Here is a 57,671-nt window from a genome sequence, read left to right on the forward strand (position 1 = left end):
AATGGCTTGCTGATTCACCAAGGAAACGAAAGCGTCAGATGGCAACTCTGGGGATGTTAGGTTAACGCTTATGGGGCTTTGCCCTGCACCCACCAGGAGGAGATAATCTCCTCCTGGACCTCCATAATAATTTATTGATTTTCAAATGCGTTTGTCATGATTAGTTATCCTTCTCCTTCCATAAACGATTGTCTGGGCGTATATAACTATACCGATTTTTCTCGCGCAAGCGCGCCAGATAGTCGGCGCGATAGCTGTTTTCTTCGGCGATACCACATCCCCCTTGATCCCGTTCGATGGCGATCTCTTGATAGATGCCTAAATTGGCAAGATCCGGTCGGGGAAGGCGCCCCCCCTGATACTCTTGCCACATGTGGGCATAAAGCTCCTCCAAACGCTCCACCAGCAGTGGCGTGGCAAAAAGAGTGCATCGGTCGCGGTTTTGCTGCAAAAAGCTTCGATATTGTAACAATTTTTCCCGATTGCGTCCCAGCTCAACCGCTTTTGCAACATAACTGGCCGCATCATGGCAGATCAATTCATCCAGACCTGCCGCATGCACCAGACTGCCACAGACCCGTGCCGCAAAACCCAATCCCACCAAAGTCAACACCGGTACACCCATCCAGAGCGCATCCGAGGCGGTGGTGTGTGAGCCATATGGCGCTGAATCTATGCTGAGATCGGCCAAAGGAAAGCGTACCAGATGCTCGGCGTTGAGTTTGCGTTCCGCAAAGATCAACCGCTCTGACGAGATCCCTTCTTGTTGTGCAGCCTGTCGTAAGCGCTGGCGAATGGCTTCATCTTCATTGAGCAGCCACAACACACTCTCTGGAACCTGGCGGAGAATCTCCATCCATAATTTCCAGATGAACGGTGTGATTTTTTGGGCGCCGTTGAGACAACTGTAGACCATCGCTTTTTCTGGCAAGCCTGCCTCTTGGCGGCTGGGAGTCTCTTCTGCCAGCAGTCGTTTTCTATCGTTTGGTTGATAGCAGGGCAGACGCAGCACCTTTTCCGAATAATAGAGTTCATGATGTTGCGGAATAATAAACTCGTCGGCGATGATATAGTTATGATAGGGGCTGCCGGTTGTGCCGGGATAGCCCAGCCAGTTGACAATGATGGGTGCGGGGCGCATGGCAATCAGGTTGAGTCGGGCACTGTGGGTATAGCCATTGAGATCAACCAAAATTTGGATGCGATCTTCGACCATGCGTCGTGCCGCCTCTTCATCAGAGAGTTGGGAAAGATCTATCCAATGATCGGCAGCCCGCTTGATGCGTTGGTGAAAGGGGGTGTCGGTGGCGATACCGATATAATAGAGAAACTGCTCTACCTTGCGTCGATCGTGCAATTCGTAGACTTCAGCGGTCAAATAGCCCACCGCATGATCACGCAGATCGGAGGAGAGATAGCCAATGCGCAAGGGTTGTTGCCCATCATTTGCCAACAAAGAGTCGTGGCTGTCCAAAAAGGTCAGACTGGGTTTGCCAATCTCAAAATGGTTGTAATGGGCCGCATTGGCCAGTTGCCAGAGTGGATCATCGCTGTACAAAGCGGCAGAGAGAGGGGCAAAACCCTGCATCAATTGTGCTTTGCTGCAATAAGGAAAGGGTTCCAGAACCGGCCATTTGCATTGTGCCTGCCGCTTGTTGACCCATTGCTGAATAATTTCCCGTTGCCGTGGGTTGATCTCCAGACTTTGCCGCAACACCTCTTCGGCCTGCTCCGGGTCGGTAGAGACACGGGCAATCTGCTTCAAGGCCGCCAATTTATATTCAATGGTATCGCCACGCAGCAGGGGTAAACGATCCAGTACGTTTTGCCAACAGGCAATCGCCTCCTGTGGGGCGGCAAGACGATCCAGCAAACCACCCAAATTGATATAGGCGGGATAAAAATCGGGATTGACACGAATAGCCTCTTGAAAAGCCACTTGTGCCAGCAGCAGATCACTGCCTTGACTGAGATAGGTGCCCAGATTGAAATGGATGGCATGGGCCAAAGGATCGTTGGCGTTATAGGTCAGCCAAATGCGATAGAGATCCACCATCTTTGCTGCAGCACCCTGGTCACTCAACTGGGTCGCCAATTGAATCAGCTCCGGAACCGACAGCTTGCCTTCAATGGCCCGACTGGCGCCATCGGCAAACAGGCGGGTGTTGTGGGAAGCTGTCAAACGGGCAATCTGTTTACAGGCAGAGAGCAGCGTACCTTGTTGTTCTGTTTGCTGGATGGGCAGACAGGTCAAAAGATGCAGCCAACAGTTTTCCGCAGCCTGTGCCCCTTCCAGACCCTCCAGGATACCCGCCAGATTGATATGGGCCGGATAAAATTGCGGATGGCTGGCGATGACCCTCTGCCACGCCACTTTTGCCTGGGCGAGTTGCCCTGTTTGTTGATACAGAATGCCCAAGTTGAAACGTATGGCATAGGCAATGTGCGCAGATTCGTTATGGTTCAACCACTGTTGGTACAGTTCAATAGCCGCCGCAAGATTTCCCTGGGCATTATATTGTTCGGCCAGTGTCACCAGCTCTACAGCCGAGAGAGTGAGTGGATTGCTGGCAGGGCTGGGAGCAGGAGGTGTGGTTGTAATCATGGATGTTGTGGCCAAGCGAGCAGAAGGCAATGGTACCGCCGTGCGGGTGCGGGGCAGAGCGGGAATGGTTAGATGCTCAGGAGCGGCACCGCTGCTAAAACGCTGCCAGACGGTTTGATAGGCCAACTCCAGATGACGGGTAAAACGGGGTGAATCAAACAGAGGGGCGCTGGCCAGATTCTTTTGCAGACGCTGGCGTAAAGATAACAAACGCTCTGGATCGTGCGCCAGTTGCAGCGCCAGCTCTTCATACTCCTCCAGGGAGTGGGTGACCAGCTCTCCCAGCCCTACATGGGTCAAGAGACTTCCTGCCTGGCGTGACACAAAGGTTTTTCCAGAGCAGGTGAGCATCGGGCAGCCCGCCCACAGGGCATTGCTGGCGGTGGTGCCTGAATTATAGGGATAGGTATCCAACACCAAATCGACCAGACGATAGTTGGCCAAATATTCGGCCAGCTCCATTTTGGGGGCAAAAAAGAGGCGCTGCCGCGCTACACCATGGGCCTCCGCTTGCCGACAGAGATTTTCCTCTACCCAGGCGTTGGAGGCGACCAGCCAGAGCAGACTGCCTGGAGTCCGTTGCAGAAGACGCATCCACACCGCAAAGGTATCTGGGTTGAATTTATAGCTCTTGTTAAAACTGGCAAAGAGGAAGCCCTGTTCCGGCAAACCGCGTTGGGCACGAGTCGGCGTCGGGGCAATCGTGCGTTGTCGATCGTTGGGTTGGAAGCACTCCGGTAGACGCAGCACCTTTTCACTAAAATCCCGCTCATATCCTTCCGGGGTGATAAAAGAGTCGGTGAGGATATAATCGATAAAGGGCGAGCCAGAGCTGCCCAAATAGCCCAGCCAACTGATTTGAATGGGAGCAGGGCGCATGGCGGGAATCTGCAGGCGGGCATCCTTGGTAAAACCATTGAGTTCAATCAGGATATGGATCCCATCATCGGCAATGCGTTGTGCCGCCTGTTCATAGGTGAGGGGGCGCAGATCGACAAAATGGTCACTGGCCGCCATGATCCGCCGCCGCATCTCCCGGCCATCATCGCTGCCATAGGAATAGGCGGTGATCTCAAAACGGCTCCGATCATGCAACTCAAACAGTTCAGCGGTCAAAAAGGCCACCGGATGATTTTGATAGTCACTGGAGAGATAACCGATTTTAAGGCGGGGCGGAGTGGCGGCAAAAGAGCGCCCGGCACTTAAATTGCGGGCAGTGGGATGGCGATGTTGAATAAAACGGCTGGCACACAGGCGCTGCTCTTCGGGCGTGGTGGGCAGCGATAAAAAGACAAACGGATTGCACTCCTTGTCATGTGCCAAAAAGGTGCGGATCATCTGTTCATAGCGGCTATGAAACTGCCGCCAATCACATAAATGCAGCATTTGATGCAATAAAGCGCTTTGATGGTTGGCCTCATCGGGAGCAGCGGCCACCGCCTGTTCATAACAGGCGATAGCTTCATCCAGTCGGCCTTGATCAATCAGCGCCACCCCCAGATTGCCCAAAGCACCACCATAGTCAGCTTTCAGGGCAATCGCTTGGCGATAACAGGCAATCGCCTCCTCCAACTGACCTTGCTCCTGCAGCGCAATACCCAGATTATTATGTGCTTCGTAGAGATCAGGTGAGATGGCCAGCGCTTGCCGATAGCTTGCGGCGGCCTCCTGCAGTTTACCCTGTCCCAATAGGGCATTGCCCAGATTGTTATGGGCATCCCGGTAGCCAGGATAAATCTGTAACGCCTGCCGATAGCTGGCAATCGCCTCATCACTGCGCCCCTGCATCAATAAAATATTGCCCAGGTTGCGATAAGCCTCTGGATAGTCCGGCTTGATCTCCAAAGCTTGCCGACAGGCGGCAATCGCCTCATCCAAACGCTGCAATGCCTGCAGTGCTGCCGCCATATTGTTATAGGCTTCTGGATAGTGGGGATTGACCCGCAACCCTTGTTGATAGACAGTGATGGCCTCGTGAAAATTGCCCTCTTTTTGCAATGCGTTACCCAGGCTGTTATAGGCTGCATAAAAGTCGGGTTGTTCGCGAATGGCGGTGCGATACAGTTGCAGAGCCTCGTCCGTCTCGCCCATGTCATAGAGTACGTTGCCCAGATTGCACAAGGTCATGGCAAAATGGGGTTGGATGGCCAGAGCCTGTCGATAACACTCTACCGCCTCCTGACGCTCGCCCATGGCCAAGAGCACAGTGCCCAAATTGTTGCGAAACAAAGGCTCATCCGCTTGCAAAACCACCGCTTTGCGGATCCATTCGGCAGCATTTTCATTGTCGCCTTGTTGATGCAGCAGATAGCCGTAAAGATGGCATGCTGCCGGATGGTTGGGATTGTCCGCCAAAATCTGCCGGTACAGCTTTTCGGCCTCGCCGAGCTGATTGCTTTGATGCAGGGCCAGAGCCTGTTGCAATATATCGATTGGAGTCACACTCGGCTGCTCTTCTGGGGAGGGTTGACGACGGTGGTGGTGGCGTGCGGTATAAGTGCTTTCTGCAGGTGGGGAAAGATGCAAATGGTCAGCGGGCAGACCCTCTTGATAGCGCTGCCAAGCGGCATCATAGGCAGCCTCCAGGCTGCTGGTATACAGTGGTGAATCAAACAACGGTGCGTGCGCCAGATTCTCCTGCAGGCGTTGGCGCAAGGCACGCAAACGCTGTGGCTCACCGGCCAAGGTGATGACCAACGCTTCATACTCTGCCAAAGAGCTGGTGACCAACTCTGCCAGACCCACATTATGCAGCAGACTGCCGGCCACCCGTGAGGCAAAGCTCTCACCGGCACAAGTGACCATCGGGCAACCAGCCCACAGGGCATCACTGCCGGTAGTGTGGGAGTTGCAGGGAAAGGTATCCAGCACCAGATCCACCAGACGATAGCGTGCCAGATGTTGGGCAGTAGGCAGAAAAGAGGCAAATTGCAGACGTGCGCCCGCCACTCCCTGTTGTTCAGCCGCCCGGCGTAAATATTCAACGGCATAGGGGTTGGATTGCCACAACCAGAGCGTGCTCTCCGGGATGGCAGCCAAAATGCGCATCCACACGCTAAACAGGGTGGGATGAATTTTATAGGTTTTGTTAAAGCTGGCAAAGATCAATCCCCGTTCCGGCAATCCGCACTCCTGACGAGTCGGCTGCCAGGGAGCAATCGCCCGTTGTCGATCATTGGGTTGGTAGCAGTACGGCAGGCGGATGATCTTTTCGCTAAAATGCTCTTCGCTGCCCGGAGGGGTGATAAACGGGTCGCTGATCAGATAGTCGAGGAAGGAGCTGCCAATACTACCCGGATAGCCCAGCCAGGCAATTTGTACAGGGGCAGGGCGCCAGGAGGGAATTTCCAGGCGAGCATCTTTGGTATATCCCTTCATCTCCACCAGGATATGGACACCATCCGCATGAATCTGTTCAGCCGCTTGCTGATGCGACAGGGGCAACAGATCCACAAAACGGTCACAGGCGGCCATGATGCGTTGTCGGCCCTGGCTGTTGCTGTCGATACCATAAGAGTAGGCAATGATTGTAAAACGCTGCCGATCATGCAGCTCAAACAGCTCCGCCATCAACTGCACCGTGGCATGATCTTGAAAATCGCAGGAGAGATAGCCAATTTTCAGCCGTTCTGGACGGCTTGCGGGTGGGGGTGCATTGTACAGAGGCGGGTGGGGTGGATAATAGCGTGCCGCCCAGCGACGGGCACATTGCAACTGTTCGCTGGCAGAGCAGGGGAGTGAGATGAAAAAAAAGGGATTGATCTCCTGCTGACCGGCGTGAAATATCTGCATCATCCGCTCATAGAGGGCAGCAAAATCCTGCCAGTCTCCCAGATGCAGCGCCTGGTGGAGCAGCGAACCATAGGCAGAGAGATGTTGCGGCTGTTGGCGGATTACCTGACGATAGCAATCGATCGAGCCAGGAAGATCTCCTTGATCTTGCAGGGCAAAACCAAGATTGCTGCGTGCCAGATGAAAATCGGGTTTAATCGCCAGCGCCTGTTGAAAGCAGGCAATCGCCTCCTGCATGCGTCCAGCGCGCACCAAGGTGGTGCCCAGGTTGCAATGACCTTCATAGAGCAGAGGCTGCAGACGTACCGCCTCTTGCAAGGCGGCTATAGACTCTTGCAAGCGTCCCTGATCGCGCAACAGATTGCCCAGGTTGCCATATGCTGGGTGAAAATGGGGATCGATGGCGAGCGCTTGTTGATAGCAGGCCAGAGCCTCCTCCTGTCGATGCTGATGTTGCAGGAGATTGCCCAGGTTGCTCAGGGCTGCTGGAAAATCCGCTTTGATGCGTAAGGCGTGACGAAAACACTCTTCGGCCAGCGCATACTGTTGTTGGGCTTGACGAGCCAAACCCATATTGTTGCAGGCATCATAGGCAGCGGGTTCAATCGCCAAAGCCTGTTGATAACAAGCGATGGCCTCCTCCAATTGACCCTCTTCCTGCAGCAGATTGCCCAGGTTGCTGTGTGCCTCAAACAGGTTTTCTTGCCATGTCAGAGCTTGCCGATACAGGCTGATAGCCTCGGCACGCTGTTGCTGCAGAGAGCGCAGATCGGCCAAACTGCACAGGGCGATGACATGCTTGGGTTGCAGGTGCAGCGCTTGGCGAAAAGCCTGTTCTGCCTCCTCCAGCTTTCCTTCCTGGCGCAATACAAGACCTAAATTATTCCAAAAGAGCGGCTGCTTGCTGTCGGCTGCAATCGCCTTGTTTATCAGCTCCTTGGCCTCTGACAACTGACCTTGTTGCGAGAGCAGAAAACCCAGCAGATGCAGCGCATCGGCATGTTTGGGCTGTTTGTGCAGAGCCTGGCGATAACAGCGTTCCGCCTCAGCCAGAGATCCAGAGTGATGGTATTGCAATCCTTGACGGATCAGGTTGGCTACCGGATCACCTGTGCTGTGCGGCACTGAGGAGCGTTTAGGACGAGGAGGCATGGTGTATGCGTAACAGCGGTAATGGAGAAAAGCGACTCCATGCTCATGGAGCCGCACGGGCCAATAATTCTCGCCACCAGGATTCGTTATCCAGATACCAGGCGATGGTTTTGCGCAGGCCGGAGGCAAAGGCTATATCTGGATTAAAATTCAGCCAATAGGCCATTTTATTGGCATTGATGGCATAGCGTCGATCGTGTCCAAGACGATCACGGACATAGGTGATCAAGCTTGTTGAGGGTTGACCATTGGCCGGGGGAGCCAAAGGATAGCGGGCAGCCAATTCGCTGCGTTCGGCAAAGGCACGATCCATCTCCTGACAGAGCAGATGCACGATGTCGATATTTTTCCATTCATTATTGCCACCGATGTTATAGACCTCGCCGACAATACCAGCACTTAAAATCTTTTCAATGCCCCGCACATGATCCTCAACATAGAGCCAGTCACGCACATTGAGACCATCGCCATAAACCGGTAAAGGTTTATTATTCAAAATGTTGACCAGCATCAACGGAATCAGCTTTTCCGGAAATTGGTAAGGGCCATAGTTGTTGGAACAGTTGCTGACGGTGGTGGAGAGACCATAGGTATGATGATAGGCGCGCACCAAATGGTCGGAGGCAGCCTTGCTGGCGGAATAGGGTGAGTTGGGCGCGTATGGTGTCGTCTCGCTGAAAGGGGGATCCTCTGGCCCCAGGGAGCCGTACACCTCATCGGTGGAGACATGATGAAAGCGATGAATAAGACCAGGTTGTTCATCGAGCCAGACCGTTTTGGCAGCCTTCAGCAGGCTATGGGTGCCAAGAATATTGGTTTGGATAAAGGTGTCTGGACCATGGATGGAACGATCGACATGCGACTCGGCAGCAAAGTGGACCAGAGTATCAATCTGTTGCTCGCGCAAAATCTGACAGATGTTCTCATAGTGGCCAATATCGCCGTGGATAAACTGAAATTGCTGGTAGTGACGCAACGCATCCATATTGCGGCGACAACCGGCATAGGTCAGGGCATCAAGGCCAACCAGACGATCCTCTGGATAGTGCTCCAGCCAGTAGCGGACAAAATTGGTACCAATAAAACCGGCAGCGCCGGTAACCAATAGATTAGCCATGTTTTCCAATCCGTTGCAGCATGTTACACAAGGAGGTGCGCCAATGGTTGGCGCTATAGCCCAGAGCCTGCCAAGTAGCGGTTTTATCCAATACGCTATAAGGTGGTCGGCTGGCAGGTGTGGGATAAAGAGCGGTGGGAATGGGCTGGATGACAATGGATCGTTGCAACAAGCCACGCGACAAACTCTCTTCCTGGATGGCCTGGGCAAAATCATACCAACTGGCCACTCCGGCATCGCTCCAATGGTGGATGCCAGTCAGGCGCAACTCCACCATTTTCCAGAGGGCCGATGCCAACCCTTTGGCCCAGGTGGGAGAGCCAATCTGGTCGCTGACGACATTAAGGGTCGTTTTTTCCCGCATCAGGCGCAGCATGGTTTTGACAAAATTATTGCCATAAGAGGAGTAAACCCAGGAGGTGCGTACAATCAAGGCTTTGCTGCCACGAATTTCCAAGATTTGCCGCTCCCCTTCGCGTTTGCTGGCGCCATAGACACTGACAGGATTGGTGGGCGATTCGGGGCGATAGGGAGAGCCTTGACGGCCATCAAAGACAAAATCAGTCGATATATGAATGAGATCAATATCATATTCCTCGGCAAGCAATGCCAGGTTGGCCGGACCTTCGGCATTGACGGCAAAGGCTTGTTGCCGTTCGCTTTCCGCTTTGTCGACGGCGGTATAAGCAGCAGCATTGATGATGGCGTTGGGTTGAATCTCTTTAAGAGCCTGTTGCAGGGCAGGAAGATCCGTAATATCCAAAAGATTATGGCCTGCTGCAGTGACAGTCATACCGGCAGGAATGGTTTCCCGCAACTCACGTCCCACTTGTCCCTCTGCACCCAGCAATAGCACCTTCATGGGTATACCTCAGCTTGGCCAAGCGGCAATCCTGCTTCATCCTTGCGCGAAAGCGCCGGAGGATTGCCATTCACCAGCGGCCAGGGAATGGCCAGATCGGGATCGTTCCAGAGAATGGAGCGCTCATACTGTGGGGCATAAAAATCGGTACACTTATAGGTAAACAGTGCCGTGGACGAGAGAACGTAGAAACCATGGGCAAAACCGGGGGGAACCCAGAGCATATGCTTGTTTTCCCAAGAGAGTCTTTCAGCGACCCACTGACCAAAGGTGGGAGAGTGACGACGAATATCGATGGCCACATCATAGACTTCACCGGCAAGCACCTGAACCAGTTTGCCTTGTGCTTGCTGAATTTGATAGTGCAAGCCCCGTAAAGTCCCTTGTGTCGATTCGCTGAGGTTGTCTTGCACCATGGGAAGAGTGATACCGCCGACGGCAAATTTATCCCGTTGCCAGGATTCCAGAAAAAAACCGCGATTATCACCAAAGATGCGTGGCTTGATCAGCAATACTTCAGGGAGGCGGGTTGGGATAAATTCAAAAGACATGGCTGGAATCACCCCTCTTTCAGAATATGCAGCAGATAGTCACCATAGCCGCTTTTGCGCAGAGGTTGCGCCAAATGGGTCAGTTGGTCGGCAGTGATAAAGCCCATGCGGTAGGCAATCTCTTCCGGGCAAGAAATTTTCAAACCTTGGCGCTCTTCCATGGCTTTGACAAAGCTGGTGGCATCGGCGAGAGATCCGGGGGTGCCGGTATCGAGCCAGGCGATGCCGCGACCCATCCGTTCGACACGCAAGGTGCCACGTGCAAGATAAGTTTTATTAACGTCAGTAATTTCCAATTCGCCACGGGGAGAGGGTTTGATGGTTTCGGCGATAGAGACCACATCGTTATCGTAAAAATAGAGGCCGGTCACAGCATAATGGGATTTAGGCTGGCTCGGTTTTTCCTCGATGCCCAGGGCGTTGCCATCCTTGTCAAAGTGGACCACCCCATAACGCTCCGGGTCGCGGACATAATAACCAAAAACAGTCGCCCCTTGCGTCTGTTGCGCAGAGTTTTGCAGAAGACTGATCAAACCTTTACCGTAAAAAATATTATCTCCCAGAATCAAGCAAACCGGATCTGCGCCGATAAAGGACTTACCGAGGAGGAATGCTTGCGCCAAACCATCGGGACGCTCCTGAATGACATACTCCAGGGAGAGTCCCCATTGCTGGCCGTTGCCGAGCAGCGCTTTATAGGCGGCTTGATCTTGTGGAGTGGTAATGATCAAGATTTCCCGGATGCCAGCCATCATCAGGATGGAGAGCGGGTAATAGATCATGGGTTTGTCGTACACCGGCAAAAGTTGCTTACTGACGGCTATCGTCAGAGGGTGAAGGCGTGTACCAGATCCGCCGGCGAGAATGATACCTTTGAAGGGCGTAGAGGGCATATTCATGTTTCCAGAGAGGCCAATCCAGGGAATTGGGCAATAGAGACAGGAAAGCACACTTTTATCCCATCTCCTGCCTAAATCCCAGGGAGAATAACGGTACGCATCCGCTTTGTACAGCAAAATTTGCCAAGCTTGTGCACTCCCTTGGCAGTGTGGCAGGGGTGGCAGAGGCAGGAGTTTGACTGGAGCAATGTGGGATTGCAAGAGGGTTTGCATATCCGGCACTGTTTTTGCTCACAGGGTGTAGGGCAAGGAGTTTGTGCAGCAGTTTCCCGTTTGTTGGAGAAGGGTGACAAAGGCTGGATTTGTCTTCTCCAATATGGGATTTGCCAGAGGGCGAGGGTAAGTTTCCGCTTGACAATGATGGGAAAAACATGGCACATTTAGGCTATTGTGAAAATTGGATTCAGGCAAAGACAAACCAATTTTGGCCGCGTTTTACGCCGAGGCATCTGAGGGGTTCCTGCTCCTGTGCTGTTCCTTGCTGACTTTTGTTTGAGTTATATAGCTTCTGAAGTTGATTTTTAGCAGGGTTGGTTCGGCTTGTGGTGGCTGCCGGAAAATGTCCAGGAAAAAAATTCCAGCCATTATGGTCGAATTTGCTAAAGGAATGGTCGGATTTTGCCGACGATTCATGACGAGGGGTTGAAGAGGCGCCCGGATCGTGCCTGAGATCAGGCAGGATCTATAGAGGTTGTGCGCGCCTGCTTTACAGTTAAGTGAAATGATCGATTTTCCTGAGCGATATCGCCGGGTCATAAGTTAAGACAGTGTATCCAACAATCGGGTCTCTGAACTTTCGGGCAACGTAGAGAAGAGGATTTCAATAATGGCAACGTATACAGGTTCATCCAGCGATCTCACCAGTGTAACTGACCTGCAGGCTAGCAACACTCCCTCTACGAACCAGGCGGATTTTTTTGGTGTTTCAGGGGCCTTGGCGACCACTGTGATCGATGGACTGCAGGCAGCAGCACTCTCCACCGCCACAGCGACACAGCTCAATTATCTCTCCTCGACGCAGGTGACCTCGCTGGCCGATACCCAACTGGATGGTCTCACCTCCACGCAATTGAGTGGCCTGGCCAACACCCAGTTGGATGGTTTGAGTTCGCTGCAACTGACCGGGTTGGCGACCACGCAACTGGATGGCATGATCTCCACGCGCATCGCGTCCCTGGCCGATACCCAGTTGGACGGTCTGCTCTCCGATCAGTTTTCTTCGCTTGCCGCCACCCAATTCAATGGCCTCTACTCTCTGCAACTGACGGCGCTGGCCAATACCCAGTTGGATGGAATGACCTTTGATCAACTGAGCTCCCTGGCAGGTTCACAGCTTGATGGTTTGGGTTCGTTGCAACTGCAGGCTCTGGCAGATACGCAGTTGGATGGCTTTACATCCGTGCAACTGAAGACGCTGGCCAATACCCAGTTGGATGGTCTGAGTTCGGTGCAGTTGTCGACGTTTGCCGATTCGCAGTGGGATGGAATGACCTCTGTGCAGTTGCCGGGTCTGGCGGATACGCAACTGAATGGAGTCAATTCCATGCAGTTTTCCGCGTTGGTCAACACCCAATTGGATGGCTTGCGTTCTCTGCAAATTCAGGCGTTGGCAGATACACAGTTGGCAGGCTTTGCCTCGTTGCAACTCAAGTCGTTGGCTACTACCCAGTTTGATGGTTTGAACTCCACCTTTCTTGCGGCGATTGCCGTGACCCAGTTGCCGGGTATCACCTCAGTCCAATTCAGCTCTCTGGCGGATACCCAGCTCAATGGGTTGACCTCCGCGTCCATCGGCATCATGGCCAGAACACAGTTGGATGGCCTCACCTCCGGACAGTTGGCAGCACTGGCAAATACCCAATTGGATGGTTTGACTTCTGATCAAATCACCTTCCTTGCCACTACGCAATGGGATGGTTTGCGCTCTTTGCAATTGGCCGCTTTTGCCGACAGCCAATTGGATGGCATGACCTCCGTGCAGTTCAAGAGCCTTGCTGACAGCCAATGGGATGGCATGACTTCGGTTAATCTGTCCTTGATGGAAAATACACAGTTGGATGGCTTGACCTCACTGCAGTTGTCGGGGCTAGCCGACAGCCAGTTGGATGGTCTGCTCTCCGATCAGCTCTATTATTTGGCCAATACCCAGTTCAATGGTTTGGGTTCCTTGCAACTGTCACAGTTGGTGGATACGCAACTGGATGGTTTGCAGGGCGTGCAGCTTTTGAATTTGGCCGATACCCAGTTGAATGGTCTGACCTCGCTCGGTTTGGGTTCGATGGAGGATACGCAACTGGATAGTTTGGCCTCGTTGCAGTTGCAATCCCTGGCCGATACCCAGTTGAATGGTGCCACCTCGGTGCAGTTGAGCACGTTGGCCAATTCGCAATTGAATGGTTTGACCTCTGGCCAGCTTTCCGCTTTGGCAGACAGTCAGTTGGATGGCTTGTCGGCGGATCATCTTAATTTTCTGGCCAATACCCAATATAATGGCTTGCAGTCGTTGCAGTTGACCGGTTTGGCCACGACGCAGTTCACCGGTTTGAGCTCGGTGCATTTGCAGGCATTGGCTGATACGCAGTTGAATGGCTTGTCGGCGACACAAATGGGCGTGTTGGCAAGCACACAGTTGGATGGCCTCTATTCGGCTCGTATCACTGCTCTGGCTGATACGCAGTTGGATGGCTTGACTTCAGATCAGTTTGCGAGCCTCGCCAATACCCAAATGGACGGGTTGTATTCGTTGCAACTGAACGCCTTGGCGGATACCCAACTGGATGGTTTGACCTCTGGTCAATTGACTGCCTATGCGGATACGCAGTTGAACGGTTTGCGCTCTCTGCAGTTGAGCGGTTTGGCTTCGACACAGCTTGACAGTATGCGTTCCTTGCAGTTTGCCGCTTTGGCCGATACGCAATTGAATGGCTTGCTCAGTGACCAATTGACCAGTCTGGCATTGACGCAGTTTGATGGTTTGGGCTCGTTGCAGTTGAGCGGTTTGGCCGATACGCAACTGAATGGTCTGACGGCAGATCAGATGACCTCATTGGCCAATTCACAATTGGATGGTCTGGGTTCGCTGCAGTTGGCTGGTTTGGCTGATACGCAGTTGGATGGTTTTGTGTCGCTGCAATTAAAGGCGTTGGCCGATACCCAATTGAATGGTTTGACAGCGAGCAACTTTGGACTGTTTGCTGGTACACAACTGGATGGAATGCGTTCGCTGCAGTTGACCGGCCTGGCGGATACACAGTTGGATGGTCTGGGTACCGATCAATTCTTGAGCTTGGCCAATAGCCAACTGGACGGCTTGCAGAGTTTGCAATTGAGCGGTTTGGCCGATACGCAGTTGGATGGCTTGGCCTCTCTGCAGTTGAAAGGGTTGTCCGATACGCAATTGAATGGTCTGCGCTCCTTGCAGTTGAGCAGTCTGGATGGAACGCAACTGGCCGGTTTGACTTCAGGTCATTTGACCGCCTTGGCCGACAGCCAACTGAATGGCCTCTATTCTTCACAAGTCTCATTGTTGGTCAATACCCAGTTGAATGGTTTGACCTCGCTGCAACTGACCGCTTTGGCGGATACCCAACTCGATGGTTTGACAACGGATCAACTAAAAGGCTTTGCAAATACCCAATTGGATGGTTTGGCCTCTCTGCAGTTATTGGGTTTGGCTGCTTCGCAGTTGGAGGGGTTGACCTCTGGGCAGTTGAGTGTGCTTGCCGATACCCAACTGAATGGTTTGGGTTCGTTGGGGTTGAAAGGTCTGCAAGATAGCCAGTTGAATGGCTTGCAGTCCTTGCAGTTGAATGCGTTGGCGGATACGCAACTGGATGGTATGACCTCCGATCAACTGGCCGGTGTTGCTGGTACACAACTGGATGGTTTGAGTTCGATGCAGTTGAGCGCATTGGCGGATACCCAGTTGATTGGCTTGACCTCCACTCTGTTGAAGGGGTTGGCGGATACGCAACTGGATGGTTTGGGAAGTGTCAATCTGGGTACCCTGGATGACACCCAGTTGGATGGCCTGCGTTCTGGTCAGTTGTCAGGCTTGGCGGATACCCAACTGAACGGTTTGGATGATTCGCAGTTGGCAACATTGGCCAATACCCAATTGGATGGCTTGATGTCGCTCTCTTTGCAGGGCTTGGCGGATACCCAGTTGGATGGTTTGCAGGCGGCGCAAGTGGGCGGTCTGGCCACCACGCAATGGGATGTTTTGGGCTCTGTCTCTCTGACCAATCTTGCCGATACCCAGTTGGACGGTCTGGTCTCGACACAACTGGCCTCTTTGGCTGATACGCAGTTGAATGGTTTGGCTTCGCTGCAATTGGATTCGTTGTCGGATGTGCAATTGAATGGTCTTACCTCTCTGCAGTTGCAGGGGTTGGCCGATACCCAACTCAACGGTATGAGTTCGGTACAGTTTGCCTCATTGGCGGCAACACAATTGAATGGATTGCTCTCTGTACAACTGACCGCTTTGGCGGATACCCAGTTGAATGGTTTGACCTCCACACAGTTTGCTGGGCTGGCTGATACCCAATTGAACGGTTTGGCAAGCTTGAGCCTGCAGGGGTTGGCCGATACCCAACTGAATGGTCTGACCTCTACCCAGTTGGCTGATTTGGCCGATACTCAGTTGAATGGTCTGCAGTTATCACAATTGGCCGGCTTGGTGGCGACTCAATTGAGTGGCTTGAACTCCATGCAGTTGGGGTTGTTGGCGGATACCCAACTGAACGGCTTGACCTCCTCAGCATTGGCCAGTTTGTCCAATGTGCAGTTGAATGGTTTGGTCTCGCTGCAATTGGCATCTCTGGCCGATACCCAAATGAATGGTTTGACCAGTGGGCAAATGGGTGCATTGGCTGATAGCCAATTGGATGGTTTGTTGAGCCTGATGCTGGGCAATCTGGCGGATACCCAATTGAACGGTCTACTCTCCACGCAATTGACGGCGTTGGCGGATACCCAATTGAATGGTATGAGCGCAACACAGGTGGCGGCGCTGTCTGGAACGCAGTTGGATGGCTTGTCGTCGGTACAGTTGAACGGCTTGGCCGATACGCAGCTCAATGGTCTGACCTCAACTTTGTTGAAGACCCTGGCTGATACACAATTGAACGGATTGGGCAGTGTGGGGCTTGGTTCGTTGGCCGATACGCAGTTGGACGGTTTGTTGTCTGACCAATTGACCGGTTTGGCGGATACGCAGTTGAATGGATTGACGCTGGCTGAGCTGGCATCGTTGTCCGGGACGCAGTTGAATGGATTGTATTCCATGCAGTTGCAGGGGCTGGCAGATACGCAGTTGAATGGATTGAGCTCCAGCAGCTTGGCCTCACTGGCGGGAACGCAACTGGATGGCCTGAGTTCAGTAAATCTGACCAACTTGGCAGACACGCAGTTGAATGGTTTGACCAGTGGACAACTGAGCGGTTTGGCAGATACCCAATTGGATGGCTTAGGGTCATTGCAATTGACTGGTCTGGCGGCCACACAGTTGAACGGGTTGAGCTCATCGCAGTTGAATATGCTGGCCGATACGCAGTTGAATGGACTGAGCTCCGCACAGTTGGCCACCCTGTCTGGAACGCAGTTGGATGGTATGACCTCGGTAAATCTGACCAATCTGGCAGATACCCAATTGGATGGTTTGACCTCTGCTCTGCTCAAAGGTTTGGCGGATACGCAGTTGAATGGTTTGAGCTCGGTCAGTCTGACCAATCTGGCAGATACCCAATTGGATGGCATGTTGTCTACCCAGATTACTGGATTGGCCGACACGCAACTAAACGGTTTAAGCAATACGGAATTGGCAGCTTTGGCGGCGACCCAGTTGAATGGTTTGAACTCCATGCAGTTGCAGGGATTGGCCGACACGCAGCTCAACGGTTTGACCTCCACACAACTTGCTTCGCTCTCTGGCACACAGTTGGATGGTTTGAATTCGTTGTCTCTGAGTTCGTTGGCCGATACACAGTTGGATGGTTTGAGCACTGTCCTGCTGCGTGATTTGGCGGATACACAGTTGAATGGTTTGGGTTCGTTGCAATTGAGCGGCTTGGCGGCCACCCAGTTGAATGGCCTGCTTTCTGACCAATTGAGTGGTCTGGCGGATACACAACTGAATGGCTTGAACTCGTTGCATCTGGCCAGTTTGGCTGGTACCCAGTTGGACGGTATGAGCTCCGTGCAGTTGGCTGGTTTGTCCGATACACAGTTGAATGGTTTGACCTCTGCGGTATTAAAAACGCTGGCGGATACGCAATTGAACGGTCTGGAATCATTGCGCCTGAATGGTCTGGCTGATACGCAGTTGAATGGCCTGACTTCGTCGCAAATGCTGGACTTGGCTGACACTCAGTTGAATGGTCTGCTCTCGACGCAACTGTTGGGTTTGGTTGGTACGCAGTTGGATGGAATGAGCTCCATGCAGTTGCAAGGTTTGGCCGATACCCAGATGCGCGGTATGGGTTCGCTGCAGTTGAAATCGCTGGCAACAACCCAGTTGGATGGTCTGTATTCATTGGCGTTGCAGGTGTTGGCTGACAGCCAGTTGGATGCTCTGGCCACAGTGCAGTTGAAGAGCCTTGCTGATACGCAGTTGAATGGCTTGTTGTCGCTGCAGTTGAGTGGCTTGGCGGGCTCACAATTGGATGGTCTGACCTCGAGCCAGTTGACCGCCTTGGCCGATACACAGTTGAATGGCATGACCTCCGATGTATTGGCTGGTTTGGCAGGTACACAGTTGGATGGTTTGACTTCATTGCAACTGCAGGCGTTAGCCGATACGCAGTTGAATGGTCTGTTGGCTTCCCGGTTGGCTACGCTGGCCAGTACGCAATGGGATGGCGTGCTTTCGTTACAGTTGCAAGCCTTGGCCGACACGCAGTTGGATGGCCTTGCTTCGGCTACGTTGACCAACTTGGCCGACACCCAATTGAATGGATTGACCTCCGTACAGCTCTCTGGTTTGGCGGCGACCCAGTTGAATGGTTTGTCCTCACTGCAGTTGCAGGGGTTGGCGGATACGCAACTGAATGGATCTACCTCTGTTCAACTCACCTCTTTGGCCAATACCCAGTTGGATGGTTTGAATTCCCTGCAGTTGCAGGCGCTGGCCGATACCCAGTTGGACGGTTTGGCTTCCACACAGTTGAAGGTGTTGGCCGATACCCAGTTGGATGGTTTGACTTCGTTACAACTGCAGGGATTGGCCGTTTCGCAACTGAATGGATTGCAGTCACTGCAATTGAGTGCTCTTGCCGACTCCCAATTGAATGGTCTGACCTCTGGCCAACTGACTGATTTGGCCAACACCCAATTGAATGGCTTGTATTCGTTGGCGCTTGCCTCCTTGGCAGACACCCAGTTGGATGGTCTGTTGGAGACGCAGGTTACCGCTTTGGCGGATACGCAGTTGAATGGTTTGACCTCGGTGCAGGTGACCAGTCTGAATGATACCCAGTTGGATGGTTTAAGTTCTGTCCAATTGAGTGGTTTGGTTGATACCCAGTTGAATGGTCTGCTCTCTTCGCAACTGCAGGCGTTGGAAAATTCGCAGTTGAATGGGCTCACATCGCTTTCTCTTGGCTCTTTGGCCGATACACAGTTGAATTCGCTGTTGTCGACGCAACTGACCGAGTTGGCCGATACGCAGTTGAATGGTTTGACTTCACTGCAATTGACTGGGTTGGCCAACAGCCAGTTGGATGCTTTCCTGTCGCAGCAATTGAAGGGGTTGGCCGATACGCAGTTGGATGGTTTGACCTCTGCGCAGATGAAGGCTCTTGTTGATACCCAGTTGGATGGTTTGCGTTCGGTGCAGTTGACTGGCTTGGCCGATACGCAGTTGAATGGCCTGACTTCCATGCAGTTGACAGCATTGGCAGATAGCCAGTTGGATGGTTTGGCCTCGCTGCAGTTGACCGGTTTGGCAGACAGCCAATTGAATGCTTTGATCTCCAGCCAGTTGACAGCTTTGGTGAGCAGCCAGTTGGATGGCTTGACCTCGCTGCAACTGAAGGCGCTGGCTGACACGCAATTGGATGGTTTGACCTCCGTACAACTGACTGGTTTGGCAGATACCCAGTTCAATGGTTTGAGTTCAGCCCATTTGAAGGGGTTGGCCGATACGCAGTTGAACGGTCTTACCTCAACGGCGTTGACCTCATTGGCCGATACGCAGTTGGATGCTGCCTTGTCGTTGCAGTTGCAAGCTTTGGCTGATACCCAACTGAACGGCTTGTTGTCGATGCAACTGAGTGGTCTTACTGACACGCAGTTGGATGGTGTGACTTCAACGCAATTGACCGCTCTTGCGGATACCCAGTTGAATGGGTTGCGTTCCGGTTTGTTGAAGGCTCTGGCCGATACCCAGTTGGATGGTTTGGGCTCTTTGTCGTTGACTGGTTTGGCGGATACCCAGTTGAATGGGTTACGCTCTGTACAGTTGCAGAGTTTGGCTGATACGCAGCTCAACGGGTTTGTTTCCTTGCAATTGACCTCCATGGCCGACACGCAGTTGGATGGTTTGACATCTCTGCAATTGACCGCTTTGGCGGATACGCAGTTGAATGGTTTGACCTCTGGGCGGTTGCAGGGGTTGGCTGGAACGCAGTTGGATGGCCTGGTCTCGTTGCAATTGTCCGCTTTGGCCGACACGCAGTTGGATGGCGTGAGCTCGGCGCAATTGGCTGGTTTGGCAGATACGCAGCTTAATGGGCTCTATTCGCTGGCGTTGAGCGGGCTGGTTAGTTCGCAGTTGAAAGGTTTGACATCGTCGCAATTGACGGCATTGGCGGACACACAATTGAATGGTCTGACTTCAGATCAGTTGTCTGCATTGGCTGCTACACAACTGAATGGTCTGACCTCCACGCAGTTGACGGCCCTTGCTGACAGCCAGTTGAATGGTTTGAGCTCGGCGCAACTGGCCGGATTGACAGATACACAACTGAATGGTTTGCTCAGTTTGAGTCTGGTGGCATTGGCTGACTCACAGTTGAATGGTTTACCCTCGGTGCAGTTGGCAGCTCTTGCCGATAGCCAGTTGAATGCGTTGACTTCGCTGCAACTGCAAGGTTTGGCCAATTCTCAGTTGAACGGTCTGCAATCATTGCAATTGCAGGGGTTGGCCGACACGCAGTTGGATGGCATGACCTCTTCGCAACTGGCTGGTTTGTCGGCTACGCAGTTGAATGGTTTGTACTCATTGCGTTTGAGCAACTTTGTGGACACCCAGTTGAACGGTTTGACCTCAACACAGGTCTCCACACTGGCTGACACGCAGTTGGATGCCTTGACTTCAGCGATGTTGAGTGCGCTGGCGGTGACGCAGCTTGAAGGTTTGACCTCTGTTCAATTGACTGGTTTGGCGGATACCCAGTTGAATGGGTTGAGTTCTGTACAGTTGCAGAGCTTGGTTGGCACCCAGTTAAACGGTTTGACCTCTACGCAACTCAAGGCGATCGCGGATACCCAGTTGGATGGGTTGGCATCGGCGCAGTTGACAACCTTGGCGGATACCCAGCTCAATGGTTTAACCTCGGTCAGCCTGGGGCAGTTGGATAATTCGCAGTTGGGTGGTTTGACCTCAGTTCAACTCTCTGGCTTGGCGGATACGCAGTTGGATGGTTTGGGCACAGGGCAGTTGCTCAGTTTGTCTGCGACACAGTTGGATGGTTTGACCTCCGTTCAATTGTCTGGTTTGGCCGATACGCAGTTGGATGCTTTGACCTCATCGCATATCGGGCAGCTCACGGCAGTGCAATTGAATGGTTTGACCTCTGTGGCGCTGGGTAATTTGGCCAATACGCAGTTGCGTGGTATGAACTCTGCCTTGTTGAGTAGCCTGGCGGATACCCAGTTGAATGGTTTGGGTTCGTTGCAGTTTGCCTCTTTTGCCAGCACGATGTTGGATGGTCTGGGTTCCTTGCAACTGAAGGGCTTGGCGGATACCCAGCTCAACGGCATGACTTCCATGCAGTTGAAGGGTTTGGCCTCAACGCAACTGGATGGTTTGTCTTCGCTTTCGCTCAGTGCGTTGGCTGATACACAACTGGTTGGGTTGTTGTCGACGCAGTTGTCCACTTTGGCTGATACACAACTGGACGGTTTGCAATCGCTCTCCTTGTCGCAATTGAGCACAGCACAGTTGAATGGTTTGCAATCGCTGCAGCTTAATGCGCTTACGGATACCCAATTGGATGGCTTGAGCTCTCTGCATGTGGCGAGCTTGGCCAATACCCAGTTGAATGGTCTGCTCTCGTTGCGTTTGGGCGGCTTGGCTGATACCCAATTGAACGGCATGAGCTATGGCCAGTTGTCGGTCTTGGCGGACAGCCAACTGAATGGTTTAGGTTCGTTGCAACTGAGCGGTTTGGCAAATACCCAGTTGACCGGTTTAAGTTCAGCACATTTGGCTGGTTTGGCCGATACCCAACTGAATGGTTTGGGCTCGCTGCAGTTGGATTCGCTGAGTTCAGCACAACTCAATGGCATGTCTTCATCGCAATTGTCGGGTTTGGCAGATAGCCAGTTGAATGGTCTCTCTTCCGACCTCTTGCTTGGCTTTGCCAATACCCAGTTGGATGGATTGGCCTCCTTGGCCTTGATGGGTTTGGCCGATACCCAGTTGCTTGGCATGACCTCCCTGCAATTGGTTGCTTTGGCCGACACGCAGTTGAATGGTTTGACCTCGACGCAGTTGACAGCTTTGAAAGATTCGCAGTTGGCTGGTTTGGGTTCTCTGCAGTTGAATGCACTGGCTGATACCCAGTTGAATGGTATGACCTCGATGCAGTTGAAGGGGTTGGCCAATACCCAGTTGGATGGTCTGGTATCGCTGGTTCTTGGCAGCTTGGCCGATACCCAACTGGATAATGTGACCTCTGCCCAGTTGGCAGCTTTGGCTGATACCCAACTCAATGGTCTCACTTCCGTTCAATTGGCATCGTTGTCCAATGCACAACTGGATGGGTTTAATTCGCTACGTTTGCTTGGTTTTGCCGATACACAGCTCAACGGCTTGGGCTCCCTGCAGTTGGCTGGTTTGGTGTCGACTCAATTGAGTGGCATCTACTCATTGCGTCTGCAGGCGTTGGCGGATACCCAGTTGAATGGGTTGGTCTCAACGCAGTTGCAGCGCTTGAGCAACACGCAGTTGGATGGTTTGACCTCGACGCAATTGACCTCGTTGGCGACTACGCAGTGGAAAGGTTTGAGCTCCGCCCAACTGTTGGGGTTGGCGGATACCCAGTTGAATGGTTTGACCTCGACACAACTGACCGCCATGGCTGGTACCCAGTTGAATGGTTTGACCTCAGCGCGTCTGCTTGCTTTGGCTGATACGCAATTGAATGGTTTGAGCTCCTCTGCAGTGGTTGGATTGGCCTCTACACAACTGGATGGTTTGACCTCTCTCGCGTTGCAAGGGCTGGCAGATACACAATTAAATGGTTTAAGCAGTGCACAGGTGTCCACCTTGGCGGACACGCAGTGGAATGGCTTGCTGTCGATGCAGTTGACCGGGTTGGCGGCGACACAATTGGCTGGTTTGTCTTCAGCACGCTTGATGGTGTTGGCTGATACCCAACTGAATGGTCTGAGTTCGGGACAACTGAAAGTTCTCTCGACGGCATTGTTGGCTGGTTTGACTTCGGATCAATTGTCAGGATTGGCTGATACCCAATTGAACGGGTTGCAGTCAGCACAGTTGCAGGCGCTCAAGAGCACCCAGTTGGATGGATTGGGTTCACTCTCGCTGAGTGGTTTGGCTGGTAGCCAGTTGGCTGGTTTGACTTCTGCGCAATTGGCAGTTTTGGCCGATACACAACTGAATGGTTTGTCGAGCAGCTTGGCGGCTTCACTCTCTGCCGCACAATTGAATGGCTTGTCCTCGGCGCAGTTGACTGGCCTGGTGGATACACAACTGAATGGCTTGGCGACCGAAGGGTTGCGTTCGTTGGCGGCTACCCAACTGAACGGTTTGTACTCCTTGGCATTGAACAGCTTGGCAGATACGCAATTGAATGGTTTGTTGTCTGCACAAGTGAACAGTTTGGCCGATACGCAACTGGATGGGCTGACTTCGGCGCAGTTGCAGGGGTTGGCAGGCAGCCAGTTGGATGGTTTGACTTCAGCGCATTTGCTGGCATTGGCGGATACCCAGCTTAATGGCTTGCGTTCCGGGCAGTTGTCTGGCTTGGTCAATACCCAGCTCAATGGTCTGCAGTCGGTGCAGTTGACCAACTTGGCAGATAGCCAGTTGGATGGTTTGAGCTCGGCCCAGTTGGCAGCTTTGACGGATACCCAGTTGAATGGTTTGCAATCGCTGCAGCTTTCTGGATTGACAGCAGGGCAATTGGGTGGATTGAGTTCGGCTCTGCTCTCTGGTTTGGCGGATACGCAGTTGAATGGTATGAGCTCTACTCAACTGCAGAATCTGACGGTAGTGCAGTTGAATGGCCTCTCTTCGGTCAATCTGGGGTCGTTGGCCGATACCCAGTTGAACGGTGTCACCTCGCAACAGTTGGCCAGTGTGGCGGATACGCAGTTGAATGGTTTGGCCAGTCTGCAGTTGACTGCATTGGCCGATAGCCAGTTGAACGGCTTGACCTCAGCACAGATGAGTGGCCTGGCCGATACCCAATTGAACGGTTTGAGTTCCGCGCAGTTGGCTGGTCTTTCCATGACCCAGTTGGATGGTGTGACATCGACGCAACTGACTGGCTTGGCGGATACGCAACTGAATGGCCTGAGCTCGATGCAGATGCGTTCTTTGAGCTCTGCACAATTGGATGGTTTGCAATCGCTGCAATTGAGTGCGTTGGCCAATACCCAGTTGGCAGGGTTGACCTCTGCACAATGGGCAACTGTGGTTGATACGCAGTTGGATGGTATGGGCTCACTGGCCTTGACCGCACTGAGCGCAGTACAACTGCGGGGTCTTACCTCGGTGATGTTGGGCTCATTGGCAGAAACCCAATTGGATGGCTTGACCTCCACGCAATTGAGTCTGTTGGCGGGTACCCAGTTGGCTGGTTTGGGCTCTCTGCAAATCAGCTCCCTGGCAGATACGCAGTGGAGTGGGCTGACCTCAGTTAAATTGGCTTCGTTGTCAACGGCAGTATTGAATAATTTTGACGATTCAATCTTTGGGCTCCTGGTCAATACCCAGTTGAATGGCTTGACCTCGGTACAGTTGGCTTCGTTGGCTGATACCCAGTTGGATGGTTTGGAGTCTGGACAGCTTAGCGGTTTGGCGGGTACACAGCTCAATGGCTTGACCTCGGCTCTGCTCACATCCCTTGCGGATACGCAGTTGAATGGTTTGAGCTCTGGGCAAATGGCGACACTGGCCGCCACACAATTGAATGGTTTGGGCTCGCTGCAGTTGAATGCTTTGGCCGATACGCAATTGGTTGGTATCAGCTCTGCTGTTTTGGCCAGCTTGGCCGATACGCAACTCAATGGTCTGCTCAGTAGCGGTTTGGCTGGGATGACGGTAATGCAGTTGAATGGTTTGAGCTCTAGCCAGTTGGCTGGATTGGCAGATACCCAGTTGAATGGACTGAGCTCGGTACAACTGACCTCGTTGGCAGGGACACAATTGAATGGTTTGCAGTCATTGAGTCTCACCGGTCTGGCCGACACCCAGTTGAATGGTCTCACCTCTGGGCAATTGAGCGGCTTGGCCGATACCCAGTTGAATGGTTTTGTTTCGCTGCAGTTGACTGCGTTGGCGGATAGCCAATTGGGAGGCTTGACTTCTGTTCAGTTGACTGCGTTGGCGGATACGCAGTTGAATGGTCTTAGCTCCGTGCAGTTGACAGGTTTGGATGCCACCCAGTTGGATGGTTTGGGTTCGCTGCAATTGACCGGTTTGGCTGATACGCAGTTGAATGGCCTCTTCTCTTCACAATTGAAGTTGTTGTCTGCCACGCAATTGAATGGGTTGACTTCGTTGCAGTTGTCTGCTCTGGCTGATTCGCAGTTGGATAGCTTGAGCACTGCACAATTGGCCACGTTGGTGGATACCCAGTTGAATGGTTTGAGTTCGGTTCATTTGGCTGGTTTGGAGACAGTGCAGTTGACTGGTCTGAGCTCATTGTTGCTGCAATCGTTGGCGGATACGCAGTTGAATGGGGCGACCTCGACGCAGTTGAGCAAATTGGCTGCTACCCAGTTGAATGGCTTGTCTTCGTTGCAGCTCACCGGTTTGGCCGATACCCAGTTGAATGGCATAATCTCCACGCAGTTGGCTGGTTTGGCAGATTCCCAACTCAATGGTTTGCAGTCGCTGCAGTTGAGCGGGTTGGCAGCCACACAACTCTCCAGTTTGACATCGACTCTGGTGAGCAGTTTGGCCGATACCCAGTTGAACGGATTGAGTTCGGCACAATTGGCTAAACTGTCGGTGGTGCAACTGAATGGTATCTCCTCAACCAATGTGACCAATCTGGCGGATACCCAGTTGAATGGTTTAACCTCCGCTCAATTGGCTTCCTTGGCTGACACGCAGTTGAACGGTCTGGGTTCGTTGCAGTTGCAAGGATTGGCCGATACGCAGTTGGATGGTTTGACCACTGCACAGTTGCTGGGACTGGCTGATACCCAATTGAATGGTATGACTTCCACGCAGTTGACCGGTTTGTCAGCAGCACAACTGAAAGGTTTGACCTCGGCAGCATTGAGTGGCTTGGTCAATACGCAGTTTGACAGCTTTGCCTCGGCGCAGTTGAAGGGGTTGGTCAATACCCAATTGAATGGTTTGAGCTCGGTGACGTTGGGTTCCTTGGCAGGGACGCAGTTGGCTGGTCTGAGTTCAGCGCAATTTGCTGGATTTGCTGATACCCAGTTGAATGGGATGACCTCGGTGCAAATTGCTTCCTTGTCAGCGGCGCAGTTGCATTCCTTGACCTCGGCAAGTTTGGCCGCTCTGGCGGATACCCAGTTGAATGGTTTGACCTCAGTACAATTGGCTGGCTTGGCTGTGACTCATTTGGATGGCTTGACTGCCACCAATATCACCAACTTGGCCGATACGCAGTTGAATGGTTTGCGTTCTGCCCAGTTGAAACTCTTGACCGATGCGCAATTGAATGGTTTGGCCTCTCTGCAACTGACCGGCTTGGAGGGTACACAGTTGAATGGTTTAACCTCCTCGCAATTGGCGGGCATGGCTGATACGCAGTTGAATGGGGTGACCTCTACGGCAATCGCCAGCTTGGCAGGTACACAGTTGGATGGTTTGACCTCTGACGCCATCGCTGGACTGGCGGATAGCCAGTTGGCGGGGTTGAATTCAGCGGCATTGGCGGCTCTGGTGGGTACGCAGTTGGATGGTTTGGGCTCTCTTGCTCTGGCCAGTCTGAGTACCTCGGCTTTGAACGGTCTGAACAGCCTGCAGTTCTATGGCTTGGCCGACACGCAATTGAATGGTTTGACTTCACTGCAGTTGAACAGCTTGGATAGTGCACAACTGGAGGGCTTCACCTCTAGTCGCATCGCAGCTTTGGCGGATTCCCAATTGAACGGTTTGCTTTCCAGTCAATTGAAGGAGTTGGTCAACACCCAGTTGGATGGTTTAAGCTCTCTGGGTCTGCAATCCTTGGCTGATACCCAGTTGAATGGTCTGGCGACAGCGCAATTGGGTGCCTTGGCTGACACGCAGTTGAATGGTTTGTTATCAATGCAGTTGACCGGTTTGGCCAGCACGCAGTTGGAAGGTTTGTCCTCTCTTGGTTTGCAGGGCTTGGCAGATTCCCAACTGAACGGTTTGACCTCCTTGCAGATGAAGGTGTTGAAGGGAACACAACTGGATGGTTTGTCGTCGGTGAGCCTGACCGGTTTGGCCGATACACAGTTGGATGGTATGCTCTCCGCACAGTTGAAGGGGTTGGCCGATACCCAGTTGAATGGTTTGACCTCGCTGCGCTTGGCAGGCTTGGTGGCGACACAGTTGGGTGGATTGACCAGCGTACAGTTGTCTGCCTTGGTGGATACACAACTGAATGGTATGAGCTCTGCACAATTGGCAACCATGAACGGTACGCTCTTGAATGGCTTGACCAGTACGGTTTTGTCCTCGTTGGCGGATACCCAGTTGGATGGTCTGACCTCGGCGCAATTGGCTGGTTTGGCGGGTACACAGTTGGATGGTTTGGGCTCGCTGCGCTTGTATGCTCTGGCGGCTACCCAGATGGCTGGTTTGACCTCCACGTTGCTCTCCACTTTGGCCGATACCCAGTTGAACAGTGTCACCTCGACAGCTCTTGGTCTGTTGACGACGACGCAGTTGGCTGGTTTGACCTCGGTGCAGTTGACCAGCTTGGCCGATACCCAGTTGAACGGTATGTCTTCGCTGCAGTTTAGCGTCTTGAAGAACACGCAGTTGGCTGGCTTAAGCCTGAGTCAATATCTGGCGCTGGCGGATACACAACTGCAAGGGTTGTCCACCAACCGTTTGGGTACGCTGGCCTCGACAGTATTGGATTCGCTGTCATCGGTCACCTTTGCGGCATTGTCTAATGGCCAATTGAACAGCTTGACCTCAAGCCAATTGACCACTCTGGCCAATACGCAGTTGAATGGCTTTACCTCCAGTCAGTTGGCTGGTTTGGCGGCTACACAGTTGAATGGCTTGGCCTCCTTGCAATTGACCAGTTTGGCCGATACGCAACTGGATGGTTTGATCTCGTCTCAGGTGGCTTCACTTGCTGGTACGCAGTTGGATGGTCTCTCTTCACTGATGTTGACTGGTTTGAGCAGTGCTCAGTTGAATGGCTTGGCAAGTGCACAACTGTCTGGTTTGGCCGATACGCAACTCAACGGTCTGGGATCTGATCAATTGGGTAGCCTGGCAGGAACGCAATTGAATGGATTGCTCTCCTTGAGCTTGCAGGCTCTGGCAGATACCCAGTTGAATGGTCTGATTTCGACGCAGATGGCTACTTTGGCCAATACTCAGTTGAACGGTTTGACCTCGTTGCAGTTGAATGCCTTGGTGGATACCCAACTGGATGGTCTGCTCTCGGCGCAGATGGCTGGTTTGGCGGATACCCAGTTGAATGGTTTGACCTCTCTTGGACTGGCTTCGTTGGAGGTGACCCAACTGGCTGGTATGAGTTCAGCGCAGTTGACTGGTTTGGCAGATACGCAGTTGAACGGGTTGAGTTCGGCACAGTTGAATGGGCTGACCACAGCACAGTTGAATGGGTTGAGTGCTTCGCAACTGCAGGGGTTGGCTGATAGCCAGTTGAATGGGCTGAAGTCGGCACAGTTGAGTAGTCTTGCTGATACGCAGTTGGATAATTTGGTCTCAACGCAGTTGAGTGGCTTGGCAGATAGCCAGTTGGATGGTTTGACCTCAGGACAATTGACTGGTTTGGTGGATGCGCAATTGAATGGGCTGATCTCAGGACAGTTGACTGGCCTGAATGAGAGCCAGTTGAATGGATTGTCCTCCTTGCAACTGACTGCTTTGGCCGATACGCAGTTGGATGGTTTGGCATCCACGCAAGTGAAGGGGTTGGCTGCTACCCAGTTGAATGGTTTACAGTCGCTCTCTCTGAATCAGTTGGCGAATACCCAGTTGGCTGGCTTGACCTCGGCTCAGGTGGCATCGTTGGCTGATACCCAGTTGAATGGTTTGACCTCTGCACAGTTGGCAGGTTTGGCCTCCGCACAGTTGGCAGGATTGAGCTCTGCACAACTGCAAGGGCTTGCCGATACCCAATTGAATGGTCTGCTCAATAGCCAATTGAGTGCTTTGACCAATAATCAATTGCGTGGCCTGACTTCATTGCAACTGACCGGCTTGGCTGATACCCAGCTCAATGGTTTGACCTCTGGTCAAATGGCCTCCCTGGTGGGGACGCAGTTGGATGGTTTGACCTCTATCCAGATGAGCTCTTTGGCCAGCACCCAATGGCGTGGATTGACCTCGGCTAAACTGAGCACGCTGGCGGATACGCAACTGGATGGTCTGACCTCCTCCTTGTTGGGTAGCATGGCGGTCACGCAGTTGGATGGTTTGAGCTCCGCACGTTTGAGTCAGTTGGCGGATACCCAGTTGAACGGCTTGGTGAGCAAGCAGCTTGCTTCCCTGGTCGGTACGCAGTTGGATGGCTTGAGTTCACTGCAACTGAGCGGTTTGGTTGATACACAGTTGGCTGGCCTCTCTTCAAGCCTGTTGGGAACCCTGGCAGGAACGCAGTGGAATGGCTTGAGTTCTATACAGTTGACAGCTTTATCTTCGGCGCAATTGGCTGGACTAAGCTCGACCAATTTGGCTGGCTTGGCGGATACACAACTGAATGGTCTGACCTCAACCTCTTTGGCTGGTTTCAGCTCAGCCCAGTTGAATGGTCTGTCGGCAGCACAGTTGACTTCGTTGGCAACAACGCAATGGGATGGTGTGAAGTCGAGCCAACTGGCCAGCTTGGCTGCCACGCAGTTGGCTGGCATGACCTCATTGCAGTTGGTCAGCTTGGCGGATAGCCAATTGAGTGGTTTGACCTCTACCCTGCTCTCCAGCCTGGAAGATACACAGCTTGATGGCATGAGTTCGTTGCAGTTGCGTAAATTGACAGCGGTACAGTTGAATGGCTTGGCCGATGATCAATTGTCTGACTTGGCGGATACCCAAGTTGCGGGCTTGACCTCAGTACAACTGGCCTCCTTGGCGGCAACGCAGTGGAGCGGTATGACCTCGACAGTTCTTGCAACTCTGGTAGCCACGCAGATGAATGGCTTCCTCTCTGCGCAGATGAGTGGATTGGTTGATACCCAGTTGGATGGCTTGACTTCGTCGATCCTGACAAATTTGGCGGCAACGCAATTGGCTGGTTTGGCTACTGGTCAGTTGCTTGGGTTGGCTGATACCCAACTCGATGGTCTGACTTCGCTGCAAATGAAGGCGTTAACATCCGTGCAACTGAATGGTTTAAGTTCGTTGCAACTGACTGGCTTGGCCAATACCCAATTGGTGAGTTTGACCTCCGCACAGTTGGGCAGCCTGGCAGGTACGCAGTTGGATGGCTTGCAATCGACGCAGTTGGCTGCTTTGAATGATTCTCAGTTGGGTGGATTGACCTCCACACAGTTGAGTCAGTTGGCGGTGACCCAGTTGGCTGGTGTAACCTCTCTGCAATTCAAGGGCTTGGCTGGAACGCAGTTGGATGGCCTGAGTTCAACAGCTCTGAGCAGCATGGTTGATGGTCCGTTGAATGGATTGACCTCGGCGCAGTTGAAGACTTTGGCTGGAACGCAGTTGGATGGCATCTCTTCGTCGCAGATCAGCTCCTTCTCGACCACACAACTGAGAGGTTTGACCTCGGCACAGTTGAGCACCTGGGCGGATACGCAGTTGAATGGCATGACCTCTGAGCAGTTGCGTGGATTTGCTATCACCCAGTGGGATGCTTTGTCCTCAGTACAGTTGGCCAGCTTTGCTGATACGCAGTTGTCTGGTTTGACTTCGGCACAGATGAAGAACCTGAAGGATACCCAGTTGAATGGTCTCACTTCAGCACAGTTGGGTATCTTGACCACAACGCAGTTGGTGGGTCTTACCTCTGTTCAATTGGCTGGTTTGGCCAACACCCAGTTGGATGGCCTGACCTCTGGTCATTTGGCTGGCTTGAAGAGTACACAAATGCTTGGTTTGACCACGGCGCAATTGGTTGCTCTTGAGGATACGCAGTTGGATGGTTTGACCACGACGCAGATTGTTGCGTTGACCACAACCCAGTTGGGTGGTTTGAGCTCCAGTCAGATCACTGGCTTGTCCACAGATCAGATTCGGGCTCTGACCAAGACAGCGGTTGTCTCCTTGTCTACAACGCAGATCGATGGTCTTACTGCTGTTGAGCTGCAGAATATGACCAAGACGCAGATGGCTGCCTTGACCACCACGCAGTTGTCCAGTATGGACTCGGTACAAGCTGCGGCCTTCAGCACAAAGGCGGCATGGACAGCGGCTGGTATTACCACCACGCAGATCACCCAGTTGCACTCCGGTGGATTGGGTACGCCACTGGATACTTTGTGGAGCAGTTAGTCTCAGCAAACACCGGCTCTCTCGACAAGAGGGAGCCGGTTTAGGTAGAGTTTTAAGCAATCCCTCTCCCGTTCTTTGGGAGAGGGTTTTTTTATTTGGGGAATCGGTCAGATCTGTGGTTTTGCCAGTCAACTGATACCAATTGGCCTTCGTTCAGGTAAAAAATCTGCCTAAAAATTTTTGAGGAGCTCCAGGAGGAGATCATCTCCTCCTGGCGGAGGATTGGAAGCGGAGCCTCCAAGATCTTGATTTTGCTTTTTAGCGGCGCTTTATCCACAAGCCAAGGCGTTTTTTGCCTTGGCGCAGCGCCGCAATGTATTTCTACTCATTTGCTTGCAAATTGGTATGAGGTGAGGAATGGCCCGCAAAAAGAGCGAACGCTTGGCGAACAAGGGGAGCAACCGTACAGAGCAAGCAACGGTTCCGGCACGATCTGATCCGTTATTGTTGCCAGGGAGCAACCGTACAGAGCAAGCAACAGTTCCGGCACGATCTGATCCATTATTGTTGCCAGGGAGCAACCGTACAGAGCAGGCAACGGTTCATAGCTCTCCCGATTCGTTATTGTTGCAACTGCGCCAATGGTATGCCGAAGGTAAACTGCAGGAGTGTTTACAGGCAGCGGAAGCGGCATTGCAGCAGGGGCTGGAGGATGCCGCTCTATTCAATCTGGCGGCAGTGTGTCATGTTCGTTTGGGGCAAAGTGAAAAAGCCCAGGAGTATTGGCAGAAGGCTCTTGGTCTGCGTCCGGATTATGCGGAAGTGCATAATAATTTGGGTAATCTGCATTTGCAACAAAACCGCTGGAGTGCAGCAGAAGAGTGTTACCGTCAAGCTTTATTGGTACGGCCTGCCTATGGCGATGCTTTGAACAATCTCGGTAATCTGCTGCGCAAACAAAACAAGGAGGAGGAGGCGGAAGCGCTATACCGTCAGGCATTGCAACTGGATCAGCAACTGATTCCTGTCGAAATCTATTGCAATTTTGGCTCTTTGCTTCTGGAGCAGAAGCGTTTCAGCCAGGCAGAATCCTGCTATCAGCAGGCTTTGCAGCGTTTTCCACAGGCGCCAAACGCCCGTTTTGGTTTGGCTTCGGTTTGGCATCAACGGGGCAATTGGCAAGAGGCTGAAGCGGAATATCGACAATTATTGCAGCAGCAAGCGGATCATCAGGGTGCACTCTTTGCTTTGGCTAAGCTTCTGCAACAGCAAAAGGATTATGTGCAAGCAGAGGCTCTCTATCAGCAATTATTAATCATCCATCCGGCGATGGCAGAGGCGCACAACCAATGGGCCACCTTGCTCAAGGAGATGAGCCGTTATGCAGAAGCAGAAGAGCATTATCGGTCAGCGTTGCGCTTGCAAGGTAATGATGCAACCTATCATAACAATTTGGCAACGCTGCTGCAGACGCTAAAACGTTATGCGGAAGCGGAGAGCGCTTACCGGCAGGCGCTGCTTCTCTCAGGGGGGCGGGTGGAAATTTATAACAATCTCGCTGTTTTGTTGCAAGAGATGGGTCGAGGAGAGGAGGCGGAACAATATTATCGCCAAGCTTTGCAACAGGATGCGCAGTATGCGGTAGCCTATTGCAATTTGGGATCTTTGTTGTTTGAACAGAAGAGAGCCGTAGAGGCTGAAGCAAGCTATCGTGATGCCTTGCGCTTGCAGCCGGACTATGCCGAGGCGTTGAACAATTTGGGCAACTTGTTGAAAGAGTTGCGACGCTACAAGGAGGCCGAGGAGTGTTATCGTCGGGCCTTGTTGTTGCAGCCCGACTATCGGCAGGCAGAGTGGAATTTAGCTCTGTTGCTGCTGTTGCTGGGACGTTTTCACGAAGGATGGCCCTGCTATGAGGTGCGTTGGCAGATCAATAGTGCAGAATGGCGACAAGTGGAGGATTTGCCGTTTGTGCGTTGGCAGGGGGAGTCATTGGTTGGCAAATCGATCATCGTGGCTCCAGAGCAGGGCTATGGTGATCAGATTCAATTTTGTCGCTATGTACCGTTATTGAAGGAGCGTGGAGCCACTTGGGTGACGGTGCTCTGTTCATTGTTGCTCAAGCCATTGTTTGCCACATTACCAGGGGTGGACCAGGTTTTGGCCTATGAGCAGGTCAGTCTCTATCCTCGGCATGATTATTGGGTGAGTTTGTTGTCATTGCCAATTTGTTTTGCCACTACCCTGCAGAACATGGTCAACCAATTACCCTATTTGCAGGCCACTGCAGAGCGCATCAGTTGGTGGCGCCCGTTGTTGCCTCGGCGTGGTCTGCGGGTTGGTCTGTTTTGGCGCGGGCGGGCAACGCCACGCGATGTCAATCGCTCTCTGCCAGATATGACTTTGTTGGCACCTTTATGGTCAGTAAAAGGGGTTAGCTTTATCAGTTTGCAAAAGGGTGAGGGTGAGGAGGAGGCCAGTCATGCCCCTGCCCAGCAGCCCCTGTTGCCGTTGGGAGCGATGATTCGGGACTTTGCCGATACGGCAGCCATTGTTGCCCAATTGGATCTGTTGATTACAGTGGATTCTGCAGTGGCACATGTGGCTGGAGCTTTGGGAAAACCCTGCTGGCTGTTATTGTCGGCCTGGGATAGTGACTGGCGCTGGTTGCTGGAGCGGGATGATTCGCCCTGGTATCCTGGTGTGCTGCGTTTGTTTCGCCAGCGTCAAATAGATGATTGGGCAGCGCTGCTTGCGGAAGTGGCAACAGAGTTGGCAGTTGTGGTCAGCAAGAGGCAGGAGAAAGGAGAGAGCAATCATGGGTGAACTGTATGCAGAGATCAATCCAAAGGTAGAGGAATTTATCAAACAGCAGCATCTCTTTTTTGTGGCGACCGCGCCTGTGCAAGGGCGGATCAATCTTTCGCCCAAGGGGATTGATACCTTTCGGGTGATCGATGCGCGTTGTGTGGCATTTCTGAATTTGACCGGCAGTGCCAATGAGACGGCGGCGCATTTGTTAAGCGACAACAGAATTACCTTTATGTTTTGCAGTTTTACGGCGCAACCATGGATTGTGCGACTCTATGGTCAGGGGAGGGTCTATCATGCCAGAGACAGCGAATGGTCGCATTGGTTGGCCCATTTTCCCGATTTGCCGGGAAAACGACAGGTGATAGTGGCGGATATTGATCTGGTACACAGCTCCTGTGGTTTTGGTGTTCCTTTGATGGATTTTCAAGGTGAGCGCCAACAGATGTTGCGTTGGGCAGAAAAAAAGGGCGAGGAGGGGATCAGGCGCTATTGGGAGGAAAATAATCTGCTCAGTTTGGATGGAGTGCCTACCCAGATTTTACCTTGATAGCCATTTGTGGTAACTATTCACACCCAAAACAACTGCGGGTCCAGGGAGGGCACCTCCCTGGCTGGGTCCAGGGATGGAATCCCTGGGATTTTGCTCTTAATTTTTTAATCGTTTGCTTTTGGCGCGCTTTACACACCAAGCCGACGCGCTTTTTGCGTCGGCGCAGCGCGCCTAATGGAAGCAAGCTGTGCGGATTGGCGCGCCTATTTGCGCCAATTCGCACAGCATCCCCATGGGGGTAGAGCTGGCGAGCCAGCACAAACCTGAATAGTTACTAATCTTTTGCCTTTGGCGCGCTTTACACACCAAGCCGACGCGCTTTTTGCGTCGGTTTAAGCGCCCAATGGAAGCAAGCTGTGCGGATTGGCGCGCCTATTTGCGCCAATTCGCACAGCATCCCCATGGGGGTAGAGCTGGCGAGCCAGCACGAACCTGAATAGTTACTTGGTATGAAACAACCCCTGCACTGTGTTGGTGCAGAGGGCAAAGGCATCGGTAATTTGCGATCTCTTGGGTTGCCTGTCTCTGTTTTATGCTTCAGCAGTTCTATGGTATGGGTGGGGGTAGTGCATGGCACGGCATAAAGTGTTGTTATGGCAGGCAGAGTTGACAGACCATGACCTGCTGGCAGTGCAGCAGCAACTGCGCCACGCTCCTTTTGTCGATCAGCAGACTCTCTCTCAGTGGGAAGGGTTGTGGGAGAAAGAGTGGCAACGCTTTGCTCTGGCCTTTGCCGATCCAGAGGAGTTGTTGCGTTCATTGCGTTTGTTGTTTGCCTGGCCACCCGGGCAGCCCTTTGCCTTGGATCCGTTTCTGGAGCCGATTTGGCAGGAGGCGGTCAGCGCCAACTCTCTTTGGCCCTGCTGGCCGGATCTGCAACCGTGCAGTGGTGAGCTGCGGCCTCCTTTTATCGATAGACAGGGGATGGTTGTGCCAGAGCTCTCCATAGCTCTGCAGTCGAGAGGCTGGCCGATGCCCGATACAAAACAGAGCCAACAACTGTGCATCGAGGAGATCTCTGCCACTCCGCTTGCCAATGGTCGCGGCGGAGAGGGGTGCATCCAACTCTATTTTGCTGGAGGTAATCAATGGCTGGCTGCCGGTGGCAGCGCTCTGTTGTTGACAGATGATGCAGCACTGTATGCACAATTGCGCACGTTGCGGCAACGCATCCCCACCCCTGTGGCCTGTGCCGTAGGTATTGCGCAATGGCGCTCCTTGCCACAGCGCTGGCAGCGGCGGCAAGAGTTGTGGACACGCTATCAGCAGTTGTTGCGTGGGCAGGGGTGCTGGCAATTGCCACAAGGGCAGCAAAGGGATCGTTGTTGGCCCTTCTATGGCTTGCGCCTTGCTTCACTCTCCCTGCGTCAGCAGTTGCAGGGCTATTTGCAACGGGTGGCCATCTCTGCTGCCCCACCCTGCTGGTTTACCCTGCCGGCAGAGGGAGCCTATTGGCCAGGCTGGCAGGCATTCAATGGACAGCGTTTGGCCATACCCTGTCATGCTGCTCTCGACGACAGGGAGCAGAAACATATTATCAACCGACTTCATCGCTGGGTCTCTGCACACGGTTCAGCCCAGCTTGCCCTGGAGGGCGCACCATGAATGCTGCAGAACAGGAAGCGTGGCAACGACTGCAGGCGTTACGTCAGCAGTTGCACCATCATAATGAACGTTATTACTTGTTTGATGATCCTGAACTGACCGATAGCGATTATGATCGTCTGTTTGCGGAACTGATACAACTGGAGCAACGCTATCCGCAATGGAAAAGTGACGATTCACCTACGCAGCGAGTCGGTGCCAAAACCAGCAACCGTTTTGGCGCAGTGCGGCATGCACTGCCTATGCTCTCCTTGGACAATCTGTTTGTGCCTGAGGATGTAGAAGGGTTTGATCGGCGCCTGCGCGAGGCTTTGGCCAGTGCGCGAGAGATTCTCTATGTGGCCGAGCCAAAGTTGGATGGGGTAGCCGTCTCCTTGCTCTATGTTGAGGGGCACTTGATGCGCGCGGCAACACGGGGCGATGGCAGTGTGGGTGAGGAGATTACCGAGCAGGTGCGTACCATTGCCGCTGTGCCGGGAGAGTTGCGGGGGCAGGCAGTGCCGACAATGCTTGAGGTGCGCGGCGAGGTCTATATGCCCTTGGCGGGATTTGCAGAGTGGAATGAGCAGGCACGGGCCCGTGCTGAAAAGCCGTTTGCCAATCCGCGCAATGCGGCGGCAGGAAGCTTGCGCCAATTGGATGCGGCGATTACCGCTCAGCGTCCTTTGCATTTTTTTGCCCATGGCTATGGGCAATGGCAGGGGGAGCGTCCAGAGAGTCATGCGTTGCTTTTACGCTCTTTTCAGGAGTGGGGTTTGCCAGTCTGTCCCTTGTGGCGGCAAGTGCAAGGGGTTGCCGGCTGTCTGCACTATTATCAGGAGCTGCTGCAACAGCGTGACGAGCTACCTTATGAGGTCGATGGGGTTGTCTACAAGGTGGATTGTCTGGCGGATCGAGAGCGCATGGGCTCTCTGGCGCGTTCCCCGCGTTGGGCGGCAGCGCATAAATTTGCACCACGAGAAGAGGCGACGCGCTTGTTGGCGGTGGATGTGCAGGTGGGACGTACCGGGGTGTTGACACCGGTAGCACGCTTACAGCCGGTCAATGTAGGTGGGGTGACCATTACCAATGCCACGCTGCATAATTTTCAGGAGCTGGCGCTTAAGGATGTGCGCATCGGTGATACGGTCATTGTGCGCCGCGCCGGTGATGTGATTCCAGAGGTGGTTGGCGTGGTGCAGAGCGCCCGGCCAGTGGATGCGCAAGAGGTACCCCTTCCTGATCGTTGTCCGGTCTGTGCGGGTGCGGTGCAACAGCAAGAGGGTAAAGTGGCTTTGCGCTGTCTTTCCGGGTGGGGTTGTCCGGCGCAACGCAAGGAGGCGATTAAACATTTTGTCTCCCGGCGGGCCATGGATATAGATGGTCTGGGAGAGCGTTTGATTGAACTGTTGTTGCGAGAGGGTTTGCTGCAGGATGTGGCCGATCTTTTTCATCTGCATCGGCAGCGGGAGCATCTGCGTGGCTTGGAGCGATTAGGCGAAAAATCGGTGGATAATCTGCTCGCGGCCATTGAGGCGGCCAAACAGCGTCATTTGGGACAGTTTCTCTTTGCTTTGGGGATTCGTGAAGTGGGGGAGACCACAGCCCTGAATCTGGCGCGACATTTTGGTAACTGGCAGGCGTTGCAACAGGCCAGTCGTGAGCAGTTGCAGGGAGTTGCTGAAGTGGGTACGGTGGTTGCGGAGCAGGTATGGCAATTTTGTCGTGAGGAGCTCAATCTTGCTCTACTGCAACGCTTGCAAGAGATTGACAACACGCATTGGTGGCAGATGCCCATTGAAAATAGGGGAGGAGAGCAACCTTTGGCGGGTAAGACGGTGGTTCTTACGGGGAGTTTGTCTGCCATGACCCGTCAGGAGGCCAAAGCCCGTTTAGAGGGGTTGGGAGCGCGTGTCTCTGGCTCTGTCTCCGATCGCACCTTTTTATTGATTGCTGGTGCGGCACCGGGGAGCAAGCGCCAGCAGGCTGAGGCCAAAGGGGTGCGCGTGATCGATGAAGAGCAACTGCTGGAGTTGTTGCAACAAAAGATGCTGCCGGAACAGTGGTTGACTACACATTAATATTTCATTTGTGACAAAGGCACTGTATGATCAATTTGGTAAATGGCACGAAAAGTACTTTTTTGGCTAGGAGTTTTAGAGTATTCTGACTCGGCTTATTCCATTTTGTTCAGGAGAATGTTGCATGAAGCGGATGCTGTTATCATTGGCGCTGTTGTTGGTGTTGGTACCTGGTGTGGGTACTGCGGAAAAAGAGGGTGCTGTGCGCGAGAAAGGGGCCAACTCAGAAGCCAATTTTGAGAGGGCAAAAGCGCGTAAAATAGAGGATTTGAAGACATTATTGGCCTGTGTCGAAGCGGCAACCAGCCGGGAGATGATGAAGGGGTGTCGGGAACAGGTAGGTAAGCGGCGCGAGACGGAAGAGAAACGGGTAAAGTTGCAAAAACTTCAGGAGCAAAAACAACGTCTGGAAGAGCGGGAACGCAAACTCCAGAGTGAGGCTGCCAAATAGTTGTCCCCCATCCAGGAGGCAGCCCCAACCTGGATGCAGCAAGCAGGCTGTTCGCGCGCTGCACGGCTCTCTTTCAGACAAAACATCTTTTGACTGGAAGAGGGGTGCGGAAAAAAAGAGTCCTAACGATCTCTCAGAACACTCTCCAGGAGGAGCGATATCCCTTCCTGGAGCTTTTAAGCAAAAAGAACAATCCACAAGCTGTTTGCTGTTGTAAGGCAGAAAAACGAGCAGCCGCAACCAGTAGGAGGACAAATCCTACTCGGCATTTTTGCGCAGATAAGCGAGCAGGAGCAACAGCAACCAGAGCGCCAGCCACCAGCCACCAAAACGGGTATAAAACGAATTGGCACTGCCAGCAGGTACTGTCACCACCAAGCTGTCGGTTTGATTGGCAGCAATACGGCCCAACTCCCGGCCCCATTGATCTATAACCGCGGAGATGCCGGTATTGGCAGCCCGAATCATCGGTAAACGATTTTCAATGGCCCGCAGACGGACCATGGCCAAATGTTGTGGTTTAGCGCTTTCGCCAAACCAGCCATCGTTGGTGATATTGACCAACCATTTGACCCCAGTAGCCGCCAGGGTGCGTACTTCATCAGGAAAGATGGCCTCATAGCAGATCAAGGGACCAATATCTCCTTTGTGCCAAGGGAGAGCGACTGGACCAGGACCACTGGAAAAATCTTCGGTTCCCTCAGTAAATTTTTGAAAAGTGGCGGGTACCAAATGACGGAAGGGAATAAATTCGCCAAAGGGAACCAGATGGTGCTTGTCATAGCGCTGTTCCAGAGAGCCACTTTCATCCAGAAGCAGCATGCTGTTGAAATAGCGCCAAGGCTCCTCCTCGCCAGTGCGGTCGATGCTCGGTGCTCCGGTCAAAATCGGTGCCTGGATCTGTTGACTGGTTTGGGCAATGCGCTGCAGATAGTCTGGTTTGGCGCGGAAAAAAAAGGACATGGCGGTTTCCGGCCAGACAACCAGATCTACCGGGCGGGGGATCTCCAGGCTCATCCGCAGATAGCGCTCCAGAGTCTCTTGTTGTTGGCTGGTGGCCCATTTTAGCTGTTGGGGAATATTACCCTGCACGATAGCCACGCGAATGGCTGCTTGTGCGCTATTGTTGAGTGTCGCGGAGTCGGCAAGCCGCCAATGGCCATAGCCGGACAACAGCAGTAACAACAGGAGGAGAGCGGCAGTTTCACTGGCGATGCGTTGCAGAGGAGGGCGGCGCAACCATAAAGAGGCAAACAGTGCTGCCGGGAGCAACATCAACCAGGAGAGCAGATAGATGCCGCCCAGATCGGCAATTTGCAGAATATTTTCCCAGTTGTTCCAACCATAACCCAGCAAATTCCAGGAAAATCCGGTAAACAGATGGGTGCGTAACCATTCACAGAGAACCCAAAGTGCCGGAGCTGCCAAAGGCAACAAATGCGGGCGCGGAGCCAGAGTGGGGAGCAGGGCGCCGAACATGGCCGGATAGAGCGCCATCAAGGCAGAGAGTGCCACCAACATCAAGAGGGCAAGGGGGGGAGCAATCCCACCAAACTGCTGCAAGCTGGTCAGCAACCAGGAAAAGCCGAGAGTAAAATGGCTCAGCCCAAAGAGAAAGGCCAACCAGGCACTCTGCCGGGTAGAGCTGCCAGAGAGCAGAATCAGCAATAGAGTCAAGCCAAGCGTGGCGGTGAACGGTGTGAGGGCAGAAGGAAACTCCCAAATGGAGATGCCGCCTGCCAATAAGGCCAGCAAGGAGGGAAGAAGAGCTCTCATACTGTTTCTCGGAGAGCGTAGGGATTGGCGATACCCAATTGTGCTAAAATGGCGATCTCCTTCTTTTCTTGACGTTCTGCTTCTTTCTCTGAACGTTCATGATCATAGCCCAAAAGATGCAAAAGGCCATGCACTACCAGGTGCATGGTATGCTCCAGAAAAGATATGGGAGCCTCAGTGGCCTCCTGTTCGATGGTCTGATAGGCCAAGACCACATCACCCAGAAGTCGTTTATTCTCTTTCACACCGCTTGCCTCGCCCTCTTGCAAGGCAAAAGAGAGCACATTGGTGGCTTTATCTTGTTGGCGAAAGTGTCGGTTGAGCTGACGGATATGGTTGTCATCAGTCAGCAGAATACTGACTTCACACTTTTTGCCCTTTCTTTGCTCCGACAAAGTCAATTTGGCTGCTTTGCGGATGCTTTTGTCAATGGGAGGCCACTGAGTGGATGCGTGCTGAATAAGAACCTTTGCCATGGTTGCGCATAACCGCCTGTTTAGAGTGGGCCAGTTTCAGAAGATTGGCTTGGTCGGGATATTCGATGCGATGATGGTAGAAGCCCAAGGTCAAGACGCGAGTGAAAGCCTCTTCGATGCGCGCCACTTCACGCAAGGTCAAGGTACACTCATCCAGTTGGCCTTCACGGATTTTATTGCCGACAATCCGTTTTACCAGCGCTTGAATTTGTGCAGGTACCGGATTTTTCAAAGTACGCGAAGCGGCCTCGACCGAATCAGCCAACATCAGGATTCCCGCCTCGCGTGAGCGAGGACGTGGTCCCGGATAGCGATACTCTTCGGGAGAGATGGTTTCATGACGTTCGTTGGCTTGATTGAGGGCGCGGTTATAAAAATATTGCAGCAGCGAGGTGCCATGATGGGTGGCTATGGCCTCTTGGATAAAGCCACCCAATTTATATTTGCGCGCCAACTCCAGCCCGACTTTGACATGGGCCATGATCACTTTGGTAGACATGGAGGGGGTCAGTTGATCGTGGCGATTCTCCCCGGATTGGTTTTCGATAAAATAGTGAGGGGAGTGCATTTTGCCGATATCATGGTAGAGAGCCATCACCCTGGCCAGGAGGGGATTGGCTTGGATGCTTTCGGCGGCAGCTTCGGCAAGGTTGCCCATCATGACCGAGTGGTGATAGGTGCCCGGACTGTGCAGGGAGAGTTCGCGAATCAGAGGATGGTCACCCGAAGCCAATTCGGTCAAGCGGGAGTCGGTGGTGATGTTAAAGAGAAACTCCAGCAGCGGAATCAGAGCCAGCGCCCATAAACCCAGCAGCAGACCACTGGCCATGGCCATCAGGATACCGGTTATCCAGGTCCAGGAGGGTTCATTGCCGGTGAGCAGTTCGATGACAGGAACGGTCAGAGCTTGGGCGATACCAATTTTGACCCCAGCAAAGAGGACATCAAAACGACGGCGACAGGCGCGCAAAGTGGCTCCGCCAACCAGTGAACCAATAATAAAATAGACAAAGAGCGGCAAGCCGCCATTGGTGACCAGGGCTCCCAACAAAGAGAGAATAATGCCGATTACCACCGAGCCACCTGGGATGCCCGCCCGGGCTCCCACAGTCAGAGAGGTCAACGCCGAACCCATGGCAGCCAGAGGCAGATAGATCACCATATTGGCGGGCCAACCCAACAGTTCCACCACCCCTTGACCGGTGGCCAAAGTGACGGTTGACAACAGCGAGGAGATCAAAATAATCGCACCCAAAAGATAAAAGGTGCGTTGATCACGGGGAAAAGAGGTCGAGGTGATCAGGATAAACCAGCGACCGACCAGCAATAATCCCCCCAGGGCAAACATTAACCCCAAGGTGCGCCAGAGCATGGAGTTGGTCCATTGGTGCTGGTGCATCGCTTCCAGTTTGGTGCGCATCTCCTCGGTGACTATGGTGCCTTCGCGTACCACCATCTGCCCATGTCGGGACTGCAAATAGACCGGTTCGACCGCATCATGGGCCAATTTTCGGCGGGCGTGGGTTTCACTATAGTTGTAGACAAGATTGGGTCGGAGTTGTGCGCGTGCCTCTTCCAAAAGCCAATGACGCACCTCACCAGGATATTCACCTAACGTATGATGCAGTTTTTCTTCCATCAAACGGCGCATTCCAGCCATATCCAGCAGTTCAGAGGTGTCAGTGGCTTGTCGTTCCGAACCATCATTCAGGGAACGCACCACATAGAATGGCATACGGGCCAGTTCATCCAGCAACTCAGAGCCTTCCACCACCGCTTGATTTTTCAGATTGCCCAGCCAAGTATGAATGGAGCTGCGCAAGTTTTTCAACTGCGGCATGTTGAGTAGCGCTTGATAGGCAGCCTCCGGGATCTCCTCTTCCAGGCGTTGGGTAAAGCTGTCTCTGCGACTGTCACGCAGGGCTTTGCCCAGGAGTGCTTTGTTATCTGTACCAGCACGGCTTTCCTGATTGCCATCATTGCTGCCGATGTTGTGCATGCTGCGTACACTATCCAGCCAGGCTAACGCCTCATCCAATTGCAGGATGATGGTGTCGATCATCCCGTTATCCCAATCATATACGGGTGGTACACTACTGGCGGCCTGTTGTCGTCTTTGCGTGGTGGTCTCCACATCCTCAACCAGCAGATCGCGGTTGGCTTTGATGTTGCGAATCGCCACCTCCCCCACTTCCGGTAAATAGGGAGGGCGCAGCACCACTGGTGAATAGACCAGGGTCAGGATGAGCAGCAGCAAAGTAAAAGAGAGGAGGTGAACAATGCGAGGAAAGTTAAAGTCACCCATACCGGTGATCTCACTGCGCTGGGTGTCGCGCAGGTTTTGTTTTTGATTGAAGCAAAAGTCAACAAGGTCTTGCCAGAGTTTGAACAATCCTGTCTCCCGGACAATGGCAGGGGGCTAATCCTCCGCCAGGCGAGCAAGCTCTTTTTTGCGTTGTCCGGCTTGTGCTTGTTCATAAGCCTGGACAATCTTGCCCACCAGCGGATGGCGTACCACATCCTGATGTGTGAAATAAACAAAAACGGCCTCTGGTATATTTTGCAAAATTTTGGCCGCTTGCACCAGACCGGATGGTTGCCCTTTCGGCAAATCGATCTGGGTAATATCCCCGGAGATGACGGCACGCGAGCCTTCACCAAAGCGGGTTAAAAACATTTTCATCTGCTCGGTGGTGGTATTTTGTGCCTCATCCAGAATGATAAAAGATTCATCCAAGGTGCGTCCGCGCATATAGGCCAAAGGTGCCACCTCCAGTTCGTTACGCGAAAGCATCCGTTCGACCTTTTCCGGGCCGAGCATGGCATACAGCGCATCGTGCAACGGTCGCAGATAGGGATCCACCTTGGCCTGCAGATCACCCGGTAAAAATCCCAACCGTTCACCTGCTTCCACAGCAGGGCGGGTCAAAACAATTCGTGCCACGCGACCATCCAACCATTGGGTGACCGCAGCAGCAACCGCCAGATAGGTTTTTCCTGTGCCCGCCGGTCCGATGGCAAAGGTCAAATCTGCTTGCTGCAAGGCACGCAGATATTCGCTTTGTTTATTCGTCCGTGGGTAGATCTGGCGTCGCGGTGTGCGCAGTGCCACCTCGCCACTTGGTGGCAGGGCATGAGCTGTTTTGTGCAGAGCGGGTGCGTGCCAGGATTCAGTGTCATCCAAGGCACGAATACCCCGTTCTACCCAATGATGGTCAACAGGATGCCCTTGTTCCAGATCTGCATAAAGAGTTTCTAGCAACTGTCGTACCTTTTTTGCGCGCGTTCGATCGGCGGTGATCAGCACGCCATTGCCTTGTGGCAGCAGCGTCACCTGCAGTTGCTGCTCCAAATGTCGCAGATTATGATCCAAGGCACCACGCAGTTGCACCAGCAAGCGATTATCTGGAAATTCAATCTTTTCTGTCAATAGCTTGTGCACCGGGTTTTTGGGCATGGGCGGTTGCAGCACTCAGAGTGCAGGAGGTGTAGCGCAGTGGCCGCGCAGTGAATTGGCAAAACCTTCACTGATACGTACCGGCACAATGTGTCCAATCCATTCCACAGGGCCAGGAAAATTGACTTTGCGAAAGCCAGGCGTCCGTCCACTCAATTCGCCGCTGCCTTTTTTGGCCACACCTTCGACCAGTACTGATTCGATGCGTCCTACTCGTTGTTGGTTGCGCTGCAGTTGGTGGGCATTCAGTCGCTCTTGCAGACGTGCCAAACGCGCGCTGCTGATTTCGGGAGGAACGGCATCGGCCATGTTGGCCGCCTCTGTTCCAGGGCGGGCAGAGTAGCAGAAGGAGTAGGCATGATCAAAAGAGACCTCCTCTACCAAACGCAGAGTCTCCTGAAAATCCTCTTCTGTTTCCCCAGGAAAGCCGACTATAAAATCGGATGCAATGGCCATGTCAGGATGAACCGCCCGCAGTTTGCGAATCCATGAGAGATATTCCGCCCGATCATGTCCTCGGCCCATGCGCTGCAATATACGATCCGAACCGCTCTGTACCGGCAGGTGAAAATAGGTGCACAATTGGGGAATATCAGCAAAAATATCCACCAGATCCTCATTCATGTCTGCAGGATGCGAGGTGACGAAACGTATCCGTTGCACGCCAGGCAGCAGGGCAACCTGGCGAATCAACAGTGCCAGATCATGGACCACTCCTGTGGCATCCATACCCTGATAGGCGTTGACATTCTGACCGAGCAGTTGAATCTCTTTGGCTCCCTGACCTGCCAGGTGACGCACCTCCTGCAGAATATCCTGTACCGGGCGACTCCACTCGCGGCCACGGGTATAGGGCACCACACAAAAGGCACAAAATTTATTGCACCCCTCCTGCACCGTCACCGAAGCAATCGCTCCGACATTTTGGCTTTGCGGCAGCTCATCAAATTTGGATTCGGGAGCAATTTCAGCATCACAAAGCTGTCCCCCTTCGCGTTCCAAGCGGGACAACATGATCGGTAGACGATGATAGGTTTGTGGACCAAAGACCAGACGCACAAAAGGGGCACGGCGAAAGATCTCTTCCCCACTGGCCTGGGCAACACAACCGCCGACTGCAAACAAGGCAGGTGGCAGACCCGCATTGTGCCGGGCAGTGTTGACCAATTTATGCAAACGGCCCAGTTCGGAAAAAAGCTTTTCTTCCGCCTTTTCCCGAATATGACACGTATTGAACAGAATCAGATCGGCCTGTTCGGGGGTGTCGGTCTGTTGGTAGCCGCAGTTGACCTGCAGTTGATCGACAATTCTGGCTGCATCATATTCATTCATCTGGCAGCCGAAGTTTTTGATATAGAGCTTTTTCAAGGATTGATCATCTGCTCCCGTGTGCAAGACGCTGACGCAGCTCCGGTACCACCCAGGGGGGGACAAAGGGGCTGACATCACCACCCATGGTAGCAATCTCTTTGACCAGCCGGGAAGAGATAAAAGTGGTTGACTCTCCAGCCATCAAAAAGACGGTTTCGACATGGGCATTGAGTTTGCGGTTCATGGCCGCCATCGGAAACTCATACTCAAAATCGGAGATGGCGCGCAAACCGCGCAGAATAAAACCTGCCTGCCGCTGCCGTACAAACTCCACCAACAGGCCATCCATGCTGCAGACTGCGACATTATTCATGGTACAGGTCTGTTTTTCCAGGAAACGGATGCGATCGGGCACAGAAAAGAGCGCCTCTTTACTGGTATTGATGGCGACTGCGACAATCAATTGATCAAACAGAGTGGCGCCTCGTTGAATCAGATCGATATGTCCGAGGGTAACCGGATCAAAGGTACCGGGATAGACTGCAATTCTAGGCATGATTTCTCCTGCTGAGGAGTCAAGTAAAAATCACTTGTACATATGGCGCCGGATTTTGCTACACCTGGCACGAGTGGCATGGCGCACATTGTCGTTCGGTCAGGCATGCAGCATCATCGTCGCTACAGCAAAAGACAAGCAATATCTTCAAGCTGTTCTGCTTGCCTTCGTGGGTCAGCACGCGACACCCTTGTCACTCTGTTTTGCGACCGCGGTGTGCTGCCAAACTGTGATACGGGTATCGCCATAACGGCGATTCTGCAGCAGCAGCCACTCTTCTACGGCAACAGCCTCTGCCAGTGCCTCTTGTTCAGCCGCGACAATTGCACCGGGAGCCAACAGGTCACTCTGCCGCAAACGTTGCACCATGAGCGGTATCCAACCTTGCCGATAAGGGGGATCCATCAACACCAGATCGAAGCGTTTTTGGTGCAATGGGGGGCAAAGCGAGGCTGGCGACTCTTCCAGAGCAATTCTGTTCCAGGTCCGCTCCTGCAGCAGATCTCCTTGAATCAGAGTGCACTGCTGGCGGACGCCGCATAAGGTGACGTTTTTTGCGATCGATTGCACGGCTTTCTGTTGCTGGTCTACAAAAAAAACCTCTCTGGCGCCGCGACTGAGTGCTTCCAGACCCAGCAAGCCGCATCCCGAAAAGAGATCCAGGACACGACTTTCCGCCAGATAGGGTTGTAAAAGTGTAAAGAGAGCCAGGCGAATTTTACCCATGGTGGGGCGAATCCACGGTTCATTGGGTACCGCCAGGCGGCGTCCACGCCATACTCCTCCTGAAATATGGATCATCGCAGCCTAATCCGCAGAGTGGCTGCAAGCATAGTAGGTTGCGGGTGCAAGCCGACTCAAAAAATGCACCAATGCCGGTTCATCCTGCAATAAATCCCCTTCGGTAATGACAGCTTGTGGCTTGCTGGCCAACAGCAGACGGGGAAAAAGACCGATGCTGCGATGCGGAGGTTGCCCGGGAGCTTGTTGAATCTCTACTCCAGTTACGCCGCACGAGGGCGAACGACTTTTCAAGAGCCAACCGGCAATTCCAGCATGCCGTTGCAAGCGCACCTGTCGTGTACACCACTGCTGCAGTTGTTGGGTATAATCGCGCTGGCTGTGCAGAGCACGCAGGCGTGGTTGCAAGGGATCACCTTGCCATTGCATCGGCTCTCGAGGTGTGCCCAAACCGCACTCCTGCTCTGGGCAAAAGGGGATCCACTGCATGTGTGCGGTCAGGGGAGAGTTGGTCAACAGCGGATTCTCTTTATGGCCGCCATCATATCGCACCGGAATGCCCAGCAGACAGGCGCTAATCGCCACACGGATGCGACCAGGTGCAAAAGGGTGCGTGGTGGGCAGGGAGATGCTCATGGTGGGTGCTCGTCAACCATACAGGCAATTGGAGATTATTCTATTTCTTTGCAAACTGTATCATACCATGCCCCAGCAGCAAAGCTCCTGCAAGATCAGGGCAATCGCATTTGAAAATCAGAAAATTATTATGGAGGTCCAGGAGGAGATTATCTCCTCCTGGTGGGTGCAGGGCAAAGCCCTGCTGGAAATGTGCGGCGTTTCAGCAGAAGCGAATGCGAAGCATTCGCGCACGCCGCACAAATTTGTGCCCCGGAGGGGCACGCTCTGGGAGGGCGGACGCCCGACATGCACCGTTTCGCTTGTGGCAACAGTGAGGAAATTGGCAAATGCGCTTGCCCTGCCTGCAAGAATGGAAAAGAAACAGTATGTTCAGACAATGCCTTGCTATTGTCTGGAATGCGCTTGCCCTGCCTGCAAGAATGGAAAAGAAACAGTATGTTCAGACAATGCCTTGCCATTGTCTGGAATGCGCTTGCCCTGCCTGCAAGAATGGAAAAGAAACAGTATGTTCAGACAATGCCTTGCTATTGTCTGGTGAGCATGTCAACATCCTAGACCGGTTGTACAACGGGAACACGTGTTGCAAGTTCGTGTTTTTTATGGCAAAGGACAACGGTATGGCACGTTCCTCCTTCAAAGAGTCCATCATCCGCCAATCAGAGCTTTTTTCCGCCCTTTCTCCCGTACAATGGGAGAGTCTTCGCAAGGAAGCCTCGATTATCACTCTGAAACGGGATGAATATTTGTTTGCTGAACACGATGCCGCCGATCGTTTTTTTATGGTGGCACGGGGGATGATCAAGCTGTTTCTGCTCTCGGACGAAGGGCAGGAGAAGGTATTGCGCATTGTCAATTCGGGTCAGACCTTTGGCGAGGCGCTGATGTTTTTGAAAAAAGGACGCTATCCGGTGCATGCGGCTGCACTGCAGACCAGCGATATCTATTCGTTCAAATGTTCGGTATTTTTGAAGATATTGCGCGAGTCGCCGGAGACCACGTTTCGCTTGCTGGGGTTGCTGAGCTGCCGCCTGCAAAGCCAATTGCAAGAGATTGATGGCATTACTCTGCAAAACGCTCCCTGTCGTTTTGTGCGTTATCTGCTGGAACATGTTCCTGAAGAGCAAAAAGGCTCGGCAGAGGTGACCCTCACCATTCCGAAACAGGTGTTGGCAGCCCACATCTCTGTGCAACCGGCCTCTTTCTCCCGTCTGCTCCGTGATTTGGCGGAACGGGGTTTGATACGGGTAGCCGGTCACACCATTCATATTCCCAATGTCAGCAATTTGCGCAGCCAATTTGGTTCCTGCAATCGCTAATGGCTTGCGGTTTAGCCCAATCCCAAAATCTTTAATTTGCGATGCAGAGCCGAACGCTCCATACCGATAACTTCGGCAGTACGGGAGATGTTGCCCTGTTGCCGATCCAATTGTGCCTGCAAATAGACCCGTTCAAACATCTCTCTGGCATCACGCAGATTGTGTTCCAACAGCTCCTGCCACGGTTGGCCCACATCCGGCAGCTCCCGCTTGTACAGAAAATCGGGCAGGTCGCTGGGTTCAATCCGTTCACCGCTGGCCATGATCAGCAAACGCTCTACCAGATTTTTCAGCTCCCGTACATTGCCCGGCCAATGATAATTTTGCATGGTAGCCAACGCTTCGGCAGAAAAATGCCGGGTTTGCACCATATTGGCCTGCTGCATGGCAATAAAATGTTCCACCAGAAGCGGAATATCCTCCAAGCGTTCCCGCAAGGGCGGAATATGCAGCGGGATGACATTCAGCCGATAATAGAGATCCTGGCGAAAACGTCCTTCGGCAATCTCTTCCTCCAAATTTTTATTGGTGGCGGCGATAACCCGCACATCCACCCGTATCGGCTGTTGCCCTCCCACCCGTTCAATCTGTTGTTCCTGGAGGGCGCGCAAGATTTTTGCCTGCATTTTCAGTGGCATATCACCAACAGCATCCAGAAACAGTGTGCCATGATTGCTCTGTTCAAAGCGTCCTGGCTGCACAATGGTGGTGCCGTCTGGTCCGCTTTTTTCCCGGCCAAACAGTTCGGTTTCAATTGCTTTTTCGGGAATGGCCGCCGAATTGACAGCAATGAAGGGGGCGTTGGCGCGTTTGGAGAGTTCATGTACCCGACGTGCCGCCACCTCTTTACCCGTACCATTTTCTCCAATCAACAAAACCCAGCCATCGGTGGGAGCCATGCGGCGAATCTGTTGCTCCAAAGCCTGCATCACCGGTGCGGTACCGATCATCGCGGGGGCATTTTCAATCCGTGCCCGCAAGGCACGGTTTTCCCGGAGCAGCAGCCATTCGCGAATCGCCCGGCCTAAAAGCAGCAGAATCCGATCCAAAGAGAGCGGTTTTTCCAGAAAATCATAGGCTCCTTCTTTGGTTGCAGTAACCGCTGTTTCGATTGTGCCGTGTCCCGACATCATGATCACAGGCACATCTGCATTGAGCTCTTTGCCAATCTCCTGTTGCTTGAAACGACGCAAGGTCTCCACCCCATCGATACCATCCATCCAGATGTCCAGCAGGACAGCAGAAACAGGGTGGGTGCTTAACAGTTCCAGAGCGGCTTCACCAGAGGGAGCCTCCAGGACTGCATATTGCTCATCTTCCAGAATGCCCCGCAAACTGGTACGAATCGATTCCTCATCGTCAACAATCAAGATGGTATGGTTCATGCTGTTCGGCTCCACTCCCTGGCCAAAGCGTTTTCCTCGACAAGTGAGGTCTGGGTATTATCCGGGAAGGAGGGTGCGCTGCAAAGGTAATTTAATCTCCACCAGTGTCCCTCCCCATGACGAATCGGTAATGCGAATGCTGCCACCATGATCTTCGATGATTTTTTTCACAATAGGTAATCCCAAACCGGTGCCTTTTTTCTTGGTGGTAAAATAGGGCTCAAACACCCGGTCACGATGCGCCGGCGCAATACCGGCACCACTATCGGCAACCTGTATCAAAACCCATTCACCATCCGCAGAAAGATCAGTCACAATGGCCAGATGCGCCTCTTGGCCACGTTCGGCCATGGCTGCCAGACTGTTGCTGATCAGGTTGGTGATCACCTGTTTCATCTGACTGCGATCATGCGGGCAACGCTTGATTTGTTTATTGAACTGGGTCGTGACTGCAACCTTATTCAATTCCGCCGCGTGCAAGCGCAAAGCCTCGCCTATGGTGACCATAATCTCTTCATCGTGCAGATTAGGTCTGGGCAGACGGGAAAAAGTGGAAAATTCATTCACCAGAATGCGCAACTCTTCCACCTGATTGATGATGGTTTCTGTTCCTTCATCCAAAACCCGCCAGTCGCGCCGTTCTTTATTGGCAGGTAGCAGATATTTACGGCGCATGCGCTGCGCCCAGAGCTGGATCGGGGTCAAAGGATTTTTGATTTCATGGGCGATGCGTCGCGCCACTTCGCTCCAGGCGTGGGTGCGTTGGGCGATTAATACCTCGGTCAAATCATCAAAAGTAAGAATAAAAGCCCGATTTTCTCCATCATCCTCTTCCAGAAAGGTGAGACGCGCCAGCAGAGTTTTTGGTTTTTCCGGTCCCTGAATCTGGATCTGCAGCGACGGATTTTTACTGGATAAAGTGGCCAGATCCTCTGTCTCCAGTGTGCGGTTGCTTGTTGCGCTGCTCAATGTACGGTTGTGATGAGTAGTGCGGGTCTGTCCGTGCTGCAACAGAGTGGGCATAACCTGCAATAATTCTGGTGGCAGAACCATACTATAGGGTTGTCCCAATGCCTGCTCCGCCGCACAATTGAGCAACATTCCGGCAGCCGGGTTCATCAAGGTGATGGCATCGTGTCGATTGACACTGACCACTCCGGCAGAAATATTGCCGACTATGGCAGCCAGATAACGACTGCGCTCCTCCAGCAGAGCATTGGTGCTTTGCAGTTCATGACGGTTTTCGTTCAATTTTTGGGTCATGGCATTAAATGATGCCATCAAAGCGGCCAACTCATCATCGCCGGTGACCGACAAGGTCACCGAAAGGTCGCCAATTGCCACTTTGCGTGTGCCGACCACCAGTTCGGTGATCGGGTCGGTCAACTCATCGGCGATGTGTAAACCTGACCAGATGGCCGCCAACAGCAGCAGCAGGGAGATCAAGGCCAGCGTCACCGTATGATTGGCTTTCAACAGGCCATGGGAAGCGCGCATGCGATGGTAGTGAACATAAACCGATTCGACGGTATCCATTTGCCCAAGAATTTGTCGATCGATCCAATGGCCGACAGAGAGAAACAGATCTTCACCCAACATGACAAAGGCCCGTACCCGGTCGCCGCTATCATTGGTGCTCAGCAACGAGCGGGTGGTGCCATCGGTCAAGGGTGTCAAATCGGGAATCGGATCCAGTGGCAGACTGCCCGCGCTGGCGATGCGGGTGCGATCCTGCCGAAAAATAGTAATTTCATCCAAACCGCGCGCTTCGCGTTCTGCCTCCAGGGCAGCAGAGGCTGCTTCATCATCCTGCAGGGCCAAAGCGGTGGTGATGGCCCGGTTGCGGATGATCGATTCGGCATCATGACGGATCACCCGTTGATTTTCCCGATAGTAGGATTTTGATACCTCCAGAGAGTTGGCCAATGCCAGCGAGATCTGTTCAGAAAACCAGGTGTCCACACCCCTGTTGAGAAAATTGACCGAGAGGATGGCCACAATCAGGGTAGGGACCAAGGAAAGAGCTACAAACATCAAGGCCATACGGGTGCGCAAGCGCGAGCCTGTGCGTCTCTGACGGCGATCCAACCACAGGCGGTGCAGGTTGCGGACAACCAGCACACCCAGCAAAAGAACCAGAAACAGGTTGACATAGAGGAGCACCAAAAAAAACATGCCATATTTGCCGCTCTCCATCGTGGCGATACCACGTAATCCCTGTCCAGTCAAAACAGTGATGACTACTACCGCAAACAGTAGTGGCAAAATCCAGGTGCGTAAATTTTTTGCTGAAGGTTTCATGGCAGATAGGGGGTGTGCAGATAAAATTGACCGGACTGACCCAGGTTAAACCATTGATCAAGCAGATGGAAAAGATGCGACAGATCCTCTTGTTCCAGTGTCAAATCCACTTTCAGACGGTAGTTGTAGCGGGAGGAGAGATGGCTTTTTTTATCGTGCAGGGTGGCCATGGCTATATAGCGTGGTGCACCCAGAAAATTCATCGCTTCATCGGGATTGCCGGTATATTGAATCTGCCCGCTTTGTCCATCCAGCATTTCAAAGCGGTGGGTGATCAGACGAAAACGCAGGCGCCGTTTGACAATGGTTTGCGCCAGACGCAGATCCGGGAGCAAACTGTTTTGTTGATACAAACGAAAGCGGTAGGTGGCCCAAAGAGGCTCTCCGTTATTCAAAAACTCCATCAAACGCTTTAATATGGTGGAATCCAACTCAGCGCGTACATAGAGCTTGTCCCCCTGTTTGAACAGTGCGGCTTGCTGAATGACGCCGGGTTGTGTAGGCGCTTTGTTTTCGCGACAGGTGAGAAGATGGGAACCCTGGCAGAGAAAAGGCATCTCTTTGCTGTCGGTACAGCCAGCCAGGGGGAGTAGCAATACAATCAGTCCAATCAGTACAGCGGGAAAGGCATGAAAGAGCTTACCAGGAGCCTGCTGCAGAGGGGCGCGTGAGCTGTTGTTGCAGCATTGCATGCCTTTTGCTGATCCTCGCATCCTGTTCTGATGTAGCGATTATGACAAAGGATGCCACTTCCTGAACAGCACAATCACCTTTTGCCAGCAGCTTTCCTGCTTTGCGATTGTATCAGGCGGTCAGACCCATGGCCGGAGCCAGTGCTTCCATCGGAGTGGGCAATTCAAGGGATGAACGTTCGCTTTCGCGCAGATATTGGGCAACCCGCTCTCCTTCCACAAACTCCCAGGCATTGGCGTGCGAGAGCAGTTTGCGCAGCAGAGTATTATTCAGGGCATGACCGGAACGCACCCCCTTGAAATGGCCGATCACCGGATGACCGAGCAGATATAAATCACCAATGGCATCGATCATTTTATGATGCACGAACTCTTTTTCATAACGCAGTCCGCCTTCATTGAGGATGCGAAAATCCCCCATCACAATGGCATTGTCCAGCGAACCACCGCGAGCCAGACCATTGGAACGCAACTGCTCCACCTCTTTCAGGAAGCCAAAAGTACGCGCCCGGCTGATCTCTTTGATGAATGTGGTTTCGTTGATGTCCAGATCCTCTTCCTGTTCGGAGAGCAAAGGATGGTCAAAATCGATGCGAAAACTGACGCGAAAACGATCATTGGGTTCAAAAGAGGCCCTTTTATTGCCCTGAACCACAGAAACAGGCCGTTTGATGCGGATCCACCGTTTATAAGCCTTTTGTTGCACGATGCCAGCACATTGAATGAGAAAGACAAAAGGAGCGGCACTGCCATCCATAATGGGGATTTCGGGACCATCCAAATCGACATAGGCGTTGTTGACACCCAGGCCAGCAAAAGCCGCCAACAGATGTTCAACCGTTGAGACACGCACACCATCGGTATTGGCCACTGTAGAACAGAGTCTGGTATCTACCACGTTTTGCACCTTGGCCGGGACCAAAGCCCCTTTCATATCCGTGCGGTGAAAAACGATTCCGGTATTTGCCGGGGCCGGACGCAAGGAAAGATAGACCTTCTTGCCGCTGTGCAGGCCAATCCCCGTGCAACGAATGGTATTCTTTAAGGTCCGTTGGAAAATCATTATGGCAGTTCCCAGTGAAAAATGTTGGCCCGGTGCATCACTCATTGTGTCATGGATCGTAACCCGCCGTTAACAGCTACCCTTCGGGTGTCATTTTTTTGGGGGTGTGATCCGGGAGGTGTCAAAAAATCTGTTGGAAAGGGTGTCAAAACTGCGTTCCAGAAGATTTTCGTTAACCTGACATTCGTTTCAGCAATCCTGGTGCCAATAATTGAATATAAAAGATGATTTATCCAGGAAAAGGGGATGGTACTTTTTTTTGTTTGGAAATGGAAGGAAAAAAGAGCTTTTGCCCGTTTCTTGACTGCTCAGGTATATGTAAAGAAAGGAAAGTGGCTGTTCAAGAGGGGCTACAGGGATGCGAGTAAAATTTGACAAATAGATGTTTTATTGGTTGCAACCGGCTCTTTCTCCCTCTCTTTCCGCCTTTTTTTGTGCGTTGAGAAAGAGAGAGAGGTGACAATTTTTTTACAAGTCTTTACCTGAGCAACTTAGTCCATCTGCCGACGCAAGAAGGTCGGTACGTCAAACGAGTCTTCCGAATTGATCTGGTCCAAGGTGTGATCCAGATTGACGGGGCGACGTGTTGTAGTACTGGTTGTCCGATTGCTGCGATACTCCTCTTGCGCAGCAGGCACAGGTGCGACCGCCGGTTTGCGTTGCTGTTGTGCCGGAATGGGGGCTGCTGCAGCATTGGCAGCGGCGGTATAGCGGCGTGGTTGTTGCTGTCCTGTCTGCCCATAAGAGGGCTGCCCATAGTGCGGGGCTTGCGGATAATGAGAGGCTGTACTGCCCTCCCGTTTGTTGCTGGGGAAGGCCATTTTTTCGGCAGTTCCAATACCGGTGGCAACCACAGTCACCCGGACCGTATCTTCCATGGCTTCATCCAATACGGCGCCAAAGACAATAATCGCATCTTCGTGTGCCATATCACGCACCACCGTTGCCGCCTCATCCACCTCTTGCAGTGAGAGATTATAACCGCCAGTGATATTGATCAATACCCCACGAGCGCCATGGATGGAGACATCATCCAACAAAGGACTGGAGATGGCATGGGTAGCGGCATCCAAAGCCCGTGTATCGCCACTGGCTTCGGCAGCTCCCATCATCGCCTGTCCCATCTCATCCATGACCGTGCGTACATCGGCAAAATCAACGTTGATCAATCCTGGCACGGTAATCAAATCGGTAATACCGCGAACCGCCTGATTCAACACATCGTCAGCACGACGAAACGCCTCCAGAATAGTGGTGTTTTTGCCAACAACCGCCAACAGCTTCTGGTTGGGGATGGTAATCACCGTATCCACATGTTTGCGCAGCTCATCCAGCCCCTCTTCGGCAAAACGGTAACGCCGTTTACCCTCAAAGTTGAATGGCTTGGTGACAACAGCGACAGTAAGTATGCCCAACTCTTTGGCAATACGGGCAATAATGGGTGCTGCCCCGGTGCCGGTACCGCCGCCCATGCCTGCCGTAATAAAGACCATATCGGCACCATCCAGGCTTTCACGAATACGATCCTGGCTCTCTTCCGCAGCGCGCATGCCCACTTCCGGTTTGGCCCCTGCACCCAAACCACGGGTAACATTTTCACCAATTTGGATCCGTGTGGGGGCCAGATTGCGGGCCAATGCTTGGGCATCGGTGTTGGCAACGATAAATTCAACTCCATCCAATTGGGATTGAATCATATTATTAATAGCATTGCCGCCGCCCCCGCCAACGCCGATAACTTTGATCCGTGCATCCAGATGATTGCCCTGTCCAAAATCTTCGATGATCATCGAAATCCCCCAAGGAGAAAGACCCTCTTACCCAACAGCGTGTTGCCGCTATATGGAAACGCGCTGATTCGTTATGCTTTTATTGTATCTGTACAGCTAAAATATTTCACCCAGCCAGGAGCGCATTCGGTGAAAGATTCCCTGCACCGATTGATGGTTGCCCCCTTGTGGGGCCATTTGCCGGGAAATCTCTTTTTCGTTACGGCTGGCAAACATCACCAGACCGACTGCGGTAGCATAAACAGGACTGTTGACCACATCGGTCAAACCGCCAATACCCTGAGGGGTGCCTCGGCGAACCGGCTTGTTGAACACCTCTTCTGCCAATTCAACCATACCCTCAGTAATGGAAGATCCTCCTGTCAGCACCACTCCGGCAGCCAACTGCTCCTCAAAGCCTGAACGGGCAATCTCTCGGCTGACCAGAGTAAACAGCTCCTCGACTCTGGGTTCGATAATTTCCGCCAGAATATGTCGTCCCAATGAACGGGCCTTGCGGTCACCGATGCTGGGAACTTCAATGCTCTCTTCCGGGTTGACCAGAGAGGAGAGGGCGCAGCCATATTTGCGCTTGATCAACTCCGCCTCACGGGTAGGTGTGCGCAAGCCGACGGCAATGTCGTTGGTGAGGTGATCACCGCCGATGGCCAACACGGCGGTATGTTTGATGTGACCTTCGCTGAAGAGGGCGATGTCGGTGGTGCCGCCACCGATATCCAGCAGGCAGACCCCCAACTCTTTTTCATCCGGGGTGAGTACCGCTTCGGCAGAGGCCAACTGTTCGAGGATAATATCGCCAACATCCAGTCCACAACGATTGACACATTTGATGATATTTTGTGCAGATGCAACTGCTCCGGTGACGATATGGACACGAGCTTCCAGCCGTACACCAGACATGTTCAACGGCTGTTTGATCCCATCCTGGCCGTCGAGAATATACTCTTGCGGGATAATATGGAGAATCTCCCGGTCCATCGGGATATTGTGTGCTCTGGCGGCGTCCAAAACCCGTTGGATGTCGCTGGCGGTGACTTCACCATCTTTGGTTGCCACCACGCCGTTGGAGTTACCACTTTTGATATGGCCTCCGGCGATACCCGCATAAACCATGCGAATCTCCACGCCGGCCATCATCTCTGCCTCTTCCACCGCCATGCGCATGCTTTCCACGGTGGAATCGATGTCGATCACCACACCCTTGCGGAGGCCGCGGGAGGGATGAGTGCCCACGCCAATGATGTCAAGACGTCCATCAGGCTGCTGATCGGCAACGATACAACAAATTTTTGTTGTACCTATATCCAAGCCAACAATCAGATTTTGGTCCTGTACAGGCATAGCCTATCCACTCGCAGGAGATTAACAACCAACTTCCCTATTTCCAGGAAATCATTTTCCCGGTTCGCAAAACTCTTCTGGCTCTTCTTACCATTATCGCCTTACTAATGGAAGGGACAATGATCAAAAAATTAGCCTTAAAGAGCAAATCGTACCATCGCCTTGCCTGAAATGCGCAACTCCACTTGTCGTACTTTGCGATCCAAAATCGCATACTGTTCTTGCAGCTTTTTCAGCAATTCCAGTTCCTGGTCAATACGTTTGGAAAGCAACAGTTTAATCCCCTGTTTGGTATACAGAGTCCATCGCCCACCGGGATAACTGACCGCCTCGGAAATCCGTCCTTGCAGCCAAG

General features: G+C 52.8%; 28 protein-coding genes (1 of these 28 running past the window's edge). 8 read left to right on the forward strand and 20 right to left on the reverse strand.

Annotated elements, in window-relative coordinates; genetic code table 11:
* Positions 1 to 160: 160 nt before the first annotated feature.
* Genes EJP87_RS00005 through rfbA form a run of 5 tightly spaced genes read right to left on the reverse strand, consistent with a single transcriptional unit; the run spans position 161 to position 10,972 of the window.
* Positions 161 to 7,549 (reverse strand): O-linked N-acetylglucosamine transferase family protein, encoded by a 7,389-nt coding sequence (locus tag EJP87_RS00005; protein ID WP_130469812.1) that lies wholly within the window; start codon positions 7,547 to 7,549, stop codon positions 161 to 163.
* A 43-nt stretch (positions 7,550 to 7,592) separates the two neighbouring features.
* Complete coding sequence (rfbB, locus tag EJP87_RS00010) at positions 7,593 to 8,666, reverse strand: dTDP-glucose 4,6-dehydratase (RefSeq protein WP_130469813.1); 1,074 nt, start codon at positions 8,664 to 8,666, stop codon at positions 7,593 to 7,595.
* Positions 8,659 to 9,528, reverse strand: coding sequence for a dTDP-4-dehydrorhamnose reductase (gene rfbD / locus EJP87_RS00015; RefSeq protein WP_130469814.1), 870 nt, complete (start codon positions 9,526 to 9,528; stop codon positions 8,659 to 8,661). Before rfbD ends, rfbB begins: the two co-directional genes overlap by 8 nt.
* Positions 9,525 to 10,079 (reverse strand): dTDP-4-dehydrorhamnose 3,5-epimerase, encoded by a 555-nt coding sequence (gene rfbC / locus EJP87_RS00020; RefSeq protein WP_130469815.1) that lies wholly within the window; start codon positions 10,077 to 10,079, stop codon positions 9,525 to 9,527. Before rfbC ends, rfbD begins: the two co-directional genes overlap by 4 nt.
* A gap of 8 nt (positions 10,080 to 10,087) precedes the next feature.
* The gene (rfbA, locus tag EJP87_RS00025) at positions 10,088 to 10,972 is read right to left on the reverse strand and encodes a glucose-1-phosphate thymidylyltransferase RfbA (protein WP_130469847.1); all 885 of its coding nucleotides are present in this window, start codon (positions 10,970 to 10,972) and stop codon (positions 10,088 to 10,090) included.
* Between the two features lie 832 nt (positions 10,973 to 11,804).
* On the opposite strand from rfbA, the gene EJP87_RS00030 reads away from it, so the two are divergent.
* The 6 genes from EJP87_RS00030 (at position 11,805) to EJP87_RS00055 (ending at position 38,472) form a co-directional block, all read left to right on the forward strand.
* On the forward strand, positions 11,805 to 31,052 hold the full coding sequence (locus EJP87_RS00030) for a leucine-rich repeat domain-containing protein (protein ID WP_130469816.1): 19,248 nt from the start codon (positions 11,805 to 11,807) through the stop codon (positions 31,050 to 31,052).
* Positions 31,053 to 31,409: 357 nt separating this feature from the next.
* On the forward strand, positions 31,410 to 33,818 hold the full coding sequence (locus EJP87_RS00035; RefSeq protein ID WP_130469817.1) for a tetratricopeptide repeat protein: 2,409 nt from the start codon (positions 31,410 to 31,412) through the stop codon (positions 33,816 to 33,818).
* Entirely contained in the window at positions 33,811 to 34,353 is a 543-nt protein-coding gene (locus tag EJP87_RS00040; RefSeq protein WP_130469818.1) for a pyridoxamine 5'-phosphate oxidase family protein, read from the forward strand. Before EJP87_RS00035 ends, EJP87_RS00040 begins: the two co-directional genes overlap by 8 nt.
* A 573-nt stretch (positions 34,354 to 34,926) precedes the next feature.
* Positions 34,927 to 35,961 (forward strand): DegT/DnrJ/EryC1/StrS family aminotransferase, encoded by a 1,035-nt coding sequence (locus tag EJP87_RS00045; RefSeq protein ID WP_130469819.1) that lies wholly within the window; start codon positions 34,927 to 34,929, stop codon positions 35,959 to 35,961.
* Entirely contained in the window at positions 35,958 to 38,021 is a 2,064-nt protein-coding gene (ligA, locus tag EJP87_RS00050) for an NAD-dependent DNA ligase LigA (RefSeq protein WP_130469820.1), read from the forward strand. Before EJP87_RS00045 ends, ligA begins: the two co-directional genes overlap by 4 nt.
* Positions 38,022 to 38,145: 124 nt before the next feature.
* Positions 38,146 to 38,472 (forward strand): hypothetical protein, encoded by a 327-nt coding sequence (locus EJP87_RS00055; protein ID WP_130469821.1) that lies wholly within the window; start codon positions 38,146 to 38,148, stop codon positions 38,470 to 38,472.
* A 258-nt stretch (positions 38,473 to 38,730) separates the two neighbouring features.
* On the opposite strand, the gene lnt is transcribed toward EJP87_RS00055, so the two are convergent.
* From lnt to EJP87_RS00095, 8 genes are all read right to left on the reverse strand, one after another.
* Positions 38,731 to 40,248 (reverse strand): apolipoprotein N-acyltransferase, encoded by a 1,518-nt coding sequence (lnt, locus tag EJP87_RS00060; protein ID WP_130469822.1) that lies wholly within the window; start codon positions 40,246 to 40,248, stop codon positions 38,731 to 38,733.
* Positions 40,245 to 40,724: an rRNA maturation RNase YbeY gene (gene ybeY, locus EJP87_RS00065; RefSeq protein ID WP_130469823.1), complete on the reverse strand. Its 480-nt coding sequence runs from the start codon at positions 40,722 to 40,724 to the stop codon at positions 40,245 to 40,247. Before ybeY ends, lnt begins: the two co-directional genes overlap by 4 nt.
* On the reverse strand, positions 40,675 to 43,116 hold the full coding sequence (locus EJP87_RS00070; protein WP_130469824.1) for an HD family phosphohydrolase: 2,442 nt from the start codon (positions 43,114 to 43,116) through the stop codon (positions 40,675 to 40,677). Before EJP87_RS00070 ends, ybeY begins: the two co-directional genes overlap by 50 nt.
* A gap of 27 nt (positions 43,117 to 43,143) precedes the next feature.
* A complete protein-coding gene (locus EJP87_RS00075; protein WP_130469825.1) occupies positions 43,144 to 44,181 on the reverse strand; it encodes a PhoH family protein in 1,038 nt (345 codons plus the stop codon).
* A 15-nt stretch (positions 44,182 to 44,196) separates the two neighbouring features.
* Positions 44,197 to 45,549: a tRNA (N6-isopentenyl adenosine(37)-C2)-methylthiotransferase MiaB gene (miaB, locus tag EJP87_RS00080; protein ID WP_130469826.1), complete on the reverse strand. Its 1,353-nt coding sequence runs from the start codon at positions 45,547 to 45,549 to the stop codon at positions 44,197 to 44,199.
* Positions 45,550 to 45,556: 7 nt separating this feature from the next.
* On the reverse strand, positions 45,557 to 46,048 hold the full coding sequence (gene coaD, locus EJP87_RS00085; protein WP_130469827.1) for a pantetheine-phosphate adenylyltransferase: 492 nt from the start codon (positions 46,046 to 46,048) through the stop codon (positions 45,557 to 45,559).
* Between the two features lie 174 nt (positions 46,049 to 46,222).
* Positions 46,223 to 46,849: a 16S rRNA (guanine(966)-N(2))-methyltransferase RsmD gene (gene rsmD, locus EJP87_RS00090; protein WP_130469828.1), complete on the reverse strand. Its 627-nt coding sequence runs from the start codon at positions 46,847 to 46,849 to the stop codon at positions 46,223 to 46,225.
* A gap of 6 nt (positions 46,850 to 46,855) precedes the next feature.
* Complete coding sequence (locus EJP87_RS00095; protein ID WP_130469829.1) at positions 46,856 to 47,425, reverse strand: 2-thiouracil desulfurase family protein; 570 nt, start codon at positions 47,423 to 47,425, stop codon at positions 46,856 to 46,858.
* Here EJP87_RS00095 and EJP87_RS17525 point away from each other — a divergent pair.
* Both EJP87_RS17525 and EJP87_RS00100 read left to right on the forward strand, forming a co-directional pair.
* Complete coding sequence (locus EJP87_RS17525; protein ID WP_193771004.1) at positions 47,424 to 47,966, forward strand: hypothetical protein; 543 nt, start codon at positions 47,424 to 47,426, stop codon at positions 47,964 to 47,966. The two genes, EJP87_RS00095 and EJP87_RS17525, sit on opposite strands and share 2 nt — an antisense overlap.
* 79 nt (positions 47,967 to 48,045) lie before the next feature.
* Positions 48,046 to 48,744, forward strand: coding sequence for a Crp/Fnr family transcriptional regulator (locus EJP87_RS00100; RefSeq protein ID WP_193771005.1), 699 nt, complete (start codon positions 48,046 to 48,048; stop codon positions 48,742 to 48,744).
* A gap of 11 nt (positions 48,745 to 48,755) precedes the next feature.
* Here EJP87_RS00100 and EJP87_RS00105 read toward each other — a convergent pair whose 3' ends face one another.
* From EJP87_RS00105 to EJP87_RS00135, 7 genes are all read right to left on the reverse strand, one after another.
* Positions 48,756 to 50,129 (reverse strand): sigma-54-dependent transcriptional regulator, encoded by a 1,374-nt coding sequence (locus EJP87_RS00105; RefSeq protein WP_130469831.1) that lies wholly within the window; start codon positions 50,127 to 50,129, stop codon positions 48,756 to 48,758.
* 57 nt (positions 50,130 to 50,186) lie between these two features.
* Entirely contained in the window at positions 50,187 to 52,430 is a 2,244-nt protein-coding gene (locus EJP87_RS00110) for a sensor histidine kinase NtrY-like (RefSeq protein WP_130469832.1), read from the reverse strand.
* Positions 52,427 to 53,122, reverse strand: a complete 696-nt coding sequence (locus EJP87_RS00115) for a DUF4390 domain-containing protein (protein WP_193771006.1) — start codon at positions 53,120 to 53,122, stop codon at positions 52,427 to 52,429. The genes EJP87_RS00110 and EJP87_RS00115 overlap by 4 nt, the downstream gene beginning before the upstream one ends.
* Before the next feature lie 112 nt (positions 53,123 to 53,234).
* Positions 53,235 to 54,185, reverse strand: coding sequence for a UDP-3-O-acyl-N-acetylglucosamine deacetylase (gene lpxC, locus EJP87_RS00120; RefSeq protein WP_227657378.1), 951 nt, complete (start codon positions 54,183 to 54,185; stop codon positions 53,235 to 53,237).
* Between the two features lie 491 nt (positions 54,186 to 54,676).
* Complete coding sequence (ftsZ, locus tag EJP87_RS00125; protein WP_130469835.1) at positions 54,677 to 55,975, reverse strand: cell division protein FtsZ; 1,299 nt, start codon at positions 55,973 to 55,975, stop codon at positions 54,677 to 54,679.
* 96 nt (positions 55,976 to 56,071) lie between these two features.
* On the reverse strand, positions 56,072 to 57,316 hold the full coding sequence (gene ftsA, locus EJP87_RS00130) for a cell division protein FtsA (RefSeq protein ID WP_130469836.1): 1,245 nt from the start codon (positions 57,314 to 57,316) through the stop codon (positions 56,072 to 56,074).
* A 137-nt stretch (positions 57,317 to 57,453) separates the two neighbouring features.
* Positions 57,454 to 57,671, reverse strand: the 3' portion of a protein-coding gene (locus EJP87_RS00135; RefSeq protein ID WP_130469837.1) for a cell division protein FtsQ/DivIB. It continues 472 nt past the right edge of the window; the window shows 218 of its 690 coding nt (coding positions 473–690); its start codon lies beyond the right edge, outside the window — the gene reads right to left on this strand; its stop codon occupies positions 57,454 to 57,456.

It is taken from the genome of Candidatus Magnetaquicoccus inordinatus (genome assembly GCF_004217665.1).
Lineage (GTDB): Bacteria > Pseudomonadota > Magnetococcia > Magnetococcales > Magnetaquicoccaceae > Magnetaquicoccus > Magnetaquicoccus inordinatus.

What these genes read in the sequence shown, in the direction of transcription:
- EJP87_RS00005 (WP_130469812.1), bottom strand. Translation starts at nt 7,549, where the DNA reads ATGCCTCCTCGTCCTAAACGCTCCTCAGTGCCGCACAGCACAGGTGAT.
- rfbB (WP_130469813.1), bottom strand. Translation starts at nt 8,666, where the DNA reads ATGGCTAATCTATTGGTTACCGGCGCTGCCGGTTTTATTGGTACCAAT.
- rfbD (WP_130469814.1), bottom strand. Translation starts at nt 9,528, where the DNA reads ATGAAGGTGCTATTGCTGGGTGCAGAGGGACAAGTGGGACGTGAGTTG.
- rfbC (WP_130469815.1), bottom strand. Translation starts at nt 10,079, where the DNA reads ATGTCTTTTGAATTTATCCCAACCCGCCTCCCTGAAGTATTGCTGATC.
- rfbA (WP_130469847.1), bottom strand. Translation starts at nt 10,972, where the DNA reads ATGCCCTCTACGCCCTTCAAAGGTATCATTCTCGCCGGCGGATCTGGT.
- EJP87_RS00030 (WP_130469816.1), top strand. Translation starts at nt 11,805, where the DNA reads ATGGCAACGTATACAGGTTCATCCAGCGATCTCACCAGTGTAACTGAC.
- EJP87_RS00035 (WP_130469817.1), top strand. Translation starts at nt 31,410, where the DNA reads ATGGCCCGCAAAAAGAGCGAACGCTTGGCGAACAAGGGGAGCAACCGT.
- EJP87_RS00040 (WP_130469818.1), top strand. Translation starts at nt 33,811, where the DNA reads ATGGGTGAACTGTATGCAGAGATCAATCCAAAGGTAGAGGAATTTATC.
- EJP87_RS00045 (WP_130469819.1), top strand. Translation starts at nt 34,927, where the DNA reads ATGGCACGGCATAAAGTGTTGTTATGGCAGGCAGAGTTGACAGACCAT.
- ligA (WP_130469820.1), top strand. Translation starts at nt 35,958, where the DNA reads ATGAATGCTGCAGAACAGGAAGCGTGGCAACGACTGCAGGCGTTACGT.
- EJP87_RS00055 (WP_130469821.1), top strand. Translation starts at nt 38,146, where the DNA reads ATGAAGCGGATGCTGTTATCATTGGCGCTGTTGTTGGTGTTGGTACCT.
- lnt (WP_130469822.1), bottom strand. Translation starts at nt 40,248, where the DNA reads ATGAGAGCTCTTCTTCCCTCCTTGCTGGCCTTATTGGCAGGCGGCATC.
- ybeY (WP_130469823.1), bottom strand. Translation starts at nt 40,724, where the DNA reads ATGGCAAAGGTTCTTATTCAGCACGCATCCACTCAGTGGCCTCCCATT.
- EJP87_RS00075 (WP_130469825.1), bottom strand. Translation starts at nt 44,181, where the DNA reads ATGCCCAAAAACCCGGTGCACAAGCTATTGACAGAAAAGATTGAATTT.
- coaD (WP_130469827.1), bottom strand. Translation starts at nt 46,048, where the DNA reads ATGCCTAGAATTGCAGTCTATCCCGGTACCTTTGATCCGGTTACCCTC.
- rsmD (WP_130469828.1), bottom strand. Translation starts at nt 46,849, where the DNA reads ATGATCCATATTTCAGGAGGAGTATGGCGTGGACGCCGCCTGGCGGTA.
- EJP87_RS17525 (WP_193771004.1), top strand. Translation starts at nt 47,424, where the DNA reads ATGGTGGGTGCTCGTCAACCATACAGGCAATTGGAGATTATTCTATTT.
- EJP87_RS00095 (WP_130469829.1), bottom strand. Translation starts at nt 47,425, where the DNA reads ATGAGCATCTCCCTGCCCACCACGCACCCTTTTGCACCTGGTCGCATC.
- EJP87_RS00100 (WP_193771005.1), top strand. Translation starts at nt 48,046, where the DNA reads ATGGCACGTTCCTCCTTCAAAGAGTCCATCATCCGCCAATCAGAGCTT.
- EJP87_RS00105 (WP_130469831.1), bottom strand. Translation starts at nt 50,129, where the DNA reads ATGAACCATACCATCTTGATTGTTGACGATGAGGAATCGATTCGTACC.
- EJP87_RS00110 (WP_130469832.1), bottom strand. Translation starts at nt 52,430, where the DNA reads ATGAAACCTTCAGCAAAAAATTTACGCACCTGGATTTTGCCACTACTG.
- EJP87_RS00115 (WP_193771006.1), bottom strand. Translation starts at nt 53,122, where the DNA reads ATGCAATGCTGCAACAACAGCTCACGCGCCCCTCTGCAGCAGGCTCCT.
- lpxC (WP_227657378.1), bottom strand. Translation starts at nt 54,185, where the DNA reads ATGATTTTCCAACGGACCTTAAAGAATACCATTCGTTGCACGGGGATT.
- ftsZ (WP_130469835.1), bottom strand. Translation starts at nt 55,975, where the DNA reads ATGATCATCGAAGATTTTGGACAGGGCAATCATCTGGATGCACGGATC.
- ftsA (WP_130469836.1), bottom strand. Translation starts at nt 57,316, where the DNA reads ATGCCTGTACAGGACCAAAATCTGATTGTTGGCTTGGATATAGGTACA.